This is a genomic window from Microcoleus sp. T3_D1 (assembly GCF_036700405.1).
GTDB lineage: Bacteria > Cyanobacteriota > Cyanobacteriia > Cyanobacteriales > Microcoleaceae > Microcoleus.
Map to the genome: position 1 here is coordinate 1 of NZ_JAUBOV010000050.1, position 55,395 is coordinate 55,395.

At 46.7% G+C, this 55,395-nt stretch carries 46 protein-coding genes and 3 pseudogenes; 32 read left to right on the top strand and 17 right to left on the bottom strand.

Translation table 11 applies throughout. The features are described 5' to 3' along the window. The 3 genes and pseudogenes from QT992_RS21340 to QT992_RS21350 all read left to right on the top strand — a co-directional run. A pseudogene (locus QT992_RS21340) lies at positions 1 to 141 on the top strand (photosystem II D2 protein (photosystem q(a) protein)); the annotation flags it as partial. Positions 142 to 297: 156 nt separating this feature from the next. Next, positions 298 to 1,677 carry a photosystem II reaction center protein CP43 gene (gene psbC / locus QT992_RS21345; protein WP_333321664.1) on the top strand — a complete coding sequence of 460 codons (1,380 nt, stop codon included), beginning with the start codon at positions 298 to 300 and terminating at the stop codon, positions 1,675 to 1,677. Positions 1,678 to 2,242: 565 nt separating this feature from the next. Then, positions 2,243 to 6,100: a GAF domain-containing protein gene (locus QT992_RS21350; protein WP_333321662.1), complete on the top strand. Its 3,858-nt coding sequence runs from the start codon at positions 2,243 to 2,245 to the stop codon at positions 6,098 to 6,100. A 459-nt stretch (positions 6,101 to 6,559) separates the two neighbouring features. On the opposite strand, the gene QT992_RS21355 is transcribed toward QT992_RS21350, so the two are convergent. The 4 genes and pseudogenes from QT992_RS21355 to QT992_RS21370 form a co-directional block, all read right to left on the bottom strand. Then, positions 6,560 to 12,571 carry a response regulator gene (locus QT992_RS21355; protein ID WP_333377667.1) on the bottom strand — a complete coding sequence of 2,004 codons (6,012 nt, stop codon included), beginning with the start codon at positions 12,569 to 12,571 and terminating at the stop codon, positions 6,560 to 6,562. A 150-nt stretch (positions 12,572 to 12,721) separates the two neighbouring features. Continuing rightward, entirely contained in the window at positions 12,722 to 13,126 is a 405-nt protein-coding gene (locus QT992_RS21360; RefSeq protein WP_333377670.1) for a hemerythrin family protein, read from the bottom strand. Between the two features lie 18 nt (positions 13,127 to 13,144). Then, positions 13,145 to 14,158 (bottom strand): PleD family two-component system response regulator, encoded by a 1,014-nt coding sequence (locus tag QT992_RS21365; protein WP_333377673.1) that lies wholly within the window; start codon positions 14,156 to 14,158, stop codon positions 13,145 to 13,147. Positions 14,159 to 14,784: 626 nt separating this feature from the next. Then, positions 14,785 to 14,963, bottom strand: a pseudogene (locus QT992_RS21370) (IS701 family transposase); the annotation flags it as partial. Between the two features lie 157 nt (positions 14,964 to 15,120). Between QT992_RS21370 and QT992_RS21375 the strand changes: the two are divergent. The 6 genes from QT992_RS21375 (at position 15,121) to folP (ending at position 19,160) form a co-directional block, all read left to right on the top strand. After that, entirely contained in the window at positions 15,121 to 15,477 is a 357-nt protein-coding gene (locus tag QT992_RS21375; protein WP_333342015.1) for a hypothetical protein, read from the top strand. Beyond that, a complete protein-coding gene (locus QT992_RS21380) occupies positions 15,410 to 16,075 on the top strand; it encodes a hypothetical protein (RefSeq protein ID WP_333377676.1) in 666 nt (221 codons plus the stop codon). The genes QT992_RS21375 and QT992_RS21380 overlap by 68 nt, the downstream gene beginning before the upstream one ends. 100 nt (positions 16,076 to 16,175) lie before the next feature. Then, positions 16,176 to 16,361 carry a PCP reductase family protein gene (locus tag QT992_RS21385; protein WP_006633749.1) on the top strand — a complete coding sequence of 62 codons (186 nt, stop codon included), beginning with the start codon at positions 16,176 to 16,178 and terminating at the stop codon, positions 16,359 to 16,361. A gap of 68 nt (positions 16,362 to 16,429) precedes the next feature. Continuing rightward, the gene (gene tpiA, locus QT992_RS21390) at positions 16,430 to 17,155 is read left to right on the top strand and encodes a triose-phosphate isomerase (protein ID WP_445251179.1); all 726 of its coding nucleotides are present in this window, start codon (positions 16,430 to 16,432) and stop codon (positions 17,153 to 17,155) included. A gap of 222 nt (positions 17,156 to 17,377) precedes the next feature. Beyond that, positions 17,378 to 17,938, top strand: a complete 561-nt coding sequence (locus QT992_RS21395) for a Uma2 family endonuclease (protein ID WP_333321648.1) — start codon at positions 17,378 to 17,380, stop codon at positions 17,936 to 17,938. A gap of 352 nt (positions 17,939 to 18,290) precedes the next feature. Continuing rightward, complete coding sequence (folP, locus tag QT992_RS21400) at positions 18,291 to 19,160, top strand: dihydropteroate synthase (protein WP_333340232.1); 870 nt, start codon at positions 18,291 to 18,293, stop codon at positions 19,158 to 19,160. Here folP and QT992_RS21405 read toward each other — a convergent pair. Next, positions 19,151 to 19,987, bottom strand: a complete 837-nt coding sequence (locus tag QT992_RS21405) for a stomatin-like protein (protein WP_333315362.1) — start codon at positions 19,985 to 19,987, stop codon at positions 19,151 to 19,153. The two genes, folP and QT992_RS21405, sit on opposite strands and share 10 nt — an antisense overlap. A 196-nt stretch (positions 19,988 to 20,183) precedes the next feature. Between QT992_RS21405 and QT992_RS21410 the strand changes: the two are divergent. From QT992_RS21410 to QT992_RS21420, 3 genes and pseudogenes are all read left to right on the top strand, one after another. After that, a pseudogene (locus QT992_RS21410) lies at positions 20,184 to 20,789 on the top strand (IS607 family transposase); the annotation flags it as partial. Next, positions 20,731 to 21,870: a transposase gene (locus QT992_RS21415; RefSeq protein WP_333340263.1), complete on the top strand. Its 1,140-nt coding sequence runs from the start codon at positions 20,731 to 20,733 to the stop codon at positions 21,868 to 21,870. The pseudogene QT992_RS21410 and the gene QT992_RS21415, both read left to right, overlap by 59 nt. Positions 21,871 to 21,976: 106 nt before the next feature. Beyond that, the gene (locus QT992_RS21420; protein ID WP_333340235.1) at positions 21,977 to 22,747 is read left to right on the top strand and encodes a tetratricopeptide repeat protein; all 771 of its coding nucleotides are present in this window, start codon (positions 21,977 to 21,979) and stop codon (positions 22,745 to 22,747) included. 95 nt (positions 22,748 to 22,842) lie between these two features. Here QT992_RS21420 and aroB read toward each other — a convergent pair whose 3' ends face one another. Then, positions 22,843 to 23,937, bottom strand: a complete 1,095-nt coding sequence (gene aroB / locus QT992_RS21425) for a 3-dehydroquinate synthase (protein WP_333315366.1) — start codon at positions 23,935 to 23,937, stop codon at positions 22,843 to 22,845. A gap of 517 nt (positions 23,938 to 24,454) precedes the next feature. Here aroB and petL point away from each other — a divergent pair. Next, positions 24,455 to 24,556, top strand: a complete 102-nt coding sequence (petL, locus tag QT992_RS21430; protein WP_333102550.1) for a cytochrome b6-f complex subunit PetL — start codon at positions 24,455 to 24,457, stop codon at positions 24,554 to 24,556. Positions 24,557 to 24,866: 310 nt separating this feature from the next. Here the strand turns inward: petL and QT992_RS21435 are convergent, their stop codons facing one another. Then, the gene (locus QT992_RS21435) at positions 24,867 to 25,100 is read right to left on the bottom strand and encodes a hypothetical protein (RefSeq protein ID WP_333340238.1); all 234 of its coding nucleotides are present in this window, start codon (positions 25,098 to 25,100) and stop codon (positions 24,867 to 24,869) included. A gap of 135 nt (positions 25,101 to 25,235) precedes the next feature. On the opposite strand from QT992_RS21435, the gene QT992_RS21440 reads away from it, so the two are divergent. Together QT992_RS21440 and QT992_RS21445 are read left to right on the top strand one after the other, a co-directional pair. Then, positions 25,236 to 25,448, top strand: coding sequence for a helix-turn-helix transcriptional regulator (locus QT992_RS21440; RefSeq protein WP_333139222.1), 213 nt, complete (start codon positions 25,236 to 25,238; stop codon positions 25,446 to 25,448). Between the two features lie 137 nt (positions 25,449 to 25,585). Next, positions 25,586 to 25,741 carry a hypothetical protein gene (locus tag QT992_RS21445; RefSeq protein WP_333340241.1) on the top strand — a complete coding sequence of 52 codons (156 nt, stop codon included), beginning with the start codon at positions 25,586 to 25,588 and terminating at the stop codon, positions 25,739 to 25,741. A gap of 183 nt (positions 25,742 to 25,924) precedes the next feature. Here the strand turns inward: QT992_RS21445 and ltrA are convergent, their stop codons facing one another. Further along, positions 25,925 to 27,742 (bottom strand): group II intron reverse transcriptase/maturase, encoded by a 1,818-nt coding sequence (gene ltrA / locus QT992_RS21450; protein WP_333340243.1) that lies wholly within the window; start codon positions 27,740 to 27,742, stop codon positions 25,925 to 25,927. 621 nt (positions 27,743 to 28,363) lie between these two features. Further along, positions 28,364 to 29,551 (bottom strand): transposase, encoded by a 1,188-nt coding sequence (locus tag QT992_RS21455; RefSeq protein WP_333340245.1) that lies wholly within the window; start codon positions 29,549 to 29,551, stop codon positions 28,364 to 28,366. Positions 29,552 to 29,805: 254 nt separating this feature from the next. Here QT992_RS21455 and QT992_RS21460 point away from each other — a divergent pair, with 254 nt between their 5' ends. The 11 genes from QT992_RS21460 to QT992_RS21510 all read left to right on the top strand — a co-directional run bounded on the left by QT992_RS21460 (position 29,806) and on the right by QT992_RS21510 (position 41,994). Further along, positions 29,806 to 30,018, top strand: a complete 213-nt coding sequence (locus QT992_RS21460; RefSeq protein ID WP_333139222.1) for a helix-turn-helix transcriptional regulator — start codon at positions 29,806 to 29,808, stop codon at positions 30,016 to 30,018. A gap of 222 nt (positions 30,019 to 30,240) precedes the next feature. Further along, entirely contained in the window at positions 30,241 to 30,831 is a 591-nt protein-coding gene (locus QT992_RS21465; RefSeq protein ID WP_333315369.1) for a chromophore lyase CpcT/CpeT, read from the top strand. A 110-nt stretch (positions 30,832 to 30,941) separates the two neighbouring features. Beyond that, positions 30,942 to 32,090, top strand: a complete 1,149-nt coding sequence (locus QT992_RS21470; protein ID WP_333315370.1) for an NAD-dependent epimerase/dehydratase family protein — start codon at positions 30,942 to 30,944, stop codon at positions 32,088 to 32,090. Positions 32,091 to 32,644: 554 nt separating this feature from the next. Beyond that, positions 32,645 to 33,283 carry a DUF4291 domain-containing protein gene (locus tag QT992_RS21475; protein WP_333315372.1) on the top strand — a complete coding sequence of 213 codons (639 nt, stop codon included), beginning with the start codon at positions 32,645 to 32,647 and terminating at the stop codon, positions 33,281 to 33,283. Between the two features lie 10 nt (positions 33,284 to 33,293). After that, positions 33,294 to 34,427: a glycosyltransferase family 1 protein gene (locus tag QT992_RS21480; RefSeq protein ID WP_333315374.1), complete on the top strand. Its 1,134-nt coding sequence runs from the start codon at positions 33,294 to 33,296 to the stop codon at positions 34,425 to 34,427. Positions 34,428 to 34,584: 157 nt separating this feature from the next. Further along, positions 34,585 to 34,995, top strand: a complete 411-nt coding sequence (locus QT992_RS21485; RefSeq protein ID WP_333315375.1) for a hypothetical protein — start codon at positions 34,585 to 34,587, stop codon at positions 34,993 to 34,995. 14 nt (positions 34,996 to 35,009) lie between these two features. Then, entirely contained in the window at positions 35,010 to 37,694 is a 2,685-nt protein-coding gene (locus QT992_RS21490) for a GAF domain-containing protein (protein WP_333315376.1), read from the top strand. Between the two features lie 150 nt (positions 37,695 to 37,844). Continuing rightward, positions 37,845 to 38,987: a hybrid sensor histidine kinase/response regulator gene (locus QT992_RS21495; protein WP_333315378.1), complete on the top strand. Its 1,143-nt coding sequence runs from the start codon at positions 37,845 to 37,847 to the stop codon at positions 38,985 to 38,987. Between the two features lie 150 nt (positions 38,988 to 39,137). Beyond that, entirely contained in the window at positions 39,138 to 39,968 is an 831-nt protein-coding gene (locus QT992_RS21500; protein ID WP_333315379.1) for a GUN4 domain-containing protein, read from the top strand. A 730-nt stretch (positions 39,969 to 40,698) separates the two neighbouring features. Beyond that, entirely contained in the window at positions 40,699 to 41,289 is a 591-nt protein-coding gene (locus tag QT992_RS21505; RefSeq protein WP_333315382.1) for a YdcF family protein, read from the top strand. A 165-nt stretch (positions 41,290 to 41,454) separates the two neighbouring features. After that, on the top strand, positions 41,455 to 41,994 hold the full coding sequence (locus QT992_RS21510; RefSeq protein WP_333315383.1) for a GAF domain-containing protein: 540 nt from the start codon (positions 41,455 to 41,457) through the stop codon (positions 41,992 to 41,994). Between the two features lie 238 nt (positions 41,995 to 42,232). Here the strand turns inward: QT992_RS21510 and QT992_RS21515 are convergent, their stop codons facing one another. The 6 genes from QT992_RS21515 to plsX form a co-directional block, all read right to left on the bottom strand. Continuing rightward, positions 42,233 to 42,871 (bottom strand): lysophospholipid acyltransferase family protein, encoded by a 639-nt coding sequence (locus QT992_RS21515; protein ID WP_333315385.1) that lies wholly within the window; start codon positions 42,869 to 42,871, stop codon positions 42,233 to 42,235. A 255-nt stretch (positions 42,872 to 43,126) separates the two neighbouring features. Beyond that, positions 43,127 to 44,068: a phosphate ABC transporter substrate-binding protein gene (locus QT992_RS21520; protein ID WP_333315386.1), complete on the bottom strand. Its 942-nt coding sequence runs from the start codon at positions 44,066 to 44,068 to the stop codon at positions 43,127 to 43,129. Between the two features lie 10 nt (positions 44,069 to 44,078). After that, the gene (locus QT992_RS21525; RefSeq protein WP_333315388.1) at positions 44,079 to 44,792 is read right to left on the bottom strand and encodes a PspA/IM30 family protein; all 714 of its coding nucleotides are present in this window, start codon (positions 44,790 to 44,792) and stop codon (positions 44,079 to 44,081) included. 244 nt (positions 44,793 to 45,036) lie between these two features. Further along, positions 45,037 to 45,918 (bottom strand): ACP S-malonyltransferase, encoded by an 882-nt coding sequence (gene fabD, locus QT992_RS21530; RefSeq protein WP_333315390.1) that lies wholly within the window; start codon positions 45,916 to 45,918, stop codon positions 45,037 to 45,039. Positions 45,919 to 46,422: 504 nt separating this feature from the next. Then, positions 46,423 to 47,424, bottom strand: a complete 1,002-nt coding sequence (locus QT992_RS21535) for a beta-ketoacyl-ACP synthase III (protein WP_333315392.1) — start codon at positions 47,422 to 47,424, stop codon at positions 46,423 to 46,425. Between the two features lie 164 nt (positions 47,425 to 47,588). Then, on the bottom strand, positions 47,589 to 48,638 hold the full coding sequence (gene plsX, locus QT992_RS21540) for a phosphate acyltransferase PlsX (RefSeq protein WP_333108170.1): 1,050 nt from the start codon (positions 48,636 to 48,638) through the stop codon (positions 47,589 to 47,591). 713 nt (positions 48,639 to 49,351) lie between these two features. On the opposite strand from plsX, the gene QT992_RS21545 reads away from it, so the two are divergent. From QT992_RS21545 to QT992_RS21570, 6 genes are all read left to right on the top strand, one after another. After that, a complete protein-coding gene (locus QT992_RS21545) occupies positions 49,352 to 50,686 on the top strand; it encodes a D-alanyl-D-alanine carboxypeptidase (protein ID WP_333340256.1) in 1,335 nt (444 codons plus the stop codon). Between the two features lie 81 nt (positions 50,687 to 50,767). Beyond that, positions 50,768 to 51,052, top strand: a complete 285-nt coding sequence (gene rpsP, locus QT992_RS21550) for a 30S ribosomal protein S16 (protein ID WP_006633724.1) — start codon at positions 50,768 to 50,770, stop codon at positions 51,050 to 51,052. Further along, complete coding sequence (locus QT992_RS21555; RefSeq protein WP_333057401.1) at positions 51,024 to 51,527, top strand: KH domain-containing protein; 504 nt, start codon at positions 51,024 to 51,026, stop codon at positions 51,525 to 51,527. The genes rpsP and QT992_RS21555 overlap by 29 nt, the downstream gene beginning before the upstream one ends. Before the next feature lie 374 nt (positions 51,528 to 51,901). Further along, complete coding sequence (locus QT992_RS21560; RefSeq protein ID WP_333246821.1) at positions 51,902 to 52,855, top strand: PhoH family protein; 954 nt, start codon at positions 51,902 to 51,904, stop codon at positions 52,853 to 52,855. Between the two features lie 154 nt (positions 52,856 to 53,009). Further along, positions 53,010 to 53,414 carry a ChuX/HutX family heme-like substrate-binding protein gene (locus QT992_RS21565; protein ID WP_333057403.1) on the top strand — a complete coding sequence of 135 codons (405 nt, stop codon included), beginning with the start codon at positions 53,010 to 53,012 and terminating at the stop codon, positions 53,412 to 53,414. 243 nt (positions 53,415 to 53,657) lie between these two features. After that, positions 53,658 to 54,443, top strand: coding sequence for a DUF6816 family protein (locus QT992_RS21570; RefSeq protein ID WP_333340260.1), 786 nt, complete (start codon positions 53,658 to 53,660; stop codon positions 54,441 to 54,443). A gap of 377 nt (positions 54,444 to 54,820) precedes the next feature. Here QT992_RS21570 and QT992_RS21575 read toward each other — a convergent pair whose 3' ends face one another. After that, positions 54,821 to 55,045, bottom strand: a complete 225-nt coding sequence (locus QT992_RS21575; RefSeq protein WP_333315400.1) for a type II toxin-antitoxin system HicA family toxin — start codon at positions 55,043 to 55,045, stop codon at positions 54,821 to 54,823. Positions 55,046 to 55,047: 2 nt separating this feature from the next. Further along, on the bottom strand, positions 55,048 to 55,257 hold the full coding sequence (locus QT992_RS21580) for a type II toxin-antitoxin system HicB family antitoxin (RefSeq protein ID WP_293133322.1): 210 nt from the start codon (positions 55,255 to 55,257) through the stop codon (positions 55,048 to 55,050). Between the last annotated feature and the right edge of the window lie 138 nt (positions 55,258 to 55,395).

Genomic DNA, 55,395 nt, shown 5'->3' on the forward strand with positions numbered 1-55,395 from the left:
GAAGATCCTGAGTTTGAAACGTTCTACACTAAGAACATTCTGCTTAACGAAGGCATTCGTGCTTGGATGGCTCCGACTGACCAACCCCACGAAAACTTCATCTTCCCTGAAGAAGTTCTGCCTCGCGGTAACGCACTTTAAAAAAATCAGGATTTGGATTTCAGATTAATTTTATTTTTTTAAATTAATCTGAAATCCAAATCCCAATTCCCCGGCGCAGGTGCGGTACTCCCGTGTCCTACTGGGGAACAAAAAAACCCAAAATCCAAAATCTAAAATCGTTGGAGGTTCTACCGGGTGGTAACGCTCTCTAATTCCTACGCAAGCGGTCGCGACCAAGAATCCTCCGGGTTCGCTTGGTGGTCTGGCAACGCTCGTTTAATCAATCTCTCCGGCAAACTGCTGGGCGCCCACGTCGCTCACTCTGGTTTGATCGTGTTCTGGGCCGGTGCAATGACTTTGTTTGAAGTCGCTCACTTTATCCCAGAAAAGCCCATGTACGAACAGGGCTTAATTTTGATGCCCCACGTCGCTACTTTGGGTTGGGGCGTAGGCCCCGGCGGTGAAGTCACTGATATCTTCCCGTTCTTCGTCGTTGGCGTTCTTCACTTGATTTCATCTGCTGTTCTCGGTTTGGGCGGCATTTATCACGCCGTTCGCGGCCCGGAAATTCTCGAAGAATACTCTTCGTTCTTCGGCTACGACTGGAAAGACAAGAACCAGATGACCAACATCATCGGCTACCACCTGATTCTGTTGGGATGCGGCGCTTTGCTGCTGGTAGCTAAAGCCATGTTCTTCGGCGGTGTCTATGACACTTGGGCTCCGGGCGGCGGCGACGTGCGTATTATCACGAACCCCACTCTGAATCCGGCTGTGATTTTTGGCTACTTGACTCGCTCTCCTTTTGGTGGCGAAGGCTGGATTGTCAGCGTCAACAACATGGAAGATATCATCGGCGGTCACATCTGGGTTGGCCTGATTTGTATCGGTGGCGGTGTTTGGCACATTTTGACCAAGCCTTTCGGCTGGGCTCGCCGCGCCTTAATCTGGTCTGGTGAAGCTTACCTGTCTTACAGCTTGGGCGCTTTGTCCCTGATGGGTTTCATCGCCGCCTGCTTTGTCTGGTTCAACAACACTGCTTACCCTAGCGAATTTTACGGCCCGACGGGCCCGGAAGCTTCTCAAGCACAAGCTTTGACCTTCCTGATCCGCGACCAACGCTTGGGTGCTAACGTCGGCTCTGCACAAGGCCCTACCGGTCTGGGTAAGTACCTGATGCGCTCTCCTACTGGCGAAATCATTTTCGGCGGTGAAACGATGCGTTTCTGGGATTTCCAAGGCCCTTGGTTGGAACCCCTGCGCGGTACTAACGGTTTGGACTTGAACAAAATCAAAAACGATATTCAGCCTTGGCAAGCTCGCCGCGCGGCTGAGTACATGACTCACGCTCCTTTGGGTTCTTTGAACTCTGTGGGCGGCGTGGCAACTGAAGTTAACTCGTTTAACTTCACGTCTCCTCGTTCTTGGTTGGCCTGTTTCCACTTCGTGGTGGGTTTCTTCTTCTTGGTCGGCCACTTGTGGCACGCTGGTCGCGCTCGCGCGGCTGTCGCTGGCTTTGAGAAGGGTATCGATCGCGAAAATGAACCAGTGCTGGCTATGCCAGACTTAGACTAATCGATCGAGTTTATTCCTGATTTGATTGTCTAATCAAAAAAGGCTCCTGCTTAACGGCAGGAGCTTTTTTTTGCTCCCATATCTGAAAAAGCTGCGGATTGTCGATCGACCATTCTCCCAGCCCGCTAGCAGCAGATACAATCCTAGAGGTAGAAACCCTATTTCTGAGTTAACCTTTTGAATTCCATGCTGTTTCTTTCTGTAAGCTCGTTCCTCAGCCAGCTTTTGCATCCAGGACTGAGATATTTCGGTGCGACCTTCATCGGTGGCGGTGAATGACTCTGCAAGTCTTGAAACTTGACAATTTTAATCCGTTGGGGTAAAGAGCTTGCAAGGCAGGCTGTACAAAGTTTATATTTAAAGTACAAAAGTTGTAATCCCACACAATGGAAAGTTGCAATGGAAAGTTGCAATTTTAAGGCAGATCGCTACAGGTGCAAAACTAATCGACGATCGCCATCAGGATATTTATATTTTATTAAATGGCTGTGCTTGCCGAATTTTTTAACAGGCACAAAAATTTTGGGCCGCTTACTATTATTGCTAGGAAAGCAAAAGATTAATAATGGACTCATTAAAGATCGAAAATGTCAAGGTGAGGTTCGATCGAGCAAATTTGCTCGAACGCATCGCCAACCGCATTCGCCGCTCTCTAGAACTACCCGAAATTCTGAGCGCAACAGCAGCGGAAGTTCAATCCTTCTTGGGAACAGACAGGGTAAAAATCTACAAATTTCATAGCGACGGTAGCGGTGAAGTGATTGCCGAATCAATTAACGGCAACCGCTTGCCATCCCTATTGGGGCTGCATTTTCCAGGAGACGATATTCCCCCTCACGCCCGCGAAATGTTCGCGCAACTACAGGTGCGATCGATCGTCGATATAGATTCCGGGCTGCTAGGCCAAAGTCCGCGTCGCGAGGCGGTTTCCGGCCAACTGCTGCCCGACGAAATGCGCTTTCGCGCGGTTGACCCCTGCCACGCTGAATACTTGAGCGCACTGGGCGTCAAGGCTTGCTTGGTAGTACCAATTTTTCACGGCGAAGAATTCTGGGGGTTGTTGGTATCTCACCACTCCGAGTCCCGGAGTGTGACAGAAAACGAACTCCAAGGCGTTCAGACGGTGGCAGATCAGCTCGGCGTCGCCATAGCCCAATCAACCCTCCTCGCCAGAGCGAGGGCGAAAGCTCAACGGGAATCTGCCGTCAACCGCGTCGCCGCAGCCCTTAACTCCCAGCCGACGATTGAACTCCAAACAGCTTTGGCCGAATCGGTAGCAGCACTAGATGCAGCCGGCGGCAGGCTGTGCATTTTCGCCACGCCATTCATTTCCGACAGCAGCAAAGTTACGAATCTAGTTCCCTATTCGGATAACTCCACTGGCGAACTCACAGTCTACACTTGCGGCTCAGGGCCGAAGATGCCAATTTCGGCCAAATACCCGCAGGTTGAGCAATACAGCGTCTGGCACGAATATTTTAAATCCGGCGAGCAACAGGTTTGGGCAATTCCCGACTTGTACCAAATTAGCAGTTTGAGAAGCCTGCAACCTGCATTCCGATCGACCAAAATTCGCAGCATTTTAATCGTGCCGCTCAGAACCCGCCAGCACATATTTGGTTACTTGACCATTTTTAGAGAAGAATTTGACACCGAAACTCTCTGGGCGAGACAGTTTGATAGCGACGAGCGGCTCGCCCAATCTCGGATATCTTTTGAAGCGTGGAAAGAGTCAAAAACTGCCCAAATTCGCGACTGGAATGCTGAAGAAATTGAATTGCTCCTAATTTTTGGCAACCACTTTTCCAATGCTATTAACCACTACCAACTCGATCAACAAATAGAGGCACTTAACACAAATTTAGAAAATCAAGTTCAAAAGCGCACCGCTCAACTACAGCAGTTGACCAAACAGCAGCGAGTGCTGTTTGAAGTGGTGGCAAAAATGCGGAAATCCCTCGACTTGAACAAGATTTTTAGCACGATGTCCCAGGAAGTGCGGCGGGCTTTAAATGCCGATCGAGTGGCGGTTTACCGCTTCGATGCCGCATCAGAATTTAACGACGGCGAATTCGTGTCCGAAGATGTTTTGCCAGATTTTGTGTCAGCAATGGCAGTCAAAGTGCACGATCGCTGTTTTGGAGAAAACTACGCCAATCTCTACTCTCAGGGGCGAGTTCACGCCATGTCCGACATCAGACAAGCCGGACTGCAAGATTGCTTTGAGCAAGTCTTGGAGCAATTTCAGGTCAAAGCTACTTTAGTTGCACCGATTATGAAAGGCAACCACCTTTGGGGGTTGCTGTGCATACACCAATGTTCGGCTCCCCGCAATTGGGAATCTTCCGAAATTAAGTTTGCTACCCAAATTTCCGCTCAGCTAAGCATCGCTTTAGAACAAGCAGATTTGCTCGCTCACACTCAGCAGCAAGCAGTTGAGTTGCAGCGGGCAGCAGAGCAGGAGCGAATATTGTTTGAGGTAGTTGCTAAGATTCGACAATCTCTCGATTTAGATACAATTTTTAGCACCACAACTACCGAACTGCGGCGGATTTTAAATGCAGATAGAGTTGGGATTTATCGCTTCGATCCAAGTTCAAAGTTTAATGAAGGCGAATTTATTACCGAAGATGTTTTGCCAGATTTTCCTTCAGCAATGGATGTGAAAGTTCGCGATCGTTGTTTGGGAGAGAACTATGCAAATAAATACAGCCAGGGACGCATTCAAGTGCTGCCAGATATCGAAACGGCGGGACTATCCGACTGCCACGCTGCTATTTTAGCTCAATTTCAAATTAGAGCTCAGGTGATTATGCCGATGATGAATGGCAGCGAACTCTGGGGCTTGCTGTGCGTGCACCAGTGCGGCAGTTCCCGCAATTGGAACACTTCGGAAATCCAGTTTGCTACGCAAGTCGGAGCTCAGTTGAGCGTAGCATTAGAACAAGCAGATTTGCTTGCTAAAACGCGGCAGCAAACTATCGAGTTGCAGTGGGCAGCAGAGCAACAGCGGATACTGTTTGAAGTGGTGGCCAAGATTCGAGAATCTCTCGATATCAACGCGATTTTTAAGACTGCAACCCAAGAAGTTTGTCAGTTTATGCAAGTTGATAGAATTGCTGTCTATCAATTTAATCCTGATTGGAGCGGCCATTATGTCGCCGAGTTTGTGAAAGATGGCTGGATAAAATTGGTAGGGGAAGGTATCAGTACGGTTTGGCAAGATACTTATTTGCAGTCAAACCGAGGCGGCAGATATGCCAATAATGAAACTCTAGCCGTTGACGATATCTATCAAGTTTGCCAATCGGAGTGTGTTGTCGGTATTTTAGAGCAATTTCAGGTGAAGGCTTATGCGAGCGCGCCTATTTTTGTAGGAAAAGAACTTTGGGGTTTGCTGACAGCGTATCAACATTCTGGGCCCCGCTGTTGGGAAAGTTCAGAAGTTAACTTTTTAGCTCAGATTGCCAATCAATTAGGGGTAGCTATCCAACAAGCCGAGTTGCTGGCTCAAACCAGACGCCAAGCAGAACAAATCGCTCAAAGTTTAAAAGATTTGCAGCACACTCAAGCTCAATTGATTCAAACGGAAAAAATGTCTGGTTTGGGGCAACTGGTAGCCGGGATTGCTCACGAAATTAACAATCCAGTTAATTTTATTTACGGCAATCTCAATCACGCTAGTGAATATACTGCTAGCTTACTGAGTTTGTTGGAACTTTACCAGCAGCAATATCCCGCTTATAGTCCTGAAATAGACAAATTGAGTGAAGATATTGACTTGGAATTTCTGCTAGAAGATTTGCCAAAATTGCTATCGTCAATGAAGGTGGGAGCCGATCGCATCCGTCAAATAGTTCTGTCTTTAAGGAATTTCTCTCGTCTTGACGAAAGTCAAATGAAGGCGGTTGATATTCACGAGGGCATTGACAGCACGCTGTTAATTTTACAGCACAGACTGAAATCTAATGCGGACGGTGCAAACATTGTGCTAGTGAAAGAATACGGCATTTTGCCTCGAGTTGAGTGTTATGCTGGACAGTTGAATCAGGTGTTTATGAATGTAATCGGGAATGCGATCGATGCTTTGGAATCGCACAAGTTGCTCGCTGGTCAATCTGTAGCTCCTCAAATTAAAATCTCTACTGCTGTCGGTCAACTTAATGGTACTATTCCTAGCGCGGTGATTCGGATTTCTGATAACGGTACGGGAATTTCGGAATCTATGAGACAACGCATATTTGACCCTTTTTTCACGACTAAGGCAGTGGGAAAAGGTACTGGATTGGGACTGTCAATTAGTTACCAAATTGTGGTAGAGAAACACGGCGGCGTTTTAAAATGCAATTCGGAATTGGGGAAAGGTACTGAGTTTGCGATCGAGATTCCGCTTCGACAGCAGTCATTAGTCATTAGTCATTAGTCATTAGTCATTAGTCATTAGTCATTAGTCATTAGTCATTAGTCATTAGTCATCATCTCTCTTTTGTCACTTCGGAGACAGTATAAAGCTAGGCAGCCACTAAATCGGTAACTATTCGAGCATTAAAAAGAGTCCAAAAATCCTCGCTCAAAGAGTTTATTAGCCATTTTTTAACTACCAGCCGGGAAGTCCCGGGCGTATATTTAGAGGGGATTAATCAGAGCGCTGTGCCCCGTACCCCGTTGGGAATTACGCCCGCGTGATGAAAGGCTCGTCGGGTTTCGGTACCGAAACCGACAATTATTCTTTTATACCCCAAGATGCTGGGGAAATACTCTGATACTATATTAGCAAGTGGGGGTGGAACTACCTCACTATAAAAAGCCTGAGAAAAAAAAGGAAAAAGAAGCCTGCGGTCTAACTGTAGTCAGTTGACCGTCAGGTTTGTTCACGTGACTTTCATAGATTAGTTTCGCTTTTTTGTAGTTCTTGTTGGAGAGTATTCTTGACACGATCGTACTCAACCTCGATTTGAGCAAATAGGGAGGAGGCTCGATCGAGTTGACCAGAGGTACTGATGACTTCTAACGTGGCACAAAGGTGGGCCAGAGGAGCCGCGCTGAGATTCGCACTACTGCCTTTGAGGGTATGGGCCGCTCGGTTTAGGGCTTGAGTATCCCCTTGGGCGATCGCTAATTTCATAGCTTCTAGCAACTTTAGACCTTCCTCCAAGTAGCAGTTAGCTAGCAAGCTCAAAATCTCGGTTGAATCTTGATCGATGCTGCTACAGAAGGCTTGCAGTTCTGTAAGGTTAACCGCTGGCCTATCAATTTTTGGCTTGTTACTATCTGATTCCTCCTTTTGGGCCTGTTGCGGTTCCGGGTTGGGTTGACACTGACTCAGCGCTTGGTTGAGAGCCTCTAGTCGAATTGGTTTAGTGATATAGTCATTCATGCCAGCATCAAGACAAACCTGGCGATCGCCCTGCATGGCATTTGCCGTCATTGCAATAATCCAGGGACGAGTATGAGCCGGCCACTGCTGGCAAATACGACGGCTGGCTTCTAGTCCATCCATCTCTGGCATTTGTACATCCATCAGCACTACATCATAAGGCTGGCGATTCAGGGCTTCCAAAACTTCCAATCCATTGGCAGCAATATCGGCCCGGTATCCCAAACGCTCTAACAGCAGCAGTGCCACCTTCTGATTTACCAGATGATCTTCTGCTAAAAGAATTCGCAGTGGGAGTCTCTGGGCAAGTTTCATATCATCCTCGACAGATATAGGGAGCTGTTGTTGAACTTTTTTCGGTTGAGCTTGTAGCACATGGATCAGTATTTGATAGAGCTGGGATTGTTTGATGGGTTTGCTTAAACAAGCGGCAAAGTGGGTGGAGAGCGCTGAAGAACTCGCTTCTGGGTAGCCCATTGAAGTCAGCAACACTAGGGGTAAACGGTGGCACTTAGGATGCTGGTGGATGGCTGAGGCGAGTGTGAGGCCGTCCATTTGTGGCATTTGCATATCTAAAATAGCGAGATCAAACGCTTCTCCACTCTCAAGCCAGTTGAGCGCTTCCGCAGCCGATGGGGCAGCCAGACTCTGCATCCCCCAACTCTCTGCTTGCAACGTCAGAATTTGTCGGTTAGTGGGCTGGTCATCCACTATTAATAAACGCTTGCCAGATAGTTCTGGTAGCATTTCCATCGGTTCTGCTAACTCAGTAGCAACAGAGGATGCGACAATCGTGAAGTAGAAGGTAGAACCCATTGTGACTCGATTAAGCTTAGCTGCTTGCCATTTTGGTGAAGGGGTTCCTCCGACGTGGCCTCCGCTCTCAACCCAGATCGTGCCGTTCATAGTTTCAGTAAGTCGCTTACTAATCGCCAGACCTAAACCAGTCCCTCCATACTGCCGAGTCGTCGAAGCATCTACTTGACTAAAAGACTTGAACAGTCGATCGAGCCGGTTGGCTGGAATACCAATGCCTGTGTCTTGAATGGCAAACTGGATTTCGTACAAGCTTTCTGACAAGTTCTCTCGTTCAGAAATTGTTTTGTCCGAATCAACTAGAGAGGCTTCTACGGAAATGGTAACTTCCCCAGTTTCAGTAAACTTAATCGCATTGTTGAGCAAGTTAACTAGAATCTGACGGAGACGGGTGACATCACCCAAAATGAACTTAGGAGTCTGAGGCTGGATGAGGTAGCCCAACTCAATATCCTTCTCATCTGCTTTAACTGCAAGTTGGTCGATCGCACCTTCTATGCAATCTCTCAAGCTCAAGGGATGTATTTCTAGCTCCAGCTTGCCCGACTCAATTTTGGAGAAGTCCAGGATGTCGTTGATGATACTCAGGAGGGTATCCCCACTATTGCGAATCGTCTCGATAAAGTCTCGCTGTTGAGCCTTGAGTTCTGTATCCAGCAGTAGTCCCGTCATACCAATAACCGCATTCATGGGAGTGCGAATTTCATGGCTCATCATCGCCAGAAACTCACTTTTGGCTCGGCTCGCTGCTTCTGCTTCCCGTCTAGTTTGCTCCAGGGCAAAGTTTTTCAGAGTTAATTCTTCTCGTTGTCGAGTTTCTTGCTCTAGTAATTGGGCTTGAGCTAGGGCAATTCCTACTTGAGTCGCCACTGATTCTAGCAACTCCACTTGATCGGCAGTCCAATTACGGTAGCGATCGCACTGGTGCAAACAAATGGCACCATTCGGTTCTCCTTGGTAAGAGGTTCGCACTGCTAATGTCGATCTCAAATTGAGACTGGTACAAATTGAATGAGCACAGATCAGCAATGAATCGCAGTAGACATCTGGGGAGGCGAGCGCTTCATCTTGAGCCATCAACCGTTTTGTATAAGCAGGACTGGCCGCCAGAAGGTCATGCTCCCCGCTGGGCCCATATCCCACTCCTAGATACTCTGCAACGACAGGAAACTGAGGCAGTGGATTGTCCTGGTATGTGCTAATTAAGCAGCGACTGACTCCAAAAGTTTGCCCAATCTCAATAGCAGCCGTTTCAAATATCTGCTGAGCATTGAGGCTTTGACGAATTTCTTGGGTAATTTGCTTCAGCAGTAGGGCTTTTTGCAACTGTCGCTGTAGTGCTTCTTCTGCCTCCTTGCGATCGGTAATATCCTTCATGAAGCAGTGATGCCCCACAAAGACATTTTGCTCGTCATAAGTAGAGACCATCACCAGTTGTTTATAGAAGCTAGAGCCATTTTTTCGCATTCCCCTAGCTTCCGCTTCGACTCTGCCGTCTCTCAACATTTGCTCATAAGCAGCCACCATCTTCTCAACATCTTCAGGATGAACGGTGTTTTGCCACTCCCTCCCTAGCAGTTCTTCAGGCTGATATCCGCAGATGGCAGCATAAGTCACATTGACAGAGATATAGCGTCCTTGAGGGTCAATCCGAGAAATGCCTGCCACGGCATTTTCTAGCGCCGCACTCATTTGTTGCAGTTCTGCTTCGGCTCGTTTGCGATCGCTAATTTCAATTAGAATGCAACCCACTGCTACAGGCTGCTCTGCATCCTTAAAAATGGGAAAGTGAGAAACGAGCCAGTGGCGCTTGGCACCCGTTTGACTGGATACTTCTTTGCTAATTTCCAAGTTGATGGAAGGTTTTCCAGTTGCTAAAACCTGTTGTAATAGTGGATTCACACCAGGAGCAAATTCCCCCAAAATCTCATCGGTTGTCTTATCTAAGTGAGCCTCCACAGAGGGGCCATTAAATTCAGCTAGTGCCTCATTGATTTGTAAAAATCTCAACTGCCGATCGTGGATACACAGCCCCACCCCTGCTAGGGAAGCTCCTTTAAAGAAAGCATTCAATAATTGCTCTCTGGCTTGAATTTCCTGCTCTAAGTTTTTGCGATCGGTAATATCGCTCTGAGAACCAGTCATACGGACAACTTTGCCCGCTTCATCCGAAAGCGCCTGCCCTCGAGCCAGAATCCACTTGTAGCTCCCATCCTTACAAAGAACTCGATGTTCTGTAATATAAAAGGAAGTTTTGCCCTCAAAGTGATCTTGAATTATTTGCAAGACGCCACCGAGATCGTCGGGATGCACCCGCTTGCTCCATTCGTCAAGGTGATGGGGAATTTCATGGTCTTCGTAGCCCAACATTTCTTTCCAGCGAGCCGAGAAGAATACTTCATTAGTGTTGACGTTCCAATCCCATACCCCATCATTACTACCGCGTAGGGCGAGTTCCCACCGCTCTTCACTCGCTTGCAGAGCGACTTCTGCCTGATGCCGTTTGATTTCACTACCAATCCACTGAGCCATCAGCTTCAGTAATTCCAGATGGGCAGATTTAAAGCTGTCTGCACGGGGAGATTTACTAGAAAAGCTGAGGGTACTGTAGACTTTGCCTGCAACTAAAACTCGTATTCCAATATAAGCTTCCATGCCAAAGGCAAGATAGGCAGGATGGGAACGAAATTTTGAGGTGCCTGTATGTTGGATGGTTACTGGTTCATCTGTGTCTAAAGTTTCACAGCACAAAGTTTGCTTAATATCAAAGACATCACCTGGTTTCAGGACTTCATCAGGCGATCCCACAACCATCACCTCATAACGGTTATCTTGCACGCGACCCAAGATGCCAGTTTCAAGCGCCAAATTCTGACATCCCATGTCAATCAACGCTTGGATGCGCTGCTCAAAATTGAGATTTTGGGTAGCAGTGACTTCATATAAAGCGCGTATCGCCGCCTCTCTTGTTCTTAGTTCAGTTTCGGCTTGTTTGCGTCTCTTAATTTCACCTTTGAGAGATCGATTGATTCTGGATAATTTTTGCGTTCGTTCTTGAACCCGGTGTTCTAATGTAGCGTTGGCGTGTTGAATCTCCCTAAATTTTTGATTGAGTACGAGCCCCATCAATTGAAAATTGCGAGCAAGGTCATTGATTTCAGTAACAGAGCTATGTTTCCATTCAAATGTTTCTTCTGAAAGCTTGTTGGGTAAGTCAGTAGTCGCACGAGCTAAATAGGATAATGGCTTGACCAGTCGTTCGCTAACCAGCGTTGCAAACAAAAATGCCAACATTGTGACGAGGAGTAGAATACTCAAGTCAGCCTTGTAGCGATTTTGTAAATTTTCTACATAGGGAGCTGCTGGAATTTCTAACCGTAATTTCCAGTCCAGATCGGAGCTAATCGTAAATTCCTGTATATACAGAGAATTTTTCCAACGGATCATCGGATTCTTGCCCTTGCTAGGAACCCACTGCTGCAAGGTTCCCTCTAAGGTGCGAGTGCTGCCGTCCTTTGACTCCTCAAAAGTGGTCAAAAGCTTTTGGTCGGGTTGAGTACTAGCAATGACTCGGTTGTTTTGATCGAGCAATGTAATGCGTATTTGCTGATTGTTTCTCTGGAAAATGTAGAGAGATTTGATCTGGCTTAATGGTAATGAACCGTGGATCAGCCCAAGAAAATTACCTTGAACTTGCAGGGGCACATTCAATCCTACATGAGGTTCGTCCACTAATATATCTTTGTGGATAGGACTCGTCCAAGGTCTCAACCGCTCTTGAGCCAGGGGAATTAGAGATTGATGTTCCGTGCTTTGTTCCATCAACCGCCGACGGGTTGGATTTAAAGGAGAAGAAGTAGCTAAAATGGTTCCAGATGAATCGGCCACATAAATTTTGTCGAAATCTGGCAACACCTGCTCGATCAGGCTAATGTTTTGTTGTAGCTGATCTGGTGATTGAATCGCTGTATTAGCAGCAGTGGCGGCTTCAGGCATGAGCGATTTTTCAGCTAATGTATTCAAAGCTAAGAGATGTCGCTGATGCCATCTAGATATTGCGCTAGTGAGATTTTTTGCGTTTGTTCGTAACTCCGTTTGCACCGTCGTTTGGATTTGACCCACCAAGGCTCTACCATCAAAAACTAATAGCATCAGTCCTGGAAGAAAGACAAAAGCTACCAACAGATGAAAAATAGTTTGTTGTAAAGAGAGGGCGAGATGCTTTGAAGCACCAATCCACCGATAAATCGGCGCATACGAAATGATTAAACTGGCAACTAAGGCATTAAAAATGCCGTTGACTGCTTGTTTGCACATAACGAGGATGGTCTGATTCGCCTCCATGTGCATCATTTGACCGTAGAAAAGCCAAACGAGGGGCATTCCAATTAACAGCCAGTAAATCCCATCGAATAAAAGGATATTTGGCTGTTTGCGCTTGCAAAGAAACCCTACAAACAGAGCCTCAATTACCAAAATAATCGTGGCGTATGGATGATGCCAAAGGATATAAGTATAGCTGCCTGCAATTAGACCAGCCAAGCCTCCCCAGCCCCAGCCGAAGTAGTAAGTAATAATCAGTATGGGAATACTGCCAAAGAGGAAATCAACCCCAAAGAAAAGAGACAAACTGAAATAGTTGCCCAGAACACCCGCACCAGTGAGAAGGGCGATCGCACCTAACCATCTTTTATTACGCATTGAGCTAGCCCCTCCCATAAACTTTTATAATCGCTAGTTGCTGAATATGACCTGATTCCGATAAAAAAAGCGCCATAGACCCGATCTGTTATTTACCTGACACTTTCCATGAAGAGCGCACCACCGATTATTTAAGCTTTAAGAGTAAAATTAAGGCTTACTTATGCAGGACTTGAGTTCTCGATCGACTTTTTTAATATGGTTCACGAACCAATCTAGCAATTGTTCATTAACCTTAATGGCTAAGGAAAGGCTCGATCCTTTGGTTTGTAGCTCTTGTTTAACTTCACTCAGTGTTTTAATAAATTTGGTATGCGCCGCTGCATTGTTAGATGCAACTGGGCATTTGTATCTTTGCATACAATTTTCTTCAAAGCCGAAGTGTTGTCCTACATACAAGTCTAAAAAATATACAATATCTTTTATTTCTTCCTTTCCACGGTTTGCCAACATGGCATCCACTAAGGTATTGAGTTGAGCGATCAATTGTTTATGCTGGCGGTCAATTTCGGGAATACCAATAGTTAACGAATCATTCCAAATGACGAGAGGCATAGTTTTTACCCTTATGATTTAACGGGTGAATTCATTAACTGTATGAATGTTGGTACAAAAAGTATTACGGCCTTGGTCTTTGGCTTGATAAAGGGCTGCATCGGCAGCAGTAATTAAAGTTTCTGGTAAGTTTTCTTGGTTAGGAATCACACTGGTTATACCGAAGCTGAGCGTAATACAATGATGCGGAGATCTCTTATGGACTATTGCTAAAGCTTGGATGCGAGCCTGCATTTGCTTAACGATTTGGACGGCGCCCTCAAGCTCTGTGTCGGCTAAAATAACTACAAATTCTTCACCTCCATAACGTGCTACTAAATCTCCCGGTCGATTAATACTGCGATTGAGAGCTGTCGCAACTTGCTGTAAACATAGATCCCCTGCTTGGTGTCCATAAGTATCGTTGTAAGGCTTGAAGAAATCGATATCACACAAAATCAGTGACAAAGGAGTTTGCTGCCTCGTCATGCGTCGCCACTCCTCCTCTAGCTGTTGGTCAAACTGACGGCGATTGGCAATCTGAGTCAAACCGTCAATTGACGCGAGGTATTTTAATTGTCGATTGGCGGCCTCTAGCTGGTTGTAAAGTAGGGTTTGTTGCTGTTGCAAGTGGAATTGCTTAATCAACCGTCGCACTCTCTGTCGCAGAACAGCCCAGTGAATCGGCTTAGTGATATAGTCAGCCGCTCCCGCTGCAAACGCTCGATCGACAGATTCTTTGTCTTCTAAGCTAGTAATCATCAAAATAGGTGGGCGATCGCTCTCAGGCACTTCAGATAATTTTTGACAACAAGCAAAACCATCCATAGTAGGCATCACTGCATCTAGCAGGATCAGGTCTGGATGTACTTCCTCATAAGCTACTAGCCCTGTCAACCCATCAGTAGCTTCGGCCACGCGGTATTTTTCTTTCTGTAAATACAGTCGGAGTTGCAAACGAATCAAGGCATCGTCATCCACAATGAGAATTAGAGGGGACGGTGCCGTAGATGGGTTGGTCGAAATGGCTGAGTCTTCTAATGATTGATACATACGTCAGGGTGTATCTTAAGCTCTGCAAACATTTTAGCGTAGCATATTTTGAGCTTGAGATAGAAAGTGAAAATTGGGCAAATATGTCATAAATTATACACCAGCTAAGCTTCCGCAACAACATCTTAGGCAGCGTCGGGTTTGTTAAACCACCAACCACAGTCTACTTAAAATTTATCGCTTTTTTTGGGAGATAGAAAGTCTGGTAACTCGCGCTAATTTTTGTAAATATGTAATTATTTTTGGGGGCGTTAAACAGTTTTTACAACGCCGAGCGAGCTTTGACGAACGATCGCCAGTTATCGCGCGATCGTCGCTGGGACAATATGCTATATTTTTCAACTTAATTCAGCCTTTTTCATGTGCATCAAATTCCTGCCTCATCTTTGAGCGATCGTCCGATCTATTTTTAGGGAATACATCTGATTGTCACACTAAGCTGTCACGCATTTAAATTGCATATTCAGGGCGGGCTCTTAGGCCCAACCCCTACTCCCCACAAGACTTAGATTGTGTGTTGACATTCTATTTAAATGCTGAACAGCTTATCACCTATAGCTTCGCCCTTGGGTGAGCGTTTGTTCGCACCAGGAAGCTCTGACTGCAAAAAGGCGTAAGCTTTATTAAGAAACATCTACAGCGTTTGGCGCGAGCTGGGATAGGTTTTTTCTCTCCTTCCTCCCAATAATCCCCCCAGATAGTGTCTAAACTCCTGTCTTTGGGCTTGAGTCGGGAACACATCGTCAAAGCGTTGGCACAATCTTTCAAAGCATGGGGGCATGGATGTCCAAACTCTTTCTCTCATCAGATTCCATCAGGAAAGAGACTAACCTCAAAAGTTGACTCTATATATCTTAGCTCTATTTCTCGCTCAATTTTTAGCTAAAGTCCCACTCTTAAAAATAGAAGCTATACTATAACCCCTGGGAAAGAGTAAATTAACTTGATGGAGATCACTTACTATGGCAGTAGCACTCCCTGATTTTTCTCAAAATTTTTCTCAAAGCGTTCAAAAAACGAAAGAAGTTTGGACGGAACAAGTCGGAAAAGCAGTGAATTCTGTTTCAGAAGCTAAATATTCTCTCTCCGAAACTGCGTCTCAGGCAAAAGAAGCTCTGACTCAAACTACGAATTCAGCCGTTAATACTGTTAATCAAGCTACGAACAATGCTTTAGGTACTGTAGCGGAGAAAACAGAAAAAGCGAGACTTTCTATATCGGAAGTCACGAATCAAGCAGTTAGTCGCGTCAGTGAAAGTACCAACAAAGCTGTTGATGCTGTTTCTCACTCTGCGGCAACAGAAGAAAGAAACGATTAATCAAACTACTAACTCTGCGGTCAATACTCTGAATCAAAGCACTAGCCAAGCTGTAGAAAGTGTAAATCAAGCTACAGAAAAGGCTAAGGCTTCATTAGAAGATAGCATTAACAAGGCGGGAAATATGAGCGATGCCGCTTCAAATGCCATCCAAAGTGCTATCAATGGTAATATTAAAGATTGGATTGCTTCTCACCCTCTCGTCTTCTGGTTGGTGAATCACCCCTTGGTATCTTTAGCAATTTTGCTGCTATTTATATTGAGTATCTTAGGTTTTTTTCAGGCTTTAGGTAGCTTGTTTGCAAAAGGCTGGTTATTTATTCTGCAAAGCCCTGTAAAATTTATGCAAGGGGTTTTGAGTTTTGGCTCTAAATCTGTAAGTAATTTCGGTGGAGTGGCTGTAAACTCCTTGGTTTCAAAGAATCTAGAATACAACAATAATTCAGCTTTACAATTGAGGGGAGTTGAATCAAACAGTTTGGAGTCTCAGGAACGACTTGCTAATATTTTGACAAGGTTGGAGGCAATTCGAGAAGAGCAGAATCAGCTTTTACAAGAGGCGTCGGCGATTTTAGGCAACAAATTTAAGGCCGAGTGAGAAGGTGTGGGGCGATCGCAACTCGTGGTAAATTTAATAGATCCAGGCTTTCCATCAAAGCCTGATACATGAAGGCTTGTAGTCGATCGCTCAAAACGCCATGCCCGATTCCGAATTTTCCGACGATCTAAAATGGACACCAGAAGCCAAGGCGAAGCTGAAAAATATTCCCTATTTTGTCCGGGGACAAGCTCGCGTCCGCATCGAGCAGTTGGCCCGCGAAGCCGAAACCGAAGTCGTCACCGTTGACTTAGTTGAGCAAGCTCGAATCGAGTTTGGGCAATGAAGGATCGAAAGGTACGCTAAAGCTTTAGACTATAAATTGCGTTGTAAGGACAAGGACTTAAAGAAATAGTGCGGAAAATAGTTATAGCTGGCAACTGGAAAATGTACAAAACTAGGGCAGAATCCCTAGAGTTTCTTCAAGGATTCATGTCCTGCCTGACGGAAACCCCAGAGGAACGGGAAGTCGTGCTTTGCGTTCCCTTCACTTCCTTGGCTGTCCTCTCGAAAAATTTGCACGGCAGCCGGATCAGACTCGGTGCTCAGAACGTCCACTGGCAAGAGTCTGGAGCTTTTACTGGGGAAATTTCCGGGCCAATGCTGAGTGAACTTGGTGTGCGCTATGTCATCATCGGCCACAGCGAGCGGCGCCAATATTTTGGGGAAACTGACGAAACGGTGAATTTGCGGCTGAAAGCTGCTCAGAAATACGATTTAATTCCGATTCTGTGCGTTGGGGAAACCAAGCAGCAGCGAGATGCAGGCGAAACAGAAGCTCACATTTTTTCTCAGTTGGCAAAAGATTTGGTTGATGTTGACCAAAATAAGTTGGTCATTGCTTACGAGCCTATTTGGGCGATCGGCACTGGCGATACTTGCGAAGCTAAGGAAGCTAACCGAGTTATTGGTTTGATTCGCAGTAAATTGACTAATCCTGACGTGCCAATTCAGTACGGTGGCTCTGTTAAACCGGAGAATATTGATGAAGTTATGGCGATGCCTGAGATTGACGGGGTTCTGGTAGGCGGTGCGAGTTTGGAAGCTGCTAGCTTCGATCGAATTGTTAATTATCAGTAATAGGTAGTTGCTAATAAGCTGTCGCGCATTTAAATTGTAGATTGAGGGCGGGCGGGACGCCCACCCCACAAGACTTTAAAATTTTTTGACATACCATTTAAATGCAGAACAGCTTAGGTAATTGCTAAGAGGTAAGTGCAACAAGGGCAGCGGGAATTAAAGAGCGATCGCCTACAATTGTGATGTGCCGTTCAGTGTTTCTCGGATCGGGAGAATTAACCTATGACTGCGATCGTTAAACCCAAACCCGCCTTAGACGAGTTCCTCAAACTTCCTGAAACTGAACCGGCCTCAGAATTTCTTGAGGGACAAATCATTCAGAAGCCCAGGCCTCAAGGTGAACACAGCGTACTTCAAGGTGAGCTCTGCAAGACTATCAATCAAGTAGCGAAAACTCGGAAAATTGCCAATGCTTTTCCCGAGTTGCGCTGCACTTTTGGCGGGGCATCAATCGTGCCAGATGTAGCAGTATTCCGATGGGAAAGAATTCCTTTTTTGCCGTCTGGTAGAATTGCTAACCGCTTTGACATTAATCCCGACTGGTCGATAGAAATTCTCTCTCCAAACCAAAGCCAAACAAAAGTGCTGAGTAATTTACTCCACTGTTCGCGAAACGGCACTGAGTTGGGGTGGTTACTAGATCCAGAAGAAGAGAGTATTTTGGCAGTATTTCCCGGACAAAAAGTAGAACTGTATAAAGGTGCTGCTCTGTTGCCAATAATTGATAAAATTGAATTAGAATTGACAGTTGATACTGTTTTTAGCTGGTTGAGTTTTGGTTGAATTAAGAATGGCGCTTCTGCTTTATTCTTGCGTCTTTTAGAGAAGCATTTCGTTTTACAAGAAGCGATTTCAATCGCCGATGGATATGGGAGCATCTCAGTTTTGCATTTACAGTGCGAGCGTCCCCGCTCGCGTATTGTACAATACGCGAGCGGGGACGCTCGCACTACAATAAAAAAAATGCTTTTTACAAAACTGAGATGCTCCCGATGGATATCATGTCCGGTCGAGCGACCGCGATTTTTGTAGGGGCCCGTGAGCCAACAATATCTGCCAATAATTGACAATCTCAAAAACCCGCCCCGACCGGGATATTATGGTTAATCGATCGGACATGATATGAGGAGGTGATATGACACATAACCCAGAAAAAATTACCATTAGAAATCAAGCTTTCGAGTGGGGAAAACGCACTTATTTAATGGGCGTTTTGAATGTTACCCCTGACAGTTTTAGCGACGGCGGAGATTTCTATACCATAGAATCTGCTTTAGCGCAAGCGGAAAATATGGTAAAGTCGGGGGTAGATATTATTGATATTGGCGGTCAATCTACTCGGCCCGGTGCAGTGGAAATATCCTATTCAGAGGAGATCGATCGCGTTATACCTGTAGTACAAATACTGCGACAAAAAGCCGATATTTTTGGCTCAGTTCCTATTTCGGTCGATACTACCAGAGCGCAGGTTGCGAAAGCTGCGGTTGAGGCGGGAGCGGATATAATTAACGATATTTCGGGAGCTACTTTTGACTCGGAAATGCTGTCAACCGTTGCTCAGTTAAATGTGCCAATAATTTTGATGCACATTCGGGGAACTCCCCAGACGATGCAACAACTGACAGATTATCGCGATTTAATCGGGGAAATTGGGGAATTTTTCGAGAGTCGAATTGCGGCAGCAGTTGCTGCGGGGATTGACAAATCTCAAATAATTCTCGACCCTGGTATTGGCTTTGCTAAGAATTACAGTCAAAACTTAGAAATTCTGCGAGAGTTGCGAAAATTCCGTGTTTTAAACTGTCCGATTTTAGTCGGAGTATCGCGAAAAAGCTTCATCGGTCACATTTTGAATCAGCCAGAAGCGAAACAAAGAGTTTGGGGGACAGCGGCGGCTTGTACAGGTGCGATCGCAAATTTGGCAGATATCTTGCGAGTTCACGATGTCAGAGAAATGCACGATGTTTGTCTGGTTGCCGACGCTATCTTCAGGAATCAGTCTTGAGAAGTCGGAGTCTCAATAACTTTTATTTCCCCGCCCTCAGAATGAATCACATCGGGCATAGAACCCATCAGCTCGCCCAGAGCTTCGCTCATGCTGCGGGGGTCCATAAACAGAATTTTGGCATTGTCGCTTTCGCCCAATTTTTGTTGAGCCTCTAAGTATTTTTCGGTTACTAAGTAATTCAAAACTTGCTTGCTATTGGGATGGGAGTCTAAAGCTTCAACTAAGAGCCTCATATACTCCTTAGTGCCGATCGCCTTATTGACCATTGCTTGCCACTCGCTCTTGGTAGCGCGCTCCAATTCCATAGCTTCTTGCACCCTTTTCGGAGGTGTAATGCTTTGAATTTCTACCCGAATTACTTTGACACCCCAAGTTTCGGTAGCTTCGTCCAACTTCTTGAGTAACTTTTTATTCATGTCATCTCGGGAACCCAAGATGTCTTGCATGGGCAATCGACCAATTTCAGCGCGAAACGTCGTTAAAACTAAGTTGGCGATCGCATTTTCAATTTGATCGATTCCATAATAAGCTTTCTGTAAATTCACAACCCGCCAATACACAACGGCATCGACTTCGAGAGCCACATTATCTCCCGTGATTGCTGACTGAGGTTTAATGTCTAAAACTCTTTCACGGCTTGTGTCCACGCAGACGACTTTTTCGACCAGGGGACTGATAAAGTGGAATCCTGGCTTGAGGGTGCGCTTGTATTGACCCAAACGTTCCACTAAAGCTTCGTCGCCACCGCTGACTATTTTGACGCTTGAGTTAACAGCGTAGCCGAGGATGAGCGCAAAGAGCATGGTAAGAATAGACTGCCCCATTTCTATTTTCCTGCTAAGGTTGACTGAGAATCGATCGGAATTCTACTCTAATTTAACTCAAACTCGACCCCACAGTGCTAAAATATCTCGACTGTTGCGACAAGGTAAATTATTTTTTGTAAATTCCCGGAACAACCCGACCAAACAGGATACCATAGGAGATGCCAGCAAAAAACAACCATCATGACTCGCTTGAGTCACCCCCCGAGAAGCCTGTAAACTCCTCTGGGTTTCCCAAAAGACCCTTAGAAACTGGGACGAAGCAGGGAAAATCAAGACAATTAGAACTCCTACCAACCAGCGACGTTACGACATTGACTCAGTGTTCAGTGACGGACTCCATCCAAGAATCACCGCCCTCTACTGCCGAGTTAGCAGGGCCACACAAAAAGAAGACCTCAACCGACAAATCAGCTACCTCCAAGGAATCTACCCGCAAGGCCAAGTCTTCAAAGATATCGGAGGGGGACTCAATTTCAAAAGAAAAAGTCTTCTTGCCCTTTTGGGACAAGTCATGTCAGGAACTATCAGCCCAATTGTGGTCTGCCACCTTGACCGACTCGCAAGGTTTGGTTGTGACCTCATCAGAGGGGTGTGCGAACAAAACGATTGCAAACTCGTGGTTCTCGGTCGCACAGAACTATCTCCAGAAAGAGAAATCATTGAAGATATCCTTGCCATCATCCACGTATTCAGTTGCCGATTGTACGGACTCCGCAAGTACAAATCTACTATCAAAGAAGATCCGAGTTTACCCGGAAACGAAATTAGCAGCAACCTGGAGAACTTGGATAGCTGCTAGTCGGTGGTGTTACAACCAAGCAATTGCTATCCTCAAAACCCAGAAAATTGGTAAATACGCTCTGCGAAAGCAGATTATGGATAGCGCGCCAGATTGGGTAAAACTACAACCTTACAATCCCAGACAGCTAGCAGTATTTCAAGCATTTGAAGCCCACAAAGCTGCTAAAAAGTCGGGAGGTTCAGCTAAATTCAGAACCTGTCGAGATACGTCTCAAACCATTAGATTTCAAACTGACAACTGGAAATCAAGTACGTTTTACCCTCAAGGGACCAAAGGCTTAAGCTTTAAGTCAGCAGAACCAATTTTGGATGTCATGCAGCACGAGCCAAGCCTAAGCTTAATTAACGGTCAGTGGTTTGTAAGTTATGCAGTCAAGGAAAGCAAGCCTGCTGCGACAGACTCAAGACTGGCTGTGGCACTCGACCCCGGTGTAAGAACTTTTATGACGGGTTTCGACGGGCAGGAGGTACTAGAGGTGGGCAAGTATGATATTGGCAGAATCTACCGTCTTGCTAGGCATCTAGATAAAATAATGAGTCGAATCGGCAACAGCAAGGGGAGAAGTTTTAAACGACTTCGCTATTGCTTGAGAAAAGCTGCATCTAAAATCAGAAACCAAATTTTTAATTTGGTTTCTGAATTGCACAAAAAAACGGCGAAATATCTGTGTGACAAATACAAGGTAATCTTTCTGCCGACTTTCGAGACTCAGCAGATGGTGAAGAAAGGCAAGCGTCGCCTGACTGCGAAAACAGCTAGAGCGATGGTGACTTTGAGTCACTATAAATTCAAAAAAACGTTGAAGCATCAAGCAGCCAAACATGGTTGTGTTGTAGTAGACGTAACAGAAGAGTATACATCTAAGACCTGTTCAAAGTGCGGTCACATTCATACAAAACTAGGAGGCAAAAAGCATTTTGCTTGCCCCTCCTGCGGTCACAAACTAGACCGGGATACCAATGGCGCTTTTAACATTTTGTTGAAAGCTTTGAGAGATACCTCTTTGACTGGAATTCTTGCTGATTTCCAAGTCTTACCATACTCAGCAATCTCGGACTTCCGGGAATTGCCGGGTTAAATGTATCTGTTAATAACTAACTATTTCATCGGGTGGGCCCCATCGGCTCCGACTCTTGCGGCGCTAGTGAAACCCAGGATATCAACAACACGTTTCCACAAAAAACATGAAAAACGATCGAGAGTTTCCCTGGTTCAAACCTTTGATGTGGATTGCCCCAAGCATTTTGGTGGGTGCAGGAATCTGCAGTGTCGCAGTGGCCGAACCGGCCGGGGCTGAGACACTCGCCCTGCAACTATCGCAAAACTTGCACTCGCAGAACTTGCAACCACAGCGCCGAGGCCCTGCTGTTCGGGAAGTTATGTCCTACGAGATGAAGGGAGACGAACTCAGGATTTGCAAGCAGGAAGGCAACTCCGAGAAAAAGTGCCAAGTTGTAGGTAAAGGCTACACGATCGGTTTGAGAACTGCCAACGACCTTTACGGTCAAGGAAACGCTGTCAATGCCGAAGCTTTGTACCGGCAACTCATCGCTCGCTATCCCAAAGAAGCGGATGCTTATTACAAGTTGGCAACTATGCTGTCCGGGCAAGGTAAAATGAGCGATGCGATCGCTCTATTCCAAAAAGCAATTGAAGTCAACCCGAAGCACGCCAAAGCTCACAACGATTTAGGCGTGGCGATGGCAAGTCAGGGGCAGTTGCCCGAGGCAATTGTTCAGTGGAGACAAGCCGTTAAAATTAACGATCGATATCCCGATGCTTTAAACAATTTAGGAGTCGGTTTGTACCAGCAAGGAGACAAGGAATACCACGCGGAGGCGGTAGCCAGCCTCAAAAAAGCTAAGGAGTTATTTATCAAGCAAGGTAGAACTCAAGCTGCTAACAGAGTAGAGAAAATTTTGGAGGAAATTAATTCGCGCTCCAGCGACTCCTAACCTCAACCGCCGATCGCCGATTGAAAGAAAAAACATCTTTGGCGATCGGCGTTAATGGGCGTTCAGCGGCGCTTAAACACCCCAAAAACCGCAACCTAAAGCATTTCCTTCAAAACTTGTATAATCAAATCCCCATCCACCCGATCGCTCACAGCAGCCTCACCCAAGCGCACCGGCAGCACAAACCGCACCTTGCCATCCTGCACCTTCTTATCCAGTTGCAAAGTATGCAAAATTTCCTCAACATCCACACCAGCGGGCAATTTGGCAGGTAAACCCGCTTTTTCAATTAAAGCAGATTGACGGCGATCGCACTCAGCATCCCACATTCCCAACTCCACAGCCAACCGGCTTGATCCAGCCATGCCGATGGCCACCCCTTCCCCGTGATTGATCGCCTTGTAATTGGTCAAACTTTCCACAGCATGACCGATGGTGTGTCCGTAATTCAAAATCGCCCGCAAACCCGATTCCTTCTCGTCTTTGCTTACCACCTCAGCCTTAGCTTGGCAAGACCTGCTCAAAATTTCTGCCAACAAATCCGCCTTCACATAACGCATTTGATCCAAACGCTTGCAATTCTCCAACTTCCCGAAAAGTTCAGCATCCCAAATCACCCCGTACTTGATGACTTCCGCCATAGCCGAACGAAACTCCCTCGCCGGCAGAGTTTTGAGTACATCCGGGTCAATCAAAACCAAGCGCGGCTGGTGAAAAGCCCCGATTAAATTCTTCCCTAAAGGATGATTTACCCCCGTTTTGCCGCCAATAGAAGCATCAACCATCGCCAGCAGCGAAGTCGGAACCTGCACGACATTAATTCCCCGCAGCCAAGTCGCGGCCGCAAAACCCGTCATATCGCCAACTACCCCGCCGCCCAAAGCCACCATTGTCGATGAACGTTCTAAACGGTTTTCCAAAGCCGCACCGTAAATTTTCTGTACCGAATTTAAAGTTTTGTACTGTTCTCCCGGTGGTAAAATGCAGCTACTGACTTCCATGCCGGCCGATTCGAGGGCTGCTGTTGCTCTTTCGCCGTACTGCCGAAAAATCGACTGATTCGACACCAGCAGCACTTTTTTGCCCAAGCTGAGATCGCCCATCAGACTGCCGAGTTCGTCTAAACCGCCCGATCGCACGCAAACATTGTAAGATTGTGGCCCCAAGTCAACTTTAATTATGGATTGCATATTTATCTAATTTAGATATTAGATTTTAGATTATCAGAAAATTGGGTTGAAAACCCCGTCACTTCGACGGATTAATGTCGATATAGTGTCGCTCTAGTATGGCATACTAGAGATAGCACAGGCTGAAAAACCGCTATCACAAGACAATATAAATCTGGGGTGTCCCCACTTGACAGGATAGGAAGTAGTAATGCGTAGTGGATGGCGATAACCACGATAAACAGAGCTAGGGTAGCCAACGATCACCCGTGAACCAGCAAAATCAAATACTTGATATTCAAGTTGTACCGTAGGGCATACGGAAACAAGGGGAGCAATCCTCTAAAGCTTGCGGAGATAAGCCCGCTGGGACTCCTCTAAATTAGACTCGAAACTTAGTTCTATTGAACGGGTTTTTGGTTTAAGTAGTGCCGAAAGGATAGAGAGTTTTAAGGTGTATCAGTGAACCAAGAATCCCCACCCATTAAGGCTGGGGAGTGTCAAATGTCTTTTTATTCATTGTTTTGGAGAAATGGCAATGACTCTTAGCGGAGCAATAACTTATTTCGGGCTTTTTGGTGGCATGATCGGCTTGGCGACAGTGCTGATGTTTGGTCTGCGGGCTGTCAAACTCATCTAATTTGCTCATTTAGATGTCTCAACCAGAGGATTTAATCTCTGGCCAAAGTATCAGTTCGACAAAGTATTTGCGCCAACAATCTCTAGGTTTATCTGTAGATTGACGGCGCAAATATTTGGTTTCATAGAACTTGATGCTAGAATTTCCTAATTTAATATTAGACCCAAAGTAATTTGGTTAATGCTTCAATCTAAAATCTAAAATCTAAAATCTAAAATCTAAAATCTAAAATCCCTCGATTCCCCAATTATTCACCTTGAGGATGAAGGAGCGATCGCACTTGTTGTAAAATTCGATCGCTCCTGATTAATTACAAGATTCGTTCTAATTGAGTCGATCGCACTTCTGCCAATTTCTCAGCCCCTGTCGTATCAAAAACGATCGCGTGTTTAGAAGTGGGCAACAACCGCTGTAAAATTTGTATGTATCCCTCAGCATCGCCCCGACGGTGGAACCGAGCAACCACCAATCGCTGCATATTTGGCAATTGTCGCACGATACACCAGGGATGAGTGTTTAATTTGGGCTTGGATGTTGGTATCATAGGGTAATCCTTCCCCACCTTCGTGGGGTGTGATAGAAAAGGCGATCGCCCTTAAGTTTTCGAGGCTAGGAGGGCGATCGTTTTTAGTGTACATAGATATAATATGTTGCATACGCATCAATGTCAAGTTAAAACATGGGATACGTTAGACTGCGGATTCGAGAACTAGCTGAGCAAAAGGGTTGGACACTAAAGCAAGTTGCCGATCGATCCGGAGTTAATTACAACACTGTCAGAAGCTACGTTCAGCGCGATGCTTTGAATACAGCCGATCTTTCTGCTGTCTACAAAATTGCCCGCGCCTTCGACGTGACAATGGAAGATTTGGTCGAGATTTTGGAAGATTGAGGGCGCACCAATGGGGCGAGTTCGACTAAAGATTCGAGAGTTGGCATAAGAAAAGGGCTGGACGCTGCAAGACGTGGCAGATCGCCAAGAGGGTCAATTACAACACGGTTAAAGGGTACGCTAGACGCGATGATGGGATGAGTATGGTCGATCTGAGTGCCGTTCAGAAGATCGCCCTTGCTTTTGATGTCATGAGTCAACTACCCAGCATCAAGCGGAGTACCGCCGGAGATGTGGGCTTGTATCTGAGCTCCACCGCAATTCCGAGAATCTTTGCAGAATCTCAGCTTTAGTTTCACGGCCCGACACATTAGGGGATGCTGACAAGCTCCCCGTACTCGTCCAGTCCTGCCGGACAAGCAACGTTCTCATGGCAATAATTAAAGTCAGTGAAGGAGTCGCCTCCTCCACTGCTCTCCAAAACGGAACGTGATAATTTCCCATCATTCCGCTCCTCAATAAAACGGCTGTTGTCATCAGTACGTCATTACCAACATATCGTTTTCCCATGCCCAAAGGCTTGGTTCCACTGGTGGCTTAGGTTTAGCACTTTTACAGCTAGATTTGTTACCGAGACTGCCATCGTTGGCGGTCTTTGTGTCGTGGCAATGTCGATGGAGTAGCTGACAATTATCATAAGATTCCTTTCCACCTTTCGATTTAGGGATGATGTGGTCAACTTCTATCGAATCTCCATCTTTGAAGTAGTTATCGCAGTGGGTGCATTTCCCTTTTTGTCGCTTGAGTAATTTAGATACTCTTACGGGTATTTCGGGGTGTACTCCCATTCTTGAACTCCAATATAACCAGTCACCGTCGTAGGGAGATGCTTTTCCTTTTACCTTTACATAGCGTTTTATTTCCGTGGAGCTATGTTGTATGAGCTTTAGAGGGTTGTCACCCTCTCTGGTTGCGAACACCCAGTTATTGCCTTCTACGGTTTTGAAGTATTTATGGCGTATCCACCCTTTGCCTTTATTCCTATGACGATGACGGCCCCATTTGAGAAGCTTCCAAACCACTAAGTGCCACAACCTTGCAAATATTTTCTGGCTGACGACTGTTGAGAAGTAGTTACACCAACCCCGTATGATTGGATTGAGATTTTTGATTAAAATCGCTTGAGTTAAGCCACGCGAATTATTGATTACTTCTGCAACTTTTCTGTAGTGCTTTTTCTGACTCGCCTTACTGGGGGTGATAATAGTCTTAAAACCTAGTAGTCCGCCCCTGTTTCTTTTTCCTGACTTGTATTTTCCGACTGGGAATTGCCTGATGTTGAACCCTAAGAAATCGAATCCGGGTTCTTCATCCTCTAATTTATTCAGGGTGTGGGCTAATCTTGTCTTACTAGGCTTTAGTTCTAACCCAATGTCACTTAACCACTTCTCTATCTCTATTTGACACAGCTTTACAACTCCTGCATCCTCATGAAGGACTACGAAATCGTCCGCATATCTTATCAGTGAAATCGATTTGATTTTGTCTCGTAATCCATAAGTATGACCACGAGAGTCTCTCATCTCAAATTTTGGGGCTAAACCCATAATCAATTCCTCAATTCCATGTAAGGCGACATTAGCAAGTAGAGGTGAAATCACCCCGCCCTGTGGTGTACCTTCATCAGTTGGGAACAGCTTGTCTCCATCCATTACACCAGCTTTTAACCAAGCTCGGATTTGTCTCCGTAGGGTTGGATAGGTATTTAATTTTGAGAGAAGTACATCATGGTTAATGCGGTCGAAGCATTTACTAATGTCGGCATCCAGCACGTATTTGGATTTATTGTGTACCGCACAGTATATTGCCTCTATCGCATCGTGGCATGAGCGCCCAGGTCTGAACCCGTATGAGTTGGGTTCAAATCGCGCCTCCCATTCTGGTTCTAATACCAGTTTGACTAACGCTTGCAAAGCTCGGTCTTCCATTGTCGGTATTCCTAAAGGTCTTTCCTCATCTGTCCCTGGTTTGGGTATCCAAACTCGGCGTGTTGGTTTGACCTTAGAACCCAGTGTAATTTTGTTTATCAAGGCGAAACGTTGCTTTGGGGTCAGCGATTTTACACCATCCACGCCTGCCGTCTTCTTACCTTTGTTTTCCTGAGTTACCCGACGAACCGCTAATGCTTTTGCTGTCCAAGAACTTATCAACAATTTCTGGAGTCTGCGTACTAGCTTGACATCACCACGATTAGACGCTTGATATATCCGTTTTTGCAACTTGAAGACGTTACGCTCTAGCTTTCGCCAGTTGATATCGCTCCATTCATACATCGGTTTTAATGCCGTGTTCATGACATTTACATTGCTACTTGTAGCTATATCATCCGTATTACCGTGAGTCCGTTAGCATATCCTCACCATTACAGTGAGGCGTTGGCTTCTGACTCAATCTCTACCACCTGTTACCTGGAAATCCAGATGTTTCGTCTTAGCTGACTGCTCGAAGTATTCGACCTCTTCGAGAGTAATCAGGTGGGTTACTTCGTTCCTCATAACCATTGTTTTGTTCCGTTAGGATGTCACCTCTTCACCGAGTTTTTGGGTAACGTAGGTATGCCGACGAAAATCCTCATACCACCCTATACTAATGCCCTTTTGGGACTACCAGCGCATAAAGCCTTATTTCGCTGGTTGGGTGTTACGGTGATTCAGGTAGTGACTTCGCTTTCGCTATCCATAGGAACTTGCTCACGGGACACCACTTTTAGGCTAGTAGTTCTTTCCGCTTTTATCTCCGCTTCACCGATTGATGGCTAGTCTCTACAGTGGGAGATATGCTTTCGCCTCTACGTCTGAGGGGCAGGACTTACCGTTTTCTAGGATACTAATGCTCACCTGCAAGGTTATGAAGTTGTCATCTACAAGGGATTAAAGTGCGAACTCAATCCTCATGGATTACCCTGTAGAAGCCAGTCATCCCCCGACTTCTCGGTTTCGACTGAACGAATCGCACTTTCGCGCACCCACCAAATCAGCATGAAGCTCGTGTCCGCAACACTCGCAACGAAACAATAGTCCTTTTTTAGGTCTATTGCCGGCCGAAGTGTGTCCGCACTTTGGACAGCTTTGCGAGGTATAATTAGCTGGAACTTTAGTAGCTAAAGAGCCGTTCAAATTAGCTTTGTAGTCAATATAGCCGTGCAATTCGGCAAACGACCATTTAGCTTTATTTCGATTAGCTCTTCGCTGTTTCTTGCTAGCCTTTTTACCAGACTTGGACTTAATTATATCCCCAACTCCGGTTAGGTTTTCCAGTCCAATCAAAGTATTAGGTTTGGCAATGTCCTTGCTAATTTGGTGGTTCACGTCAGCGATAAACCGTCTTTCTCTTCCCGACAAAGCAATTAGTCTGCGCTTTGCCGAACGAGTGTCTTTACGCTGAAGAGTTTGTCTAGCTTTATGATAGCGGTTGGCTTTATGTCTAGCTTCTGAACCTGAGTAGAAATTAGACTTGTTTTGTAAGTCTGTTTGTACGGCTAAGTAGCGCATCCCCACGTCAACGCCAGAAACTCTAGTTATTTTCAGTGGGTCGAGTTCAGGGGTTTCTACCTCAACACTTACCATCAAATAGTAAACTTTAGAGGAACGCTGATAGACAATTTTAGCTGCTCCAACTTTGGAACCATTCGCAATGAAATCCAGATGCTTGTTGTAGCCATCATACGAGACTACTATTCTACCAGCTAGGGTAATAATACTCACCTTCTGCTCGGATTTAAACGAGTAGTCACGCTGATAATTCAAGGTACAGGTTCGAGAGATATACTTAGGGGGTTGGTCTAGTCCTTTGTACCGTTTCTTGGTGTACCCTTTAGCGATAGCATCGTTAGATTGTTTTACCTTAGTCCAGAGAGTTTTATACGTTGCCGAAACTTGTCTCGGTACATTGCAAGCCATCTGAGCGCCAAGTCCAAATCGAACTCGCAATTCATTGTAGACAGCCTTTTGTAACTTAGCACCATTGCTGGTTTTGTTCGCATCAAAAGCAACTTGTGAAGTATGATTCAAGGCATCGCGATAAGCCAAGGTAGTCTGAGATACCAAAGCTTTTTGCTCGGCATTCAGGTTTAGTTTTAGCTTGGCGGTGATTATTTGAGGCATTACTTTCACGAACTCTGACAAAATTCTATCTCGTGAAGATGGCAAAAGCAAGTGGTGTAGCAAAAATTATTTGTTCGCTCATCGACCGCCCCTCACCTTCCGACACATAAAGTCATCGGTTTGGTTCGGGGCGGCTCTCCTGGCTCACGCAAATTCCTCCCGACGCTCACCTGGGTACAGGTAGAGCGCGGGACTCCTTTTGGTTTAGTTGAAGATTTGGTCGAGTTTTTGGAATAGTAAGGGCGATCGCGCTAATGGGATACGTTAGACTGCGGATTCGAGAACTAGCTGAGCAAAAGGGTTGGACACTAAAGCAAGTTGCCGATCGATCCGGAGTTAATTACAACACTGTCAGAAGCTACGTTCAGCGCGATGCTTTGAATACAGCCGATCTTTCTGCTGTCTACAAAATTGCCCGCGCCTTCGACGTGACAATGGAAGATTTGGTCGAGATTTTGGAAGATTGAGGGCGCACCAATGGGGCGAGTTTCACTAAAAATTCGATCGCTAGTAGAAGAAAAGGGCGAGATCGCTAATGGGATACGTTGATTAATGCCGTACTTCTCGCCGTCTTTTCTTTACTTGTTCGTAAAGCATATAACTACCTTCTATAGCCGATCGCCCGCTATCCCCTAAAATAATTTCTACTCCCTCAATCCAAAATCTAAAATCTAAAATCTAAAATCGATATGTCTCATTCCACCGATATCGTCACCCTCGCCCGCTGGATGGCCGCCGACTTCAGCAACCAAGCCCAAGCCTTTGAAAATCCGCCCTTCTTCGCCCACATCCGCGTCTGCATGAGACCTTTGCCCGTCGAAGTTCTGGATGGGATCAGCTTGTACCTAGAACAAGCCTACGATATTGAACTGCACGTACCGTACCGAGTCCGAGTTTTGAAATTAGTCCCAGTGGGCGATCGAATCGACATCGAAAATTATGCCATAGAAAACGAAGAACAATTCTACGGCGCGGCCCGCGACCCGCAACGGCTGCAAGAAATCAAAAAAGAACAACTGACTCTACTTCCTGGCTGCACCTTTATTACGCAGTGGACGGGCAACAGCTTCAAAGGGTCTGTCGAACCCGGAAAAGGCTGCATGGTGGTCAGAAAGGGCAAAAAAACCTATCTAGACAGCGAATTCGAGATTGACCAAGACAAATTTATTAGCCACGATCGCGGACGTGACCCAGAAACCGACGCCCACGTCTGGGGAGCCCAGGCCGGCCCCTTTGAATTCACCCGCCGGGCCAGTTTCGCCGACGAAATTCAGGTTTAATCTAAAAAAACAGACTCCTTCCTAGGCGAACACGCTTGATTAAAGGTTCAGAATGCACCATAACCTGATACATTAACCCAGTATTGGCAAGCAAGATTCACCGTTGATTTATGAAAGTCCTGGTTATTGGTGGCGATGGCTATTGCGGTTGGGCAACCGCACTCTACCTTTCTAACAAAGGTTACGAAGTTGGCATCCTCGACAGCTTCGTGCGGCGGCACTGGGATCTGGAACTGTGCAGCGACACCCTCACTCCCATCGCACCGATTCAGCAAAGACTCCAGCGATGGCAAGATTTAACGGGCAAGTCGATCGACTTGTTCGTCGGTGACATCACCAACTACGATTTTCTCAGCAAAAGCATGAGAAAATTTGCACCCCTTGCGATCGTCCATTTCGGCGAACAGCGTTCGGCACCTTTCTCGATGATCGATCGCGAACACGCAGTCCTCACCCAAGTCAATAACGTCGTCGGGACACTCAACCTGCTGTACGCCATCCGCGAAGACTTCCCCGATTGTCACCTAGTGAAATTGGGGACAATGGGCGAATACGGCACGCCGAATATTGACATTGAAGAAGGCTACATTACGATCGAACACAACGGTCGCAAGGATACACTACCCTATCCCAAACAACCAGGCAGTTTCTACCACCTGTCAAAAGTCCACGACTCCCACAACATCCATTTTGCTTGCAAAATCTGGGGTTTAAGAGCCACCGACTTAAATCAGGGCGTAGTCTACGGCGTGCTCACAGATGAAACCGGCATGGATGAACTGTTGATCAACCGTTTGGACTACGACGGAGTATTCGGTACAGCGTTGAACAGATTTTGCATCCAAGCTGCGATCGGTCATCCTTTGACGGTTTACGGCACTGGCGGACAAACCCGCAGCTTCTTAGACATTCGGGATACCGTGCGGTGCGTGGAATTGGCTCTAGCCAACCCCGCCGAAGCCGGACAATTCCGCGTCTTCAACCAATTCACCGAACAATTCAGCGTCGGCGACTTAGCCTCCTTGGTGCAAAAAGCAGGCATGGCTATGGGATTAAAAGTAGAAATCAACAACATCGAAAATCCCAGAGTCGAGAAAGAAGAACATTATTTCAATGCCAAAAACACCAATTTGCTAGACCTCGGTTTGCAACCGCACTATCTCTCAGATTCCCTGCTCGATTCTCTGCTGAATTTTGCTACAAAATATCAGCACCGTGTCGATAAAAACCAGATTTTGCCGAAGGTTTCTTGGAAGTAAGTTCAGACCTCTACCTGCGGGGAAAGAGATTTTTTAACGAACCGCGAAGGCGCGAAGGGCGCGAAGTAAGAGAAAAGAAGGGAAGAGAGGAGAAGGGTTCGCAAATTCTGAATGGAGTTTGCTGTATATTACGATAATCTATCTTTTTTATCTCTTTCTCTGTGTCCTCTGTGTCCTCTGCGGTTAATTAAAAAATTCCATTAGGTTTTTACTGCTGGCTTTTTGGGAATAAATGCTGTCTGTAGAAATTCGCACGATTATTCTGTTGCTTTTTGTTGTTCTGCCGGGATTTTCAGCGAGTGCAGTTTGTGCTTATTATTTAATAGCGGAATGGGCGGCACTAACGGCGAGTAATCAAAATTACCGCGCCCGTTAGCGAATCACCGGCTGCTGGGGAAAGGGAAATATTAATTGCTAAAACTGCACAGGAAATTCACAGAATTAATTGCTTTGCCGAAGGTGTGGGATTGCTTTGAGGTAGGATAATTGGATCGAGCGGAATTCACGGAATTTGTATGTTGCCCCCAGAAAAATCTCGATCGTAATTAGTGGCAATGAATCTGCGAACCGAACCATACTTAAACCAGGCAAGTAAATGGCCGAAAACAGGTCGTCACATTCTGGCACAATTTGACGAAAATACCGTTGTAGTGTACCAAGCTTACCGTCCGGCGATCGGTCTTTTTGCAGCGGAACAAGGTTATTTCGGTGGGGAATTTAGTCTGAATCGCATGAGTTGGATTAAGCCCAATTTTCTATGGATGATGTATCGATCGGCATGGGGTACTTCATCGGGTCAAGAAGTAATTCTTGCTATTTGGCTGAAGCGATCGGCTTTTGACGAAATTTTAGCATCGGCTGTCCATTCTAATTTCGTTCCAGCAGTGTATGGAAGCGAAAAAGAATGGCAACAAGCTGTTAAAAATTCGGCTGTACGGCTGCAATGGGACCCGGATCGTCACCCAAATGGATCGAAAATGGATCGGCGGGCAATTCAACTCGGTTTGCGCGGCAGTGTTTTAGCTCGTTACGCGCGAGAATGGATTGTTAAAATTGAGGATATTTCCCAATTCGTGCAGCAACAGCGTCAATATAACGGAGGCGATAGCACGCAATTACTGACTCCTTGTGAGGCAGTGTATCCTGTCATCGACCCCGACATCTCCCAGAAACTACGATTATCGGTTTCCTAAACAATTTACTATGAAAATTGCTCTGTTCACTGAAACATTTCTGCCAAAAATAGATGGCATTGTGACGCGCCTGATTCACACTGTAGATCACTTGCAGCGATCGGGCGAACAAGTTCTGATATTTTCTCCAGATTACGGGATTAAAGAATACAAAGGCGCACGAGTTTACGGTGTGGAGGGCTTGCCTTTGCCGATGTACCCGGAATTGAAAATGGCACTTCCTTCTCCGGCTGTCGGTCGCCAATTAGAGCAGTTTAAACCGGATATTATTCACGTTGTCAATCCCGCAATTTTGGGATTGGGCGGTATATATTACGGGAAAAAGTTCAACATTCCAATTTTGGCTTCTTACCACACGCATTTGCCCAAATACTTGCACCACTACGGTTTCGGAGTCCTCGAACCTTTATTGTGGGAATTGCTCAAAGGTGCTCACAACCAAGCAGAACTGAATTTGTGTACTTCTACAGCAATGGTGGAAGAATTGAGAACCCACGGGATTGAGCGAGTAGATTTGTGGCAGCGGGGTGTAGATACTGAAATGTTTGTCCCGGAATTGGCAAGTCGAGAAATGCGATCGCGCCTTTCTGCAAATAACCCAGACAGTCCCCTGCTGCTGTACGTCGGCCGCCTCGGTGCAGAAAAAGAAATCGAACGCATCAAACCAGTCCTCGCAGCGATTCCCGACGCCCGCCTCGCCCTAGTGGGAGACGGCCCGCATCGCCAAACCCTCCAACAATATTTTGCCGGTACACCCACTAATTTTGTCGGCTACCTCAAGGGGCAAGAACTCGCAAGAGCTTACGCATCGGCCGACGCCTTCATTTTTCCCTCCCGCACCGAAACCCTGGGCTTAGTGCTCCTAGAAGCAATGGCTGCGGGGACGCCTGTAGTGGCGGCGCGCAGCGGCGGAATTCCCGATATCGTCACCGACGGTGTTAACGGATATTTATTTGACCCCGCCGACGAAGAAGGAGCGCTCGCCGCCACTAAGCGTCTGTTTGCGAATCCCGAAGAACGGGAAACCCTGCGCCATAACGCTCGCCGAGAAGCTGAACGTTGGGGTTGGGCCGCCGCCGCTGCACAACTGCAGCGCTACTATCAATCAGTGGTATTTGCCGAGTCTGTGCCCAGAGCAGCCTAAATGTCAGGATCTGTAGCACCTTTAAACTTCACCGCCAGCTTAGCTTGGCTGTTCGATCGTCAGTTGGTATTGAATAGGGATGTTTTCAAAGACCGATCGAACTTTTTTGCTGCATAAATTACCGTCGTTATCCTGCTGTTGCGTTTACCATTAAACTATGAGTAAGCTCTGTAGGAATGCCTTGCGCGCTGCTTTCATAGCGCCCTTTACCTCACCGGATACGGTCGCCGAGTGCGCTAAAACTGTCACACCGCGCGCTGGGGCCGAGCACAGAGCGTCAAATCCACACTGCACTCTCGATCGAACGAAAGCCTGTCACCTAATTTTCAGGCCTTCTGTTTTGCGAACTCAAGTTCAGCTTGAATTGACGAACCCTCATCAGTATCGAGGTTGGAAAAAAGATCGATCGAGCATACATAACAAGCAAACTGAAGTTGCGTGCGCCACTTTTGAACTCACGATTCATCAAAACGACAAGCGAGTGCCGATGCGCTGGCAAACAAATTCAAGAGTTTGCACCGCCGCCGAATCTAGCGCCGATCGACCTGCGGTGAGTCTACCCCTCTGAGCAAGCAGTTAATCATGACATTCTCCAATACTGGTAGCGTTCTGGCTACACTGACTCAAGTCAATTTTATGGGGGCATTGACCTCCCGTGTTAAGAGCCTGCCAGTTCCTGAATTAGTGTGCCTGCTGGACTTTATCACGGCTGAATTTCAGCAATTTATCCGGGCGATGGACCTGATTAACAATGAAGCACTCGAAAGTCTCTTAGAGCAACTTTTAGATGCCTTCACTGTCAAAATTGGTCAAATTTTGCAAGCAGACCGGACAACTATTTTTTTGGTTGACTCCAACAAAAATCAACTGTGGCACAAAACAGTCGATCCACTTACGGGCGAAGATGTAGAAGTGCGCTTGCCTATGGATGCAGGCATTTTAGGCTACGTAGCAACAACCGGAAAATCGATCAATGTCGCCGAAGCTCGATCGCACGAGTATTTTAATACCGAAGTAGACGAACCACCGGGCTACCACATCGAGACCATCCTCTGTATGCCGATTTTTAGCAGCAAGAGCCAACAGGAACCCGTAGCGGTGGTCAGACTGTTAAATAAAGCTGGCGATGCCCCCTTTAGCGAGGAAGACGAACAGCAGTTCCAGGCTTTTGCAGATTCGATCGGGATTATTCTCGAAAGCTGTCAGTCTTTCTACGTCGTGGCCCGCAACCAGCGAGGGGTTGCCGCACTTTTGAGAGCGACCACGACTTTGGGTCAAAGTCTTGACTTGGAAACCACTTTGCGCTCTGTCATGGATCAAGCTCGCGACTTGATGCAGGCCGATCGCAGCACGCTATTTTTGTTAAATCGGGAAACCAACGAACTCTGGACAAAATTAGCTAAGGCTGACGGCAAAACGATGATGGAAATCCGTATTCCTGCGAATAGGGGAATTGCTGGTTACGTGGCTTCGACGGGTCAACCTCTAAATATTACAGATGCTTACGACGATCCCCGGTTTGACCCATCTACAGACCAGCAAACGGGATACCGCACTCGGACTGTCTTGTGTATGCCGGTGCATAACGCTAAAGGTGAGCTGATCGGGGTAACTCAGCTAATTAATAAGAACCAAGGTACTTTCACCCCTTCCGACGAAGAGTTTTTGCGAGCGTTTAATTCCCAAGCGGGAATGGCGTTGCAAAATTCTCAACTGTTTCAGAACGTGATGGTGGAAAAGCAGTATCAGAAAGATATGCTGCAAAGTCTTTCTGATGCAGTGATTTCCACGGATTTGAAGGGGCGAGTTGTGACGATTAACGAAGCAGCCATAGAATTGTTGGGCTGTCCGGTAAATCAAGCTAAAAGCAAACACCATCCCCAGATTTGGGAAGATAAACTTGTGAATCGCTATGTTTGGGAAGTTGTGCCGATCGACAATTTGCAATTTCGACTAGAAGACAGTCTCAAAACTGCTGCCCGACATTACGTTCCCGAACAAAGTTTAACTGTGGGACTGTTGGTAGAAAAAACGCTAAATTCCCAACCAAAAGAAGAAGGACAAGAAGAAGAAGAAGAAGAAGAAGAAGAAGAAGAAAGTTATATTTTGGCCGTGCCCGATCGCACCGATCCTAATTTATATTATGCTTGGGGCGAAAACCGCGCGTGGACTGAGGAAGTAGCGCTGGCAGAATTAGCTAATGCCCAATCTCTATTTGCGCTGCGAAATTCTGCCCTGTATCACCCTTATTGTCCGTTGCCCATCCCCGCCTCTGGAATTAAAGTAATTGAACGTAGTTTGAATTTGACTGTCAACCCCCTACTCAATCCAGAGGGCGGCGTGCGCGGCGGTTTAGTGGTACTCGAAGACATCAGCCACGAAAAGCGGATGAAAAATACGATGTACCGCTACCTGACTCCTGGAGTCGTAGATAAAGTGATGGCCTTGGGTGAAGGCGCCCTGATGGTGGGCGAACGCAAAGAAGTCACTATTTTATTTTCCGACATTCGCGGCTATACCACGCTGACCGAAAATTTGGGAGCATCCGATGTGGTATCCCTGCTGAACGAATATTTTGAGACGATGGTGGAGGCCGTTTTCCACTACGAAGGCACTTTAGACAAGTTTATCGGCGATGCTTTAATGGCGGTTTTCGGCGCGCCCCTGCCGCTGAATCCTCCGGAAAGTCACGGTTGGATGGCGGTTCAGTCGGCTTTAGATATGCGCCGGCGTTTGAAAGAGTTTAATGATTCTCGCCCCGGTGCAGATCCGTTTCGCTTCGGAATTGGGATTAGTTCGGGAGAGGTGGTTTCGGGAAATATTGGTTCCCAAAAGCGAATGGATTACACGGTAATCGGGGATGCGGTGAATTTGAGTTCGCGCTTGGAACAGCTTACAAAGGAGTATGGCTGCGATATAATTTTGAGCGAATTTACATACAGTTTGTGTCGCGAAGGGATTTGGGTGCGAGAGCTAGACAAGGTGCGGGTTAAGGGCAAAAATCAGCCGGTGGGTATTTACGAGTTGCTGCAAAATAGTTCTGAACCCATCGACGGCGAAACCGTTCGGTTTTTGGAACTTTACAGCAACGGTCGGGATGCTTATATTGCTAGAAATTTTCACAAAGCTATTAATTGTTTTGAAGCGGCTTTAGCGATGCGACCGAACGATCGACCTGTGGAAGTTCACCTCGACCGATCCCTAAGCTATTTGGAAGTCCCCCCGCCCGATGATTGGGACGGCGTGCATACTATGACAACCAAGTAGTAGATTATATTACATCCGAGCGATCAAAAGTAAAAAGATTTGATAAACTTTTGATATATTCCTTATGACAGAGTTAAGAAGTGGAAAAATGTGAAAACATAAATCGGATGCCATATTAAAGTTAGTATTTATTTCCAGGCTAACAATTAAATGAGTTATTTATCTGTTCCTAATGCCACAAAAGCCGATCGTATTCTGGTGGTAGACGACGCACCAGATAATGTTTTGTTGGTGCAGACAATCCTAGAAGAAGAAGGTTACGAAATTAGCACGGCAGAAAACGGCTTTTCGGCCTTGAGTCAAATTGACAAGTCAGCCCCGGATTTGGTACTGCTAGACGTGATGATGCCGGGAATGGATGGTTACGAAGTCACTAAACGAATCCGAGAAAATAAGGAATTGCCCTTTATGCCGATTTTGCTGATCACTGCTCACGACAGTGCCAGCGTAGTGCAGGGATTGGACATGGGAGCAGACGATTTCATCCGCAAACCAGTCGAAATGGACGAACTGCTGGCGAGGGTACGATCGCTCCTGCGGCTAAAACACAGCGTAGACGAGCGCAATTCGATCGCCCTCCAGCGCGAAGATTTTGTCTCCCGACTCGCTCACGACTTGCGGACGCCCCTGGTAGCAGCCGATCGAATGCTAAGTTTAATGCAGCAGGGAGCTTTGGGAGAAATTTCGCTTCCCATGCGCGACGCTTTCGGGACGATGGTTCGCAGCAACAAAAACCTCATCACGATGGTAAATATGTTGCTGGAAGTATATCGCTACGAAGCAGGCCGCAAATCCCTAAGTTTCGCTCCCGTGGACTTGCGCCAGCTTATTACAGAAGTAGCTGAAGAACTAGCTCCCCTAGCGGATGCTAAAGGTTTGTCGATAAATTTAGACTTGACAGAAAGTGCAGAAAGTGCACCGATTGCGAAGTATCCGGGCGATCGTCTGGAGCTGCACCGCTTGCTGACAAATCTCATCGGAAATGCGATAAAATTCACCGACAACGGCTCAATAGATGTCAGCTTAAAAGCTGCCAATTCACCTGCTTATACGAGCTTCAAAAACCAACCGCTGGCATGGGTAATCATGGAAATCAAAGACACCGGCGCCGGCATTTCTCCCACCGAACAAGCAAAGTTATTTGAAAGGTTTAGCTCGGGAACTCACAAGAAATCCAGCACAGGTTTGGGACTACACCTGTGCCGCCAAATAGTCGAAGCTCACCGCGGCACGATTGACGTAAAATCAGAGCTGGGCAAAGGCAGTTTGTTTAGTATTCGCTTGCCTTGTTAGAACAGTATAATTCACCCTAACTTTGGGGTGCCAAAAGCGAACATTAGTACAGATACACTGTAAGGGTAGGGTGCAAAGTGCGTACCTAATCGAATTAGGGTTAATTTACCAGATGTCATATAATTACTTCGCAACCGAATTTATGGCAATATGTCTAACTGTCCAGTGTGCGGTGCTGAATACATAGAAGAAAAAGCAGAGTTTTGCTCGATTTGCGGCTGGGATTTGACTCCCTACCCGCAACGTGCTAAGCCTTCCAAAACTTATTTAAAAAAAGAACAAGTTAGATTGCAGTGGGCCAAACAAATGTGGGAATTGGCCCGCACTCAACAAAATTGGTCAGCTAAATTTGATGAGTTGCATGGGGAATTGCAGCAAGGTGCGATCGCCCGCACATACCTGCAATCTCAGTTAGAATGGGTTCTGTACCGCCTCGAACAACTAAACCCCGAATTGATTGTCAGCACTCTACTGCGGCTGGAAGACAAAATCGGCGCTATACCTGCGACAACTCCGGCTATCTCCGAAGTGGGGATGGACTACCGCCAACTGACAAAGCTATTAGAAACTGGAAAATGGCGCAAAGCTGATGAACACACTTGGGAAATCTTGCTGCAAATCGCTGTCAGGGAAGACGAAGGGTGGCTGAGTGCAGCCGATATTGACAGTTTTCCTCCTACAGACCTTCGCACGATCGACAAACTTTGGCAACAATACAGCAGCGGGCGGTTCGGGTTGAGCGTGCAGCAGCAGATTTGGGAAAGTACCGAGGCAAATTATACTGAATTTTGCGATCGAGTCGGCTGGAGAGTCAAGGAAAATTGGAAATATTACAGCGAGCTCTCCTTCAACGAAGATGCTCCCCCCGGCCATCTCCCCGTCACCGCATGGAGACAGCGCGCCTGTTACGGTGCTGGTAAACTCACCGCAGCCGAAAACTTTGCCCGCATCGCTGCCAAACTCGCAACTGGCGATCGGTAATCATCAAAAAAAAATCAAAATCGACATTAACTGCTATAATCAAAACGGTTTAGCAACTGGGGCTGTGGCTCAGATGGATAGAGCAAGCGCCTCCTGAAGAATCGGGCACCCTGCGAGGAAACTCTGGGAGTGAATGTGGTCAAATTTGGTGAAACCTAAAGAGTTCGTGGATTCCTATGACTCTAAGGCAATACCAAGCCAAGCCTGAGTTCAGGGCGATTAAACAATCGCCTATATTGAAATCAGGAAGGTTTAGAGACTAGACGGTCACCACCTAAAGGCTGCAAGCCTATGGTGAAGGTATAGTCCAGAGAGTGGGGAAACTCACACAAATCTGAAGCGCTAGGTCGCCGGTTCGAACCCGGCCAGTCCCGTTAAAAACCAAGAAAAATTAACAGCAGGAGGGGTAAGCCTAAGTTTTGCCTCTCTTTTTTGCATATCCGCTAACGAATTCGCCCACAGACGAATACTTGCTGGAAGACGAGGACTTACCCAGAACCTCTATAGAATCCATCTGAAATCTCAAATCTGAAATCTGAAATCTAAAATCACCTGTTTAAGCCCCACCACCAGCGTAGAGTCAATCTAAAATCTCAAATCTCAAATCTCAAATCTATGATCCCCCGACCCTTTTTTAAATTTTAATTTTTAATTCCTGTTAGTGGGCTGTACGTGCGGTATTTTTTGCTATGGTTCCTTTGTGAGTTACATAAAATTTTTATAGGTTTAGATGTGGTTAAGAATCAATTCAAACACGCGGCGTTACCAGCCTTTGAATACTTCACGCAGTTTTTGGTTCCTAGTAGGGCTTTTGATGGCGTGTTGGTTTGGCTATCAGGAGGTTAAGAGCGAATTTCAGAGACCCCAAGCTTTGTTAGTTCTAGGTGGGGCTACGGAGCGAGAGGTGTTTGCGGCCAAATTTGCTCTGGATCACCCTGAATTGCCAATTTGGGTGTCGTCTGGCAGCAATCCTGAGTTCGCGGAATGGGTGTTTTCAGAAGCTGGAATTGAGTCCGATCGCGTGCACTTAGACTACAGAGCAGTGGATACGGTAACAAATTTTACTACGCTGGTAGATGAATTGAAAGCTAGAGGGATTGAGAGCGTGTATCTGATCACTTCTGACGATCATATGCGGCGAGCTCAGATTATCGGCGAAATCGTGCTCGGCAGTCGAGGCATTAGTTTTAAGCCTGTCGCAGTTCCGTCTGGGCGAACCCCCGAACCAATGGAAAAAGCTGTTCGCGACGGCGCTAGGGCTATTCTTTGGCTGACAACCGGTTATACAGGTGCTAACTTCAGCCAAGCCAGAATGGAATAAACAAAGGAAAGCATTGAGCAAGTTTTAATTTTTTTCCATTCCCTCTGGTTTTAAAACTTGTCTCCTCTAGCGATTTAACGAACCGCGAAGACGCTGATGACAAATTCGTAAAAGAAGAGAAGGAGTAGTTTAAAATTAAGAGATGAACTTCAAAAGCTAAAGTTAATGACCGACCAAATTCTGCCGCAAGTTCTGGATAAAATTTTGAGTGACAGCAAAACGCCGGATGCTGTTTTTTCGGCTTTGGTGCCGGCTTTAGGCGAGGTGTTAAATTGCGATCGGGTCTTTCTCTACCTCCGCAATCCTGAAACGCAAAGAGGCAGAGTACCTTACTGCTGGCGTCGCAACTCGAACTTTCCAGAGATTGGGGACGCGGAATGGAAAAAAGAACCAGAATCTTTAGGGGAAGAAGACCCTTTGTTTGCAGCAGCTTTGCGAACTGAACCTTCGATTTTTGTTGAGGATGTTGAAACAGCAAATCCTGAAGTAGTCAACAAAAATTTTGAGGCAAAAGAGTTCGGGCATCGAGCTTTGATTCACGCTCACCTTTGTTCTGACGGCTTATTGTGGGGGGTTTTGCAGCCTTGTATGTTCGATCGCCCTAGAGTTTGGACTGACTTCGATCGCCAAGTTATCGCAGCAGTTACAAAAAAAATTTCGCCTTTAGCTGTCGCTTATGTAACCGCTGCTAAAGCAGAAATCTGAGCGTCTGATTATATCAAGTCCGAGCGCTCGCTTATATTTATTGTTTAGTGCGAGCTTCTAGCTCGCGTGCGAGCTTCTAGCTCGCGTGCGAGCTTCTAGCTCGCGTGCGAGCTTCTAGCTCGCGTGCAGGCTTCTAGCTCGCGTGCGAGCTTCTAGCTCGCGTGCAGGCTTCTAGCTCGCGAGCGAGACGCTCGCACTCTTATGATAACTAATTAACCGGACATAATATTACCGCAATTTAACGCCCCAAATCGTGCATCGCATTAATTTCCGTTGCACATCTTTGAGTCAACGCTTGCAACTCCTCGCGATCCGACGAACCGGGCGCTTCAATTAGCTTGCCAATTCGCACCGTCAGCGGCACCGGACGCGGGATTCCCGAACCTTTCGACGAAATCGCGTGAGTTCCCCACAAACTAACAGGTAACAGCGGCGCTTTTGCCTTAGCAGCTATCAGCGCAGCACCTAATTTCGGTTCAGTAATTCTGCCGTCTGGGGTGCGAGTTCCCTGCAAAAATACACCCGTCGCCCAGCCATTTTCCAAAGAGTTGATAGCCGAGCGAATTGCACTGCGATCGGCACTTTCCCGCTTCACTGGATAAGCACCGTAAAGCGTAATTGCCTGCTTCAAAATAGGAACTTTAAATAACTCTTCCTTTGCCATAAATGCGACGGGCCGCCTCATGCAATTCGACAAAATCGGCGGGTCAAAATCGCTGGCGTGATTGCTGACTACCACCAGTGGCCCTTCTGTCGGAACATTTTCTGCACCGTAGATGCGGCCCCGAAAGTAAAGGTGCAGCATCGGGCTGACAATTGACCATTTGAATAAATAGTAGAGAAGTAAACTTTCGACTGGTTCGCGACTTTTGCTCACAGAAAAACCTTAAATTTTAAATTACATCGAATATTAGCCTATCAGTTCAGCAATCAAAAAAGAAGCACTACACGGATTTTGACACGGATACACGGATAGGCCCAGCGATCGGACTGTTTAGCTAATTGGCTAAGTTGAGTATCATCAGTGTATCCGTGTTTATGCGTGTCGTGTTGTTAGATGATTCGGCGGTTGAAACCGCTTTGCCAGCTTGTGTAGTGCCAGAATTTATTCTGGCGAATTCTTTACAAAGGCTCAATTTCCGGCCAGCATAGCTTTCTGTCCTTCCGAAGAAGTCGCGTAGCCCAAGAAATCCTTAACTGCTTGGCTAGGAGGATTTTTGTAGGCGTAGTACAACTGCCGGTGGTAAGGATAGTTACCAGCATCCGTCGTCGCACCGTTGACTGGAACAACTCGCACCGTTTTCTGATTGACTACTTGAGCGAAAGTCGCATAGCCAATGCCGTTGTTGCCTAAAGCTTGCAGCAGGGGAGTTGTAGCATCTCGATCGAGCGTGGTAATATTTGCCGTCCTACCAAACTCGCCACCTCCGAGCACTTGTTCTTTAAACGTTTGGTGAGTGCCGCTAACTTCGGGTCGATTTATCACTTTAATCGGGCCTGCCGGGCCGCCGACTTTCGACCAGTCTTGAGCATTTCCCTTGAAGATGGCTTGAACTTGAGCGGAGGTTAAACCTGCTTTGAAGGGGTTGTTAATGCCGACTACAAGGGCGATCGTATCTAGGGCAACGGGCACCGCTGCCAAACCCTGACCTTGTTCTTGAGCCGTCAAAGGTCGCGATACCGCTGCAATATCGGCTGTTCCCGCCACCAAATCCTGAATTCCTTTTTCAGAACCGTTCGCTTTGGTATCGACTGTCGTGCCGGAAAATTTGCCTTCAAAGCCGTTCTTGAGGTTCTGATTGATTGTCACCATGCTGGTGGAACCGTCAATTCTCACCGCCGTACCCGCAGGAACAGAAGCTGGAAGCGCAAAGGAAGTAGCTGCAACAGGCGAAGCGCGGCCAACTACTGGCGCGACGGGAAGTGGGACGCCATCGCCTGCGGGTGTGGGAGTGGGGGGATTGTTACTAACATCTTGCGATGCTGGTTTGTTGAGAAAAAAGAACCAACCGCCACCGGCTAGCAAGAGAAATAACAGGATAAAAACTATGGGGGGAGGCCCGCTCTTAGCCATAAAATTGTCCTTAGCTGGGAAGTTCTTTGTTGTTGGAGTCGTCTAACATTTGTAGCCTGCGATTAACTTCATCGTCTAAGGTCATATTGTCTAATTCTGCCTGAAGTCTTTCTTGGGGATTCTCAGATATTTCTGCTAAAGCTTGCTGTTGGAGGTTGCGGCCGTGGACGGCGTTTTTGGCTTGCTCAAATTGCGATCGAGCTGAATCGATACTGAGGTCGTTGTTGACTTTGGATATGGCTCCGAGAGCTTCGTTAATCTCTGCCATATCTTTCATATTTTGCATATCGGTTTTGTAGGCTTCCAGCTTCATCCGCTCTCGATTTAGCTTGTCTTTGGAAGCGTTGACGTACTGTTCGGCTTGTTTTACTTGGGCTTCTAACTGCGGCAGAATTTGTTCTGTCTGAATTACTTTCGACATTGCCAAGCGGGCTGCTTCTTCGTTGCCGTTGCGCTGGGCTGTGAGGGCTTGGCGCTCTACGGTTTGCATTTCTCTAACTTTTTCTTCATATTTCGTTTTGGCGCGCTGGTAGGCTGCAACTTGGGTGGAGACTGCTGCTGCTAGCTTTTGCACTGATTCTTGCATCGATCGCAGTGACTCTTCGGCTACCGCCACCGACACCTGGCCGCCGGATTCCACGGGCAGTCCCCACATCCAGTTCCAGGCACCTACGATGGTTCTGCCTGCCTTGTCGCCCATCAACCAGTAAAGGACTTTTTTCATATAAACATCCAGATAAGCTTGGTTTTTACGCCTAGTCTACATCAGGATTTGGCGATCGCCCCGTCAGGTCGATCGATTTCTCGATTTTTGATTAATATTTTCTAACTGTCTGGATCGTCTATCCCCAATTTGCACAACAGGCAATATTCGGATTGGCCTGTTGTGCGATTCGTTGTTGGGCAATCTTCGGGCCAATTAACTCTAAATTTTATAACCTGCCATTTAATAACAGGCTAAAAATAGATTAGGCGGGCAAATCTGCAAAACTGCTAACATTTACCAGCGCTAAATCGGGACAAGTCCGTTTGATCAAACCTGTGAGAACTTTGCCGGGGCCAATTTCCACTACCCGATCGATTCCCTGTTGCGGCAATTGCAGGGAAATTTCTCGCCAGCGCACGCCTTTGGTCATCTGCTGAGTCAAGCGCTGCTTTAAAGTAGCTGCGCTGGTAGTGGCTGACGGTTCTGCGTTCGAGAGCACCAGCATTTTAGCATCGGAAAACCTTGCAGACTTTAACGCTAGTTGAAACTCTGCCGCCACTGATGCCATCAGCGGAGAGTGAAACGCACCGGAAACATTCAATTTAACGGCGCGTTTGACTTTGATTTTGGCAAGCAAATCTTCTACTGCTGCGGGCGTTCCAGAAATCACGACTTGTGCTTCGCTGTTGTCATTTGCCAGCACTACGTCTCGGCTGTATTGAATTTGCAATTCTAGTTCCTGCCTGTCGAACCCGATCAAAGCCACCATTTGCCCGCCGGAGGCAGTGTCCATGAGTTCGGCGCGACGTTTGACTAAGCGCAATCCGGTTTCAAAGTCAAAGACGCCTGCTGCGTAGAGGGCAACGTATTCTCCTAAACTGTGACCGGCAACTACCGCTGGTCGATCGCTTTTTTCTCGCATTAAGTCGGCCAAAATACTTTCTACTACGAACAAGCAAGGCTGAGTGTAGAGAGTCCGAGATAGTTGTGCTTCTTCTTTTTGGCAAACTTCCGGGACAGACCAACCTAAAATTTCTTTAGCGAGCTCAAATTTGGCTTTGGCTGTTGGCAAGTTTAATAAGTCTGCACCCATCCCGATCGCCTGGGAACCTTGTCCGGGAAATACCCATGCTGTTTTAGTCATTTTTCCGGTAATCTGCTAATTGGTGGTTGCTAATTGGTGATTGCAAAAATTCTTTCTTTCCCGCTTCTAAGTTCGCTCGCTGGTATCCGCTATCTTTCCGTTAACGAACTATCTACTCGCGACTCACAATTCTAACATATAATTGCCTTTTTTACCAGGTTTATATTTTTTTTGCTACTTTAATTTGATTAATAGCCGTAGCACAATTTTCCACCTTCAAGCCGGGGAAAGTCGATCGAAGAATAGAGGATTTTCAATCTCAGGGCGGGCTTGTCAAGAACTCCTGTCCCGAGGCAGTACGGCTGCGCCTCTTGCCCTATGTATGGCTTGTTAAAGGATTTGTATTATGCAACGGTCGCACTCCCCACAATCATTAGCCAAAGTTTGAAGCCGCCAAACATTATACCAGTTCCCAAAAAGAATGAAACTGCTTTACCAGCTCCAAACCCATAGTTCCTCAGTAATTCCCAATCTAAAATCTAAAATCTAAAATCTAAAATGGTATTACCTTCCCCATTGAAAAATCGCCGCCCCCCAAGTCAAACCTGCACCGAAACCAGCAGCAGCAATAGTATCGCCCGCTTTAACTTTACCCAGACGCACGGCTTCGTCTAAGGCAAGGGGAATTGAAGCCGCTGAGGTATTGCCGTAATTCGCCAAATTGCTGATTACTTTTTCGGGGGGAATCTTTAGCCTTTGGGCAACTGCATCGAGAATCCGCTGATTGGCTTGGTGCAACAACAGCCAGTCAATTTCAGCAGCGCTGACATTTGCCCGAAACATAGCTTTTTCAATGACTTCCGGCACTTTTCTCACGGCAAAGCGATAGATTTCTTGACCGTTCATTGTGATGGGATGAAATCCGCCAACTCCGACGCTGACGCCCTCAATTAATTCTTTTGACTCGGCTTTGTAAGCCAAATTGAGAGACGAATTTTGTGTGCCGTCGCTGCGAATTTCAAATCCCAAAAAGGAATCGACTTCTGAAGCTTGCAATACCACCGCACCTGCACCGTCTCCAAAGAGAATGCAAGTACCCCGATCCGACCAATTCACCCAGCGAGATAAAATATCGGCTCCGATCAGCAAAACATTTTGATAAACCCCTGTCCGAATGAACTGCGAGGCTGTCACTAAACCAAAAATAAAGCCCGAACAAGCTGCTGTCAAATCAAAAGCCACAGCTTTTGTCGCGCCCAACTGATATTGAATTTTACTGGCCGTGCCAAACAAATCGTCAGGACTGGAAGTCGCCAAAATAATTAAATCGATATCTGTCGGCGAAATTTCTGCCATTGCGATCGCCTTTTGAGATGCCTCTGTGGCTAAATCGCACAAAGAAGTGCGATCGTCCGCCAGCCTGCGGGAGCGAATACCCGTCCGCGCGCCAATCCACTCGTCATTCGTTTCTACTATCTGACTCAAACCGTTATTATCCAGCGAAACCTGCGGTGTACAAGAACCGCTACCCGTGACGGCAATGCCGAACCCTGATTGCTGCAACATTCCTCTCCATTTACTCGCTGTTCCATCTAGAAATTAAAAATTAAAAACTACCAATTAAAATTATTTTTTAAACTGCTGAAATTACTTTTTTTTAAGCAAAACAGTTGGTTTAAGCTGACATTTTTAATTTTACATTTTTAATTTTTAATTCCTACTTACTGCCTCTAATTCACAGCTTCTTGTTCCAGAGCGCTTTGGTTGTTGGACGATCGAATTCGCTCCAGCACTTGGTTGTCAACAGCCTCCTTCGCCAAACGAATGGCATTGAAAATTGAAGCAGCTTGAGACGAACCGTGGCTGATAATGCAAACTCCAGCAACGCCCAACAGCAAACCGCCGCCGTGTTCAACGTGGTCTACCCGCTGCTTGAATCCTTGCAAGCTTTTTTGCAGCATAGGGTCGTTAATTTGATGTTGGAGTCCTTTGACCAACTCTTCCTTAAGCACCTGGACTACGACTTCGCCCACTGCTTCCGCAAACTTCAACAACACGTTGCCGACAAACCCGTCGCAGACAATCACGTCGAATTTCCCCGACAGCACGTCGCGGCCTTCGGCATTGCCCACAAAAGGAATGTTCGGGTTGTCCACCAATAACTGGTGAGTCCGCACGGCTGCGTCGTTGCCTTTAGAAGGTTCTTCGCCAATGTTGAGCAGGCCGATTTTAGGTTCGGCGACACCCAGCACGCACTGGCTGTAAATAGTTCCCATAAGAGCGAACTGCTCCAAAAATTTGGGGCGGCAGTCCACATTAGCGCCAACATCGAGAATGAGTACAGAGCTGCCCGGTATCATTGTCGGCAAAACCGCACCGATCGCAGGGCGATCGATTCCGGGGAGCCGGCCCAACCTGAGCAGGGCAGCAGCCATTGCCGCGCCGGAGTGACCGGCGGACACCACAGCATCAGCTTGCTGCTGCTTTACCAAGTTCATCGCTACGTTAATCGAAGCGTTGGGCTTGCGTTTGAGGGCACTCAAAGGTTCTTCGTGCATTTCGATCGCTCCTTCAGAAGGAACGATTTCTAGCTGACCTGTACAGACGCGGCCGATCGCGTCTTGTTGCCGGAGCGAGTCTTCTATTTGCTGTGGGTCGCCCACAAGCAAAATCTCTACGCCTAATTCTTCTTGTGCCTTAAGCGCTCCAGCTACAACTTCGGCGGGGGCATGATCCCCACCCATAGCGTCTATTGCAATTCTTGCGCGTGTCGATCCCATTGACCAATGTTTGAGAAACACTAAAAATTCTACCAGGAATTGAACCTCCCCACGTCTAAAGCCGGGGGATTCTTGCCCACCAATCAAGGCGACAACGGGACATTCAAGTATCCCTCTACTCACTCAAACAGCTTAAAGCTGAGATTGCGTATACTTTCTGAGGCCTTCGTATGTTTAAGTTTGAACGCTCCATACCCTGCCATTATTTGCCCTTTAACTATTCCAAATCTAGTTGGATCTGTCCGTTGCTGGGATTGCTCCATACTAGGGTACTTCAATGCGCTCTTATGTTATTCCTACTCACTTTTCGCTTGTGCTGATTATACACGGCGGTTGAAACCGCTACCGACTTATCCCCATGTCGGTAGCCCGGGGCTTGCGTCTCGTCTTTCGGTCAGGATCTTGAATCCACAAGTCTGAATAAAGAACTAAAATCCGCTCGCTAGGGCGATCGGACAATTCTTATTTCCGACTACTCTGATAGAACTTGTTTTGTCACTACTTTACTATTTTTGACGGCATCTTGAAAAAATCAATGAAATAGTTTACATGACCGCAAGCACTTTAGTCCGGAAACCCCGGATTCATCCGTGGAGCGAAAAAAAAGCTCCCCATCCTCATCACTTGCCCCCGGATTTATCAGTGGGAGCGCTTTCTTCAATTCTTTAATCTCAAATCTAAAATCTAATATCGATTGACTTTAGGAGTAAAAAATGCTGGATTTATTTAGCTCAGGGATGATGTCTCTGTGGCTGGACATGGCTGGAGTAGGCAGTGCCGCGCCTAATGCTGCGTCAGTGCTGGCTTGGCGGGGAGGGATACCCGGGTTAGTGGTGGCCGAAGATTTGGCTTTTGGGCGAATAAATGCGGCAAATCCCGACTTGCCAGCAGAAGCGACGGTGCGGGAATATTTAAAAGAGTTGAAAGACAAGAACTTGATTGAGGGCAATCAGGGAATTTGGGTGCAAGCGGGAATGATGCCGCTGGTAAGTCAGCAGGGCAAGACGCTGATGCCTGGGGCTTCGCTGACTAAGATTGCAACTTCTCTGGCGTCGCTGGAAACTTGGGGCGCGGATTATCAGTTTGAAACGCGGTTCCGGGGAACGGGGCCGATTAGGAATGGTGTATTGCAGGGGGATTTGGTGGTCAGCGGCGGGGGCGATCCGCTGTTTGTGTGGGAGGAGGCGATCGCCGTGGGCAATGCCCTCAATCAAATGGGTATCGAGCGCGTGGCGGGAAATTTGGTGGTGACAGGCAATTTCCGCATGAATTACCAGTCCGATCCTTTGGTGGCGGGGGAGATACTGCGGCAAGCTCTTGAGGGTAGTAATTGGCCTGCGGACGTGGTGGCAATGTATTCTAAGATGGCTCCGGGAACTAGAAAGCCGCAAGTAACGGTTGCCGGCAGCGTCATTGCTGAGAAATTTGTGACTTCGGGGCGTTTGCTGCTGAAACGCCGATCGCTCCCTTTAGCTGAAATTCTCAAGCAGATGAACGTCCACAGCGATAATGAAATGGCTCAGATGCTGACCGACGATTTGGGCGGGGCAAAAATAGTGCAGCAGCAAGCGACTTGGGCTGCGGGGGTGCCGGAGGAGGAAGTTCAATTAGTTAACGGTTCGGGATTGGGAGTGGAAAATCGGATGTCTCCGAGGGCGGCTTGTGGGATGATGCAGGCGATCGGGCGCAACCTTCAGACTACTGGGCTGACAGTTGCTGACTTGTTTCCGGTGTCCGGCCGCGATAAAGGAACTTTGGAATACCGACACATTCCGCGATCGGCTGTGGTGAAAACTGGTACTTTGGACACGGTGATTGCTTTGGCTGGAGCCATACCCACGCGCGATCGGGGTTTAGTTTGGTTTGCAATTATTAATCGCGGCACCGATTGGGACTCTTTGAGAGCGCAGCAAGATATATTTTTGCAAAAATTGGTGCAGCAGTGGGGAACTGCATCGATTTTGCCAGTAGCAATTACACCGCACATTGACGGCGCCAGACCTGCCTTGGGGGCAGCAAATCGTAGCGATATTTTGGTCGGAGGTTAAGAAATAGGGGTTGAGTTGGGGTTCGGGGAAGGAGCACTGACAAAATAGCTTAGAATTGGAACAAGACTATTGTGCAAGAAGATGATCAAACTGCGATTGAAGAGATACGGGAAAAAACGCGAGACAAGCTACCGGATTGTAGCGATGAACAGTTCTACTCGCCGCGACGGCCGTCCCCTAGAAGAGCTCGGCTATTACAACCCCAGAAATAACGAAACCAGGCTGGATGTTCCAGCGATTGTCAAGCGCCTGCAAGAAGGCGCTCAGCCAACTGACACCGTGCGTGACATCCTGAGAAAAGCCCATGTATTTGAACAAGTCGGAGCCGGAGCCAACGTTGAATCCAGCACAGCAACAGTCAGCTAGTCCCAACTATGCTGGACTGGTTAAGTTTTTAATTGGGCCTTTTTTAGAGACCCCCGGCTCTTTGCGGGTTGATTGCGAACTGCACCCGCGCCAATCGCGGGTCTGGGTTAGGCTTGCTTTTGAAGATCCCGACAAAGGCCGGGTTTACGGTAGGGGCGGACGCAATATTCAGGCAATTAGAACTACGCTCGAAGCGGTGGCGCAGACGGCGGGTCAGTCCCTCTACTTAGATATATACGATGGTGAAGCGGGCGATCGCGGATCTGGCCCGCCCAGGGGCGATCGCGATCGCCCGGATCGCGACCGCCCAGATCGCGATCGGCCAGATCGTGGCTCGCGGGAGCCGCGAGGCGACTTCCGACCCCGGACGCCGCCTCCGTCGCCGAGTCCCTTGGCTAGCAGAACTCCGAGAGAACAACCTCGCCGTACTAACACACCTACGTTTAGAACGAGCAGAAATACTCCCGGTTATTAACTAACTGCAGAACCCCGAAAGAATTTTAGATTTTAGATTGCCTGTTGTAGAGTTTGTATTACAAGCCCCGTTTGGTTTGAAATTGCCGGTTTTGCGATCGGAAACAAATGTAAAATTTTAAATTTCAAATGTCAGCGGCATCAGGTTCATCTAAAATCTAAAATTTCAAATCTAAAATCTAAAATTGCCTGACTTAATAGAAGGGAGATTTGATTTGTGCCTCAAGCACCAAACTCATTTGGGAGCTAAATCTAAAAGACGCCTTAGATACTAGGTAAAACCTAGTAACGGGCGTCTTTTTGTTCGCAAATAGTGACTGGTTGAATGTTTAGTTGTTAACTTTTAATTGCTTATTTGGAGGAGATTATGTTGGCATGAATGAAAAACTAACAATAGAGTTACCGAGCACTCAAAGTGCAATGTCGCTGGCCGGTAATCAAGAAGAAAACCTGAAAATGATCTCTAAGCAAACCGGTGCTACCCTGGTAATGCGAGGGCAAGAACTGCTGATTTCGGGCACAAAAACTCAAGTAGAATTGTGTCATAAATTAGTGCGATCGCTCTCCGACTATTGGAAATCCGGCAAAAATATTACTGGAGTTGAAATCCAGACGGCGCGCCAAGCTTTGGATACCAACCGCCAAGGCGATTTACAAGACTTGCAGCGAGACGTTCTCGCCAGAACCCGCCGCGGCGAAGAAATTAGAGCCAAAACCTTCAAGCAGCGGCAATACGTCCAAGCAGTACGCACGCACGACCTGACATTTTGCATTGGCCCCGCTGGTACTGGCAAAACATTTCTAGCAGCTATTTTCGCCGTGCAAGCGCTGTTAAGCAAGCAGTACGAACGGCTGATTTTAACCAGGCCAGCCGTGGAAGCTGGCGAAAAATTAGGGTTTTTGCCGGGAGATTTGCAGCAAAAAGTCGATCCGTATTTGCGCCCGCTTTACGACGCCCTGCAAGAAATGATCGACCCTGAAAAAATGGCCGATTTAATGGAAAGAGGCTTGATCGAAGTAGCTCCTTTAGCTTATATGCGGGGGCGCACTCTCAGCAATGCTTTCGTAATTTTGGACGAAGCTCAAAATACGACGCCGGCTCAGATGAAAATGGTGTTGACTCGTCTGGGCTTTCGATCGAGAATGGTAGTGACGGGCGATATCACTCAAACAGATTTGCCGCCAAACCAACAGTCGGGATTGTCAGTCGCCCAAAACATTCTACGCAACGTTGAGGGCATTGCTTTCTGCGAATTCTCTCAGGCGGATGTGGTGCGACATCCTCTAGTGCAGCGGATTGTCGCTGCTTACGAACTGCACGAAACATAGTCAGTAGTCATTAGTCAGTAGTCAGTAGTCAGTAGTCAGTAGTCATTGGTTGTTGTTTTTAATTACCAATAATCAATGCCCAATGCCCAATGCCCAATGCCCAATGCCCAATTCCAAATACCAAATACCAAATTCCCAATTCCCCAATTAAATTATGCCTAATCTGAAAGAATTCTTGGAAGCTTGCGAACAATTGGGAACGCTGCGTTTAATCGTGACTAGCAGCGCGGCGGTGCTGGAAGTGCGCGGTTCAATTCACAAGCTGTTTTATGCGGAGTTGCCGAAGGGTAAATATGCCAATATGCACGCCGAAATATTTGAGTTTCACCTAAATATGGACAAAATAAAACAGGTGAAGTTTGAAACGGGTGAGGCGAAAAGAGGCAATTTCACTACTTATGCAATCCGTTTTCTAGACGAACAAAATGAGGCTGCTTTGAGTGCGTTTTTGCAGTGGGGAAAGCCGGGGGAATACGAACCAGGACAGGTGGAAAATTGGCACGAATTGAAGGAGAAATACGGGGAAGTTTGGGAACCTGCACCTGTTGAGGCGCTTTAAAAAATCGGCTTTTCCACCTTTAAATTGCATATTAGGGCGGGTTCTCCTGCCCAACCCCTACTCCCCACAAGCAGAACATCTAATTTTGTGAAACAGGCATCTTGCCTGTTTATGAAAATGGTATAAAATATGATGTTTGACTCATTTGTTGTCTAATTTTTGGATTAATGAACCGCAGAGGGCGCAGAGAACGCAGAGAAGAGAAATAGAGACCGAAAATTAGTTGTTTGAATGTAAGTGGGTATGAAGGTAATTTGGAGTTTTTGTTTGTTTTTGCTGGTACTGCTGTGGGGTGGCGGTGCGAGGGCGGGGGTTTTGGGCGATCGCATATCAAGTTTTCCCAATTGGGAAAGCAAGCCTCCTATCGCTGTAGCTAAGGGAGATTTGGTATATCCCGACTGGATGGCGGGGAATTGGAATGTTGCTAGCACTTTGGTAGATTTAGCCGCTCCTTTAGCGCCAAATATTGTCACGCCAGGGTTTGAAAGCAACCGCCAGTATTTGCAGCAGCCGGTATTATTTAAAGTGCGATTTCAACCTGAAAAAAATCTTGGGTTAATTTCTAATTATACATTTAAAAATGATCAAAAGATTGTAGCCGATCGCACTTTTAACGGTTTGAATATTGCCAAGGCTTATTTAGGCGATCGTGGCGTACTTTCGGTGAAAGTCGATCCGACCAATCCCAACCGCCAAATTACTGTTTTGAAAGGGGAACGCCAATTAATTTCGATTGTTACCAGTCGGGGGACTGAGACGCGGAATCCTCGCGAGTTTGTGTCTACAGAGATTTCTCAGCAGGTGTTTCGGGGGGAGTCTGATATTTATTTAAACGAGGTGGAAACAACAACGGCTTATCGAGTTGTTGGATGTGGCAAAAATGGCGATTCTGCGAGTAAAAGAATTCAGGCGGATCAGGTGACAGCGATTTATTTGTCGCCCCAAGACCCGGATTATTTTGCGGCTGGGGGGAATCCTGTGGCTTTGTACCGATATCGGTTGGAGTTGGTGGGGGCATCTTCCTTGTGACAGTGACGAGTGGTGGAATTGATACGCTGGAAATCTATCGTCGGGTGGGTGTGCAGGAGGTTTGGTTTTGGTAATATGGGGTAATTTCGGTTTATTGTTTGCGTCCAACGGGATATGAGTTGGTGAGTAAGAGTGAACTGTTGCCGGAGTTGGATTTGCGATCGATCGAGTTTTATTCGCGGATGGCGGATCAATATGATGGGGTGAATGCTTTTATGCGATCGATGTAGAAGTCCAGAAGAGCGATTAAAAAAATCCTGCTTTCCCCTCACATTTTGCCTTGGCGGGAGTTTGTTTCCCTGCAGTTTCGGTTCCCGGATTTCGGTAGTTTTGCAGCAGCAATTGGGGCAAAAAGTAGTCACGTAGTTCACGTAAACTCACCGGGACTCCAACATTTCCTCAACTGTAAAGCCAATATCAATTGCAATCCGCTGAAGCAATCGAGGTGATATATCACGCCCTTTATGAAAAGGAACTGTAGTTCCTCGCCCATCTTGGTGACGGAACTGCTTATGTGAGCCTTTTTGACGCACCTCTACAAAGTCAAGGTTCTCTAGTATGCGGACTATTTCCTGTGGTTTCAGAACTGGGATATTGCTCATGTTTATCGGATCACAATCTGTTGTGTACCTATAAACTCAGTCTGAATGACGAGAGTATCATCTTCTAGGAGCATCTCAATTACCTCACGCAGATTCTCGTGTAACTCATCCAAGGTTTCTCCCTGGGAATGCGCCCCAGGAAATCCAGGAATATAACCAACGTAAAGCTTGGTATCAGAATCTTTTTCGATTATAGCGGTAAATGTTTTCATAAGATTCGCTTTCTATTCGTTAAATGTAAGAAATGTAATCTCTTATAGATTATATAATATTGTTAGAGTCGATAGGGGCATTTCTACCCCTACCTCTCCTTCAGAACCGGACATGAAACTTTCGCCTCATCCGGCTCC

Bases quoted from the DNA above. Each gene is read 5' to 3' on its own strand.
- QT992_RS21350 (WP_333321662.1), top strand. From the start codon at position 2,243: ATGGACTCATTAAAGATCGAAAATGTCAAGGTGAGGTTCGATCGAGCA.
- QT992_RS21355 (WP_333377667.1), bottom strand. From the start codon at position 12,571: ATGCGTAATAAAAGATGGTTAGGTGCGATCGCCCTTCTCACTGGTGCG.
- QT992_RS21360 (WP_333377670.1), bottom strand. From the start codon at position 13,126: ATGCCTCTCGTCATTTGGAATGATTCGTTAACTATTGGTATTCCCGAA.
- QT992_RS21365 (WP_333377673.1), bottom strand. From the start codon at position 14,158: ATGTATCAATCATTAGAAGACTCAGCCATTTCGACCAACCCATCTACG.
- QT992_RS21375 (WP_333342015.1), top strand. From the start codon at position 15,121: ATGGCAGTAGCACTCCCTGATTTTTCTCAAAATTTTTCTCAAAGCGTT.
- QT992_RS21385 (WP_006633749.1), top strand. From the start codon at position 16,176: ATGCCCGATTCCGAATTTTCCGACGATCTAAAATGGACACCAGAAGCC.
- QT992_RS21395 (WP_333321648.1), top strand. From the start codon at position 17,378: ATGACTGCGATCGTTAAACCCAAACCCGCCTTAGACGAGTTCCTCAAA.
- folP (WP_333340232.1), top strand. From the start codon at position 18,291: ATGACACATAACCCAGAAAAAATTACCATTAGAAATCAAGCTTTCGAG.
- QT992_RS21405 (WP_333315362.1), bottom strand. From the start codon at position 19,987: ATGGGGCAGTCTATTCTTACCATGCTCTTTGCGCTCATCCTCGGCTAC.
- QT992_RS21420 (WP_333340235.1), top strand. From the start codon at position 21,977: ATGAAAAACGATCGAGAGTTTCCCTGGTTCAAACCTTTGATGTGGATT.
- aroB (WP_333315366.1), bottom strand. From the start codon at position 23,937: ATGCAATCCATAATTAAAGTTGACTTGGGGCCACAATCTTACAATGTT.
- petL (WP_333102550.1), top strand. From the start codon at position 24,455: ATGACTCTTAGCGGAGCAATAACTTATTTCGGGCTTTTTGGTGGCATG.
- QT992_RS21435 (WP_333340238.1), bottom strand. From the start codon at position 25,100: ATGATACCAACATCCAAGCCCAAATTAAACACTCATCCCTGGTGTATC.
- QT992_RS21440 (WP_333139222.1), top strand. From the start codon at position 25,236: ATGGGATACGTTAGACTGCGGATTCGAGAACTAGCTGAGCAAAAGGGT.
- QT992_RS21445 (WP_333340241.1), top strand. From the start codon at position 25,586: ATGAGTATGGTCGATCTGAGTGCCGTTCAGAAGATCGCCCTTGCTTTT.
- ltrA (WP_333340243.1), bottom strand. From the start codon at position 27,742: ATGAACACGGCATTAAAACCGATGTATGAATGGAGCGATATCAACTGG.
- QT992_RS21455 (WP_333340245.1), bottom strand. From the start codon at position 29,551: ATGCCTCAAATAATCACCGCCAAGCTAAAACTAAACCTGAATGCCGAG.
- QT992_RS21460 (WP_333139222.1), top strand. From the start codon at position 29,806: ATGGGATACGTTAGACTGCGGATTCGAGAACTAGCTGAGCAAAAGGGT.
- QT992_RS21465 (WP_333315369.1), top strand. From the start codon at position 30,241: ATGTCTCATTCCACCGATATCGTCACCCTCGCCCGCTGGATGGCCGCC.
- QT992_RS21470 (WP_333315370.1), top strand. From the start codon at position 30,942: ATGAAAGTCCTGGTTATTGGTGGCGATGGCTATTGCGGTTGGGCAACC.
- QT992_RS21475 (WP_333315372.1), top strand. From the start codon at position 32,645: ATGAATCTGCGAACCGAACCATACTTAAACCAGGCAAGTAAATGGCCG.
- QT992_RS21480 (WP_333315374.1), top strand. From the start codon at position 33,294: ATGAAAATTGCTCTGTTCACTGAAACATTTCTGCCAAAAATAGATGGC.
- QT992_RS21485 (WP_333315375.1), top strand. From the start codon at position 34,585: ATGAGTAAGCTCTGTAGGAATGCCTTGCGCGCTGCTTTCATAGCGCCC.
- QT992_RS21490 (WP_333315376.1), top strand. From the start codon at position 35,010: ATGACATTCTCCAATACTGGTAGCGTTCTGGCTACACTGACTCAAGTC.
- QT992_RS21495 (WP_333315378.1), top strand. From the start codon at position 37,845: ATGAGTTATTTATCTGTTCCTAATGCCACAAAAGCCGATCGTATTCTG.
- QT992_RS21500 (WP_333315379.1), top strand. From the start codon at position 39,138: ATGTCTAACTGTCCAGTGTGCGGTGCTGAATACATAGAAGAAAAAGCA.
- QT992_RS21505 (WP_333315382.1), top strand. From the start codon at position 40,699: ATGTGGTTAAGAATCAATTCAAACACGCGGCGTTACCAGCCTTTGAAT.
- QT992_RS21510 (WP_333315383.1), top strand. From the start codon at position 41,455: ATGACCGACCAAATTCTGCCGCAAGTTCTGGATAAAATTTTGAGTGAC.
- QT992_RS21520 (WP_333315386.1), bottom strand. From the start codon at position 44,068: ATGGCTAAGAGCGGGCCTCCCCCCATAGTTTTTATCCTGTTATTTCTC.
- QT992_RS21525 (WP_333315388.1), bottom strand. From the start codon at position 44,792: ATGAAAAAAGTCCTTTACTGGTTGATGGGCGACAAGGCAGGCAGAACC.
- fabD (WP_333315390.1), bottom strand. From the start codon at position 45,918: ATGACTAAAACAGCATGGGTATTTCCCGGACAAGGTTCCCAGGCGATC.
- QT992_RS21535 (WP_333315392.1), bottom strand. From the start codon at position 47,424: ATGTTGCAGCAATCAGGGTTCGGCATTGCCGTCACGGGTAGCGGTTCT.
- plsX (WP_333108170.1), bottom strand. From the start codon at position 48,638: ATGGGATCGACACGCGCAAGAATTGCAATAGACGCTATGGGTGGGGAT.
- QT992_RS21545 (WP_333340256.1), top strand. From the start codon at position 49,352: ATGCTGGATTTATTTAGCTCAGGGATGATGTCTCTGTGGCTGGACATG.
- rpsP (WP_006633724.1), top strand. From the start codon at position 50,768: ATGATCAAACTGCGATTGAAGAGATACGGGAAAAAACGCGAGACAAGC.
- QT992_RS21560 (WP_333246821.1), top strand. From the start codon at position 51,902: ATGAATGAAAAACTAACAATAGAGTTACCGAGCACTCAAAGTGCAATG.
- QT992_RS21565 (WP_333057403.1), top strand. From the start codon at position 53,010: ATGCCTAATCTGAAAGAATTCTTGGAAGCTTGCGAACAATTGGGAACG.
- QT992_RS21570 (WP_333340260.1), top strand. From the start codon at position 53,658: ATGAAGGTAATTTGGAGTTTTTGTTTGTTTTTGCTGGTACTGCTGTGG.
- QT992_RS21575 (WP_333315400.1), bottom strand. From the start codon at position 55,045: ATGAGCAATATCCCAGTTCTGAAACCACAGGAAATAGTCCGCATACTA.
- QT992_RS21580 (WP_293133322.1), bottom strand. From the start codon at position 55,257: ATGAAAACATTTACCGCTATAATCGAAAAAGATTCTGATACCAAGCTT.